Here is a 57,671-nt window from a genome sequence, read left to right as displayed (position 1 = left end):
CCGTGTTCAAGCGCGGCAACGACGCGCGCCGGCGCAACGCCGTGCTGCTGGTCTACACCGTCGACCTAGAACTGGCCGACGAGGCCGAAGTCCTCGAACGGTTCGCCGGCGACAAGGACGTCCGGCCCACGCCGGACATGACCTATCGTTTCCCGGTGATGGCCCCCGCCGGCTACAGCGGCAAACGCCCGGTGGTCATCGGCGCCGGCCCCTGCGGGCTCTTTGCCGGGCTGATCCTCGCGCAGATGGGCTTCAAGCCGATCATCCTCGACCGCGGCAAGGTCGTGCGCCAGCGCACCAAGGACACCTGGGGTCTGTGGCGCCGCAGCGAGTTCAACCCCGACAGCAACGTCCAGTTCGGCGAGGGTGGCGCCGGCACCTTCTCCGACGGCAAGCTCTATTGCCGTACCAAGGATCCGCGCTTCCTCGGCCGCAAGGTGCTCGAGGAATTCGTCAAGGCGGGCGCCCCCGACGACATCCTCTGGGAAGCGCACCCGCACATCGGCACCTTCCGCCTCGTGACGATGGTCGAATCGATGCGCGAAACGATCGAGGCGCTGGGCGGCGAATACCGCTGGCAGACGCGCGTCGACGACATCGAGCTGGAAGAGCTCACGGATGGCCAGAAGCGCCTGCGCGGCCTGCACCTCGCCGACGGCAGCTTCCTCGACACCGATCACGTCGTCATGGCGATCGGCCACTCGGCACGCCCGACCTTCGAGATGCTCCACGCGCGCGGCGTATTCATGGAGGCCAAGCCCTTCTCGATCGGCGTGCGCATCGAGCACCCGCAAAGCTGGGTCGATCGCGCGCGCTACGGCAATTGCGCGGGCCACCCCGACTTGGGCGCCGCCGACTACAGCCTGGTCCACCACGCCTCCAACGGGCGCTCGGTCTATTCGTTCTGCATGTGCCCCGGCGGGCGCGTCGTCGCCGCAACCTCCGAGGAAGGCCGCGTCGTCACCAACGGCATGAGCCAGTATTCGCGCGCCGAGTTCAACGCCAATTCGGGCCTCGTCGTCGGCATCGATCCGGCGCGCGACTATCCGGGCGGGCCGCTCGCCGGGATCGAGTTCCAGCGCAAGTGGGAAAGCCTGGCCTATCAGGTCGGCGGCTCGAGCTATGCCGCACCCGGCCAGAAGGTCGGCGACTTCCTTGCGGGCCGCGCCTCGACCGAACTCGGCGAGGTCACGCCGTCGTACAAGCCCGGCGTGACGCTGACCGATCTCGCGCAGTGCCTGCCCGACTATGCGGTCGAGGCGATCCGCGAGGCCCTGCCCGTGTTCGGTCGCCAGATCGCCAACTACGACCATCCCGACGTGGTGATGACGGGGGTCGAGACGCGCACCTCCTCACCGCTGCGGATTACGCGCGGCAAGGACTTCCAGAGCGTCAACGTGGCGCGCCTGTTCCCCGCCGGCGAAGGCGCAGGCTATGCCGGCGGCATCCTCTCGGCCGCGATCGACGGGATCAAGGTGGGCGAGGCGGTCGGCGCTTCGATCCTGAATGGCTGAATACGACGCCATAGTCCTCGGCGCCGGCGCGGCCGGGCTGATGTGCGCGGCGACCGCGGGGCAGATGGGCAGGCATGTGCTGCTGGTCGATCACGCCGAGGCGCCGGGCAAGAAGATCCTGATCTCGGGCGGCGGGCGCTGCAACTTCACCAATGTCCACGCCAAGGCGGAGAACTACCTCTCGGCCAATCTGCACTTCGCCAAGTCGGCGCTCGGCCGCTATCGCCCGCAGGACTTCATCGACCTGGTCGATCGCTACGGGATCGCCTGGCACGAGAAGACCCTAGGCCAGCTGTTCTGCGACGGTTCGGCCCGGCAGATCGTCGATCTGCTGCTGGAGGAATGCCAAGCGGGCGGCGTCACCTTGCTGCTCGGCCATCCGGCAAGCGCGATCGACCATGCCGACGGCCGGTTCCGCGTGACCATCGACGGGCAGGCCCACACGGCCCCCGCACTCGTCCTAGCCACCGGCGGACCGTCGATCCCGAAGATGGGCGCTACGGGTTTCGCCTATGACGTCGCGCGCCAATTCGGCCTCTCGGTGGTCCAGCCGCGCCCCGCGCTGGTTCCCTTCACTCTCGGCGATGACGAGGTACTTTTCCGCGAGCTCTCGGGAATCTCAAGCGAAGTTGAGGTTCGTTGGAACAAGGTAAAATTCCGCGAGGCGGCGCTGTTCACGCACCGCGGGCTCTCGGGCCCGGCGATGCTGCAGATCTCGTCCTACTGGCAGCACCGCACGCCGATCGGCGTCAACTTCCTGCCCGATCGCGGCGCCGACTGGCTGCTGACCGAGAAGCGCGAGCACCCGCGCATGCAGTTCGCAACGGTGCTGTCGCGCGGCCTGCCCGATCGCCTGGCCGCAGCGCTGGGCGAGCGACTGGCACTGGCGGGCGAACTCGGCAACCTGTCCGACAAGGCGCTGCGCGCAGCCGAAGCGCGGCTGCGCGACTGGCAATTCGCACCCAACGGCACCGAGGGCTATGCCAAAGCCGAAGTCACCGCCGGCGGCATCTCTACCGCCGATCTGTCGTCGCAGACCATGGAGGTCAAGCGCACGCCGGGGCTCTATGCGATCGGCGAGGCGGTCGACGTCACCGGCTGGCTCGGCGGCTACAATTTCCAGTGGGCCTGGGCGAGTGGCAGGGCTGCGGGGCAGGCGATCGGGGAGCAGTAGATCCTCCCCTGCAAGGGGAGGTGGCAGCGCGGAGCGCTGACGGAGGGGTGTAACCCTTTCGATGGCGGCCCCCCCCTCCACCACCAGCTTTGCTGGCGGTCCCCTCCCCTTTCAGGGGAAGATCTTTGGCCTCACTCTACCCCAAACCTCTGGAAAAGCCCCTCTGTGCCCTTGGTCCGAATCCGGCGGCCGATCTAATGCCCGCGCGTGAGCGCACCGATTGAAATCGGCGTCGACCCGAACGGCGCCCCGATCACCATCGACGTAGAGGAACTGCTGGCGACACGCCTGCTGGTGCAGGGTAACTCTGGCTCGGGCAAATCGCACCTGCTGCGCCGCATCCTCGAAGAGAGCGCGGGCATCGTCCAGCAGGTGGTGATCGACCCCGAGGGCGACTTCGTCACCCTGGCCGAGCCCTTCGGCCATATCGTCGTCGACGGCGCCGCCTACTCGGCCGAGGAGCTCGCGCGGCTCGCCCAGCGCATCCGCAAGCACCGCGCCTCGGTCGTGCTCGCGCTCGACGAGCTCGAGATCGAGGCGCAGATGCGCGCTGCGGCGATCTTCCTCTCGGCGCTGTTCGATGCCCCGCGCGAGGAATGGTATCCGGCGCTGGTCGTGGTCGACGAAGCGCAGATGTTCGCCCCCGTCGCCTCTGGCGAGGTCAGCGACGAAGCGCGCCGGCTCTCCCTCGCGGCGATGACCAACCTGATGTGCCGCGGCCGCAAGCGCGGGCTCGCGGGCATCGTCGCGACCCAGCGGCTGGCCAAGCTGGCCAAGAACGTCGCGGCCGAAGCCTCGAACTTCCTGATGGGGCGCACCTTCCTCGACATCGACATGGCGCGCGCGGCCGACCTGCTCGGCATGGAGCGCCGTCAGGCCGAGCAGATCCGCGACCTCGCGCGCGGCCAGTTCCTCGGGCTCGGCCCGGCGATCAGCCGGCGCCCGGTGGCCGTGCGCATCGGCTCGGTCCGCACCGGCTCGCGCGGCGGCTCGCACGCGCTGACCCCGCCGCCCTCGGCCTCGCCCGACGACATCCACGCGCTGCTCCATACGGACCTCCATACCGACGAGACGCCGATCCACCGCCCGGCCCCGCCCGAGCCCGAGTTCGACGCCGACGAACTGATGGAGCGTATCGCCGCGGTGCCGCTGGTGCCCGAAGAGGAAGAGGAGGTGATCCAGCCGCAGCTGTTCACGCCTTCGCGCTACGAGATCGACGTCGCGGTCAACGCGATCCTTGCCGAGATGGTGGCCGAGGAGAACTGCACCTTCCAGTCGCCCGCGACGCTGTTCCAGGACTTTTCGGTGCGCTGTCGCATGCAGCGGCTGACCGCGGGCCATGTCGACATGACCCAGTTCCGCCGCCGCTTCGCCATGGCCGTGGCGGGCATCTTCAATCCCGAGGCGGCCGAATGGGCCGAGATCCTGCGCGTTGCCAAGCCGCTTGCCGACGACCTGCTCGCGCCCTTCCTGCTGATGGCCCGCGCTGCGCGCGACGATGCGCCCTGCCCCGACGACGACGAACTCGCGCGGATTTACGGCACCAATTCGCCGGGCCGCGTGCGCCGGCTGATCGAGCACTACGAAAAGGCCGGGCTGATCGTGGTGCGCACCGACTTTTCCGGCCGCCGTTCGGTGAGCATTCCCGAACTGGGCCTGGCGACGGCACCGCTCGAGGTTTGATCCCACGCCCAAGTGGAGTCATAGCGGGGCGATGACGCCTGCCGACACGCGCCCCGCCAATCCGACGCTGACCGAAAGGCTCCGCCGCGAACTGCGCGTGCTGATAACGCCGGGCCGCCGCATGGCCGACGAGCTCGAATGCGTCGCCTCGGTGCTTCTGGCCATCGTCATCGCCCATCTGGTCGGCGCCGAAATGATCGCCTGGGCCGCCTTCAGCGCCTTCGTGCTGCTCAAGGGCCCGGTCGGCGAGACGCTGGTGCGCGCCGTGCTGCGCATGATCGGCACCTTCCTGGGCGCGACCCTGGCGATCTGGTTCGAGCGAATGACGAACCTGGCCCTCTGGCAGATCATGCTCGCGGTCGCGCTCGTCGGCGGGGTCGGGCTCTACGGCATGCTCACCGCCAAGCGCGCCTATGCCTTCCTGCTGTTCGGCCTGACCTTCCTGATGATCGTGCTCGATCGCATGGAGAACCGCCACCTCGACATCGAGGCGCTGGCGCTGACCCGCGTGCTCGAGGTTGGCGCGGGAACGCTCGCCTGCGTGATCGTCAGCGTGGTCTCAACCCTCACTGCGCGCCGTTGGTGGCCCGCCTCGCTGACGCCGTCAACGCCGCCGGTCGGCTGGCATCCCGACGCCGCGCGCCACGCCGTCCAGGCCGCAATAGCACTGAGCCTGCTGCCCGTGATCCACCTTTACTGGGACATTCCCGAACTCGCTCAAGCGGGGGTGACGATCATGGCGGTGATGATCGTTCCCGTCGCCGGCCTCGGCTCGAGCGGGCTCGCGCCGGTCAGCCGACGGCTGCGCCAGCGCGCGGTCGGTTGCCTCGCCGGCGGACTGCTGGCCGCGGCGATCCTCTATGTCGCGCACGGCTCGGTGCCGCTGCTCGTCGCGGGGACGTGCCTGGGCATCGTGCTGGGCCGCCACATAGAGAACGGCTCGACGCGCAACGCCTATCTCGGGCTGCAGTTCACCCTGGCCGTGCTCGTGGTGCTCGTTCCCGACGACTATGCCAATGTCGCGATCGAGCCGGGGCTCGAGCGCATGGTCAGCGTGTTCATCGGCATGGCGATCCTCGTGCCGATCCTCGTCGCCGGGCACCTGATCGCGCCGGAACGCGCGGCGGCCGACACCTCCGAGGACACGAGCGCCTCGGAATGACGGCCGCCTTGCTCGGGTCTTAGAAGTCGATCGAGGCCGACGCGCGGAAGGTGCGCGGGTTGCCCTGCAGCAGGTCGGCGCTGAACACCTGGAAGGCCGAGGCCCAGTAGCGCTTGTTGGCGACGTTATCGACGCCGAAGCGCAAGGTCAGCGGCTTGTCGGCGACCACCGCGACGTAGCGCGCGCCCAGGTCGACGCGGGTCCACGACGGCAGCGTCAGCGTATTGGCGAGGTTCGCCGCCTGCTCGCCCGTGTAGACCACGCGGCCGGTCAGGGTGAATCCCGGCACGAAGGGCAGGTCCCACTCGACGTTGGCGTTGAGCAGCAGGTCGGGCACGCCGACCGCGTCGGTGTTGGTCGCGCGTTGCTTGGCGTCGATGTACGAACCGCCGGCGATCAGGCGCAGGCCCTCGACGGGCTCGCCGTCGACCGAAACCTCGACGCCCTTGTGGCGCTGGGTGCCGATCGGGCCGTAGCGCAGGAAGCCGGGACGGTTCGGATCGAGCGCCAGGCCGGCGGTGATGCGGTCGATCTGGAACAGCGCGACGCTCGCGTTGAAGCGCGGCGAGTTGTATTTGATGCCCGCCTCGTACTGCTTCGACTTGTAGGGCGTGAGCGCCTCGCCGGCATTGCTGACGGGGATATTCGCGCCGCCCGTGCCGGTGCCCGTGTTGGGCGCGACATCGCCCGCGACCAGCGCCTCGATGCGGTTGGCGTAGAGCGACACGCCGGCAACCGGCTTGATCACCAGGCCAACCACCGGGGTCACGGCGCTTTCGTCGTAATTGCTCTGCTGAGCGCCGCCGAAATAGGAATAGCCCTTGGTCGCGATCGTCTGCAGGCGCAGGCCCGCGGTCAGCAGCACCTTGTCGTCGAGCACGCCGATCGTGTCCGAGGCGAAGGCGCTCCACAGGCGGCTGCGCGAGATCGGGAAGGGATCGGTCAGGTTGCCGCCGGCAAAGGACACGGTGGTCGGCCGCAACACGGTGACCGGGTTGTAGATGTTCGTCGCCTGCGCCGCGCCCGAGACGTAGAACTCGTAGGCGTTGCGGTTGACCTGCCAGATCGCCGATCCGCCGACGTTGAACTCGTGGGTGATGCCGCCCGCGGCCAGGTTGACGCGGATGCCGGCCTGCGCCGCCTCGTTGTTGTCGGTGCGCGGGATGTACGACGCGCCGATCGTCGCCGCGCCGGTCAGCGCATTGGTCACGGTGACGCCGCCGTAGATGCCCTTCTCCGAACCGTCGCGCGCGCCGAACGAGGCATAGAGCATCGCGTTGTCGGCCACGTCGTATTCGAGCTTCAGCTGACCGAACAGGTCGCGCAGATCGGTATAGGTCCAGGGCTGGGCATAGTTGGTCTCGGCGCGCGGCACGACCGGCACCGCGCCGCTGACCGCGACCTTCGGGCGCAGGCCCTCGACGCGGACCTTCTGATAAGCGAGGTCGAGCACCACGCGCAGCGGGCCACTGTCATAGGACAGCGCGCCGCCGACAACGTAGGAGCTGCGATATTCGCTATCGATCGCGACGTCACCCTGGCGGCCCGCGCCGTTGATCCGCAGGCCCCATTCGCCATTGGCGCCGAAGCGGCGCGACAGGTCGAAGCTGCCGCCCCAGTGCTTGTCCGAGGTGTAGTTGGCGGTGACGCGCGCCAGATCGTCCTGGCTTGCGCGCTTGGGCAGCAGGTTGACGCTGCCGCCCAGGCCAGAACCGCCCGGCGCGGCGCCGTTGAGGAAGGCGCTGGCGCCGTTGAGCACCTGCACCGATTCATAGAGCTCGGGCGAGATCAGCTGGCGCGGGGTGATGCCGTAGAGGCCGTCGAAGCCGATGTCGTCGCCGGCCAGGGTGAAGCCGCGGATGACGAACAGTTCGGCGGCATTGCCGAAAGCGAAGGTCGTGCGCACCGAGGGATCGTTCTCGAGCACCTGGCCCAAGGTCTGCGGCTGCTGGTTGAGGATCAGCGCGGCGTTGTAGCTCTTGATCGCGAAGGGGACGTCCTCGGCCGCCTTGTTGCCTAGCGCGCCGAGGCTGCCGCCGCGGCTGACTTCGGTGGCGTTGACCCGCTGCGCGGTGACGATGATGTCCTCGGACTGCTCACCGGCTTCCTGCGCCTGGACGGCAAGCGGAGCCAGCGCGGCGGTCGAGGCCAGCAGCGCGGTAACGAGACGGACGCGGTTGCGAAGCACGATGGACATAATCGCGAGTTTCCCATGACTTGACGCGCCCTAGCGATGGTGGGCGGCGATGTGCAATTGCAGCAAGTGATAATCACTTGCAACAATTCAGAATGGGCTTGTCCAGTTTTTCCGGAGCGATTGTGGCATTTCTGGCCGAACCTGCTCGGCTTCGCACGAGCCTGGGATACGACGTTCCCACCGCAGAAATTGGTGATTTCACATTCGGGATAGTGGGCACAATCAGGCCATTTTACCGCGGGATTTTAACGCGAGCGATTCTCATTAGATGATTTTTTGCGCCGTCAGCCGGGTAGACCGACCGGTAAAAAAGCGAGGAATTCCGCCGCTACGACCATAGTCTAAGTTCGCCGATCGGCTCGCCTGCTCAGCCCGGCGCCGGCGCCAACAGGTTAACCGTCCTTAAGGTTACCCGGCATTTATACCTACCGGCGCTGAGCGTCAGCCTTAACGACGTCGTGACTAATGCCGTGTTGACCAACATAGGTCTTGGGGATCAACGGGGCTTAACTATATGAAATTGAAGTACCTTCTTCTTACTGCTGCATTTGTGTTTCCTGCGTCGGCCTATGCCGATGAAGCTGTTGCCGCCAAAGATGCGCAATCGGAGACCGAATCGAGCCAGGCGCAGAAGCCGGCCGCACAGAATTTCAGCACGGGCGTCGCGAAGGGCCGCGACATGCTCGACAGCGCGATTTCTGCCAGCGCTTACGACAACGTCGAAATCCAGAAGATCGGGGCGCGCTCGCTTTCCGAAGTTCTTCGCAACATTCCGGGCATCCGCGCCGAAGCCGTGACCGGCGAAGGCAATGCCAGCTACACCATCCGCGGCCTGCCGCTCGCCGCGACCGGCTCGAAGTTCGTTCAGTTCCAGGAAGACGGCCTGCCGGTCCTCGAGTTCGGCGACCTCCAGGTCTTCTCGCCCGACTCGCTGCTGCGCGCCGACCTCAACCTCGCGCGCATCGAGACGATCCGCGGTGGTTCGGCCTCGACCTTCGGTTCGAACTCGCCGGGCGGCGTGATCAACCTCATGACCAAAACGGGCGAAGTCGAAGGCGGCTCGATCCGCCTCTCGACCGGCGTCGACTATGGCGAATACCGCGTCGACGCGGCCTACGGCGGTCGCCTGACCGACACCGTCCGCTTCCAGTTCGGTGGCTTCTATCGCAAGGGCGAAGGTCCGCGTGACGTCGGCTACGATGCCTACAAGGGCGGCCAGTTCAAGTTCAACGTCACCAAGGAATTCGACAACGGCTACATCAGGCTGCACCTGAAGTACCTCGACGACAAGGTGCCGTTCTACCAGACCGTTCCGATCCGGGCGACGGGCACCGATGCCGATCCGAGCTTCGTGAACTACGGCTCTATCGACGTCCGCAAGGATTCGCTGTTCTCGCAGAACATCGGCGGCTTCCAGACGCTCGACCAGACCAACCGCCCGACCCAGGGCAACCTGCACGACGGCATCCACTCGGTGGTGAAGTCGATCGGCCTCGAATCGCAGTTCGATGTCGGCGAGTGGACGGTCACCGAGCGCTTCCGCTTCGCGGACATCTCGGGCAGCCTGAACTACAACATTCCGATCGTGGTCGGCCCTGCAGCCGGTCTGCTCCCCTCGTTCGGCGGCCCGGGCGCGCGCCTCAGCTATGCCAGCGGTCCCAATCGCGGTCAGGCGATCACGAACCCGTCCACGCTCAACGGCAACGGTCTGGTGGCACTTTCGGTGCTCAACAGCTCGAAGGCCAACAGCTACGACAACATGACCAATGACCTGCGCATCAGCCGCGTCTGGAACCTTGGCGGCGGCAAGCTGACGACCACGGCGGGCTTCTACAAGGCGTCGCAGGACATCGACACGTTCAACTCGCTGCAGACCTTGGTGAGCGATGCTCGCGGCGGCGGTGAAACGTCGCTGCTGAATATCACCACTGCCACCGGCGTTGCGGTCACCCAGGACGGCGTCCTGAACTACAACATCCCGGGCAGCACCGTGCGCAACCGCCGCATCGACGCCAACTACGACGTCAACGCGCCGTACGGCTCGATCAACTATCACACCGGCCGTCTCGCCGTCGGCGGTAGCGTCCGCTACGACATCGGTCGCGTGAAGGGCACGCTCTACGGCGCCGATCTCGGCGGTGGCCGCGTCGGCATCACGGCGGTCGACGTCAACGGCGACGGCGTGATCTCGTTGCCCGAGCGCACGACCTCGGTCCTTCCGCTCGGAAGCCCGGCTCCGCTCAACTACAAGTACGACTACCTCAGCTATTCGGTCGGCGTGAACTATCGCGTCGCGGAATCGTTCGCGGTGTTCGGACGCTACAGCCGCGGCGGCCGCGCCGCTGCCGACCGCATCCCCTTCACGGCGGCTGTCAATTCGGTCACCGGCGCGCTGGCAAGCCCGGCGGACGGCTACGATACGGTCAAGCAGGCCGAGCTCGGCGCGAAGTTCCGCAAGGATAACATCACGCTGAACGCAACCGCCTTCTACGCCAAGACCAGCGAGCGCAACCAGCAGATCGCGGCTGCGCCCGACGGTTCGCTGGTGCAGGTCCGCATCGCCCGCGGCTACAAGGCCAAGGGTGTCGAGATCGAGGGTACCTACCGTACGGGCGGCTTCAGCCTGGCGGCCAACGCCACCTTCACCGACGCGGAGATCGAGAGCGATCCGGCCAACCCGCTGCTGGTCGGCAACAAGCCGCGTCACGCTTCGAGCGTGATCTTCTCGGCGACGCCGCAGTACGAAACCGAGCTGTTCACCGTTGGCTTCAACGCCGTCGGCACGACGAGCAACTATGCTCAGGACACCAACCAGCTCAAGCTGCCTGGCTACACGCTGATCAACGCCTTCGCTCGCGTCCGGCCGATGGACCGCGTGGAGTTGTCGATCAACGCCTCCAACCTGTTCAACAAAGCTGCATTCGTCGAGGTCTCTCAGGCCACGATCCCGGCAGGTGGCCTCGTTCTCGCCCGTACTCTGCTCGGGCGCACGATTTCTGCCGCGGTGCAGTTCGACTTCTAAGCTGAGTACCGACGGCCGGGACGCGAAACGCGTTCCGGCCGCTCCGGGCTCGATCGCAGGGTCCTCAATCGAGAGTAAGAAAAATGCTTAAGTCCGCGAAGATCCCACGGAAACTTGGCCTCTCCTTCGCCACGATCTGCGCCATGGCCGCAGTCGTGATGATCGTGTTTCTGGCCAACATCCTGATGATCTCTGGCTCGACCGATCGCAACAACGAAAGCCAGGGAATCCACGCTGAGGTGCTCACGCTGGAAACCGCGCTGCTGCGTCAGAACAGCCAGCTTCGCGGCTACCTCGTGACCGGCGACGACTCCTATCTCAAGTCCTACAACGAAGGACGCGACGACTACGACTCCGCCTCGGCCAAGCTTGAGAAGGTTCTGGTCGAGCCCGAGTTGAAGACGGCGCTGCTCGAATCGCGCACAGAGACGCTCAAGTGGCGCAAGGACTGGGGTGACCGCCTCATCGCGCGCGTCAAGGCCGGCCACAAGGACGAGGCCGCCGACGAGGTCCGCGGCGCCGGCAAGGCCGTGTTGGTCAGCGCCGCGGTGCTGCCGCTGCGCCTGATCCGCGACGCCCAGGTCGCCGCGATCGAATCCAACTCGACGCGCCAGCAGACCGCGATCACGGTGGCTCTGATCACGCTCACGATCGGCGGCATCGCCCTGATCGGTATCGCGATCTTCCTCGCCATGCAGCTGACCAAGCTCATCGCCCGTCCGATCAGCGGCCTGACCCAGGTCATGGCCGATCTGGCCGCCGGCCGTAACGACATTGCCGTGCCCGACACGGATCGCGTCGACGAACTCGGCGACATGGCCCGTGCCGTGCTCGTGTTCCGCGACGCCGCCATCGCCAAGGAAACCGGCGACCGCGATCGCGAACTCGCCATGGGCGAGATCGGTCGCCGCCTGCACGACCTGTCGCAGTCCGATCTGCGCGCGCGTCTGAACGATCTGCCACCGGCTTTCGCGGGTGTCGCCAAGGACTTCAACGCCGCGCTCGAACAGCTCTGCGGCGTCATGGGCTCGGTCCGCGGCACGATCGACTCGATCTCGAACTCCTCGTCCGAGATCCGTCAGGCCACCAACGACCTGTCGAAGCGTTCCGAGCAGCAGGCTGCCAAGCTGCAGACCTCGAGCGCGGCTATGGCCGACATCACCAAGAAGGTCAGCGAAAGCGCCGAAATCGCCACCAACGCCAGCAAGGCGATGGTCGAGGCGCGCAGCGAAGCCGAGCAGGGCGGCGACGTCGTCCGCAAGGCGATCGAGGCGATGTACGGCATCCAGAAGGCCAGCCAGGAAATCGTCGAGATCATCACCGTGATCGACGGCATCGCCTTCCAGACCAACCTCCTCGCGCTCAACGCAGGTGTCGAAGCGGCGCGTGCCGGTGACGCCGGCAAGGGCTTCGCCGTGGTCGCCAGCGAAGTGCGGGCACTCGCCCAGCGCGCCGCGGACGCCGCCAGCGACGTCAAGACGCGCATCACCTCGACCGCCGGACACGTCACGGCCGGTGTGGAACTGGTCAACGAGACCGGTGGCTCGCTCGATCGCATCATCGAGCGCGTGTCGAGCGTCTCGAACTCGATCGAAGCCATGGCCGCCGCGGCCGAGCAGCAATCGAGCGGCCTGCGCGAAGTCAACTCGGCCATCAGCTCGATGGACATGATGACCCAGCAGAACGCCGCCATGGTCGAACAGACCACGGCTGCGACCGAACTGCTCGCCAAGGAAGCAGAGGAACTGTTCCGCGCCTTCTCGACCTTCCAGATCGACGCGGCCGGCTCGCGCCGTCCGACGATGGTCTCGGCGCCCGCGCCCCGCGCGGCCCCGCCGCGGCAGATGTCGGCCCCGGTGCCGCAGGTCATGGGCAACCTGGCGCTCCAGAGCGACGACGACTGGTCGGAATTCTGACGCCACGCCAATAGATCTGGCCAAATGAAAAAGGGCCGGCAAGCACAACGCTTGCCGGCCCTTTTCATTTAACGACAATTACTGACAGCGGTTATCAACGGTATTGCCGATTTGTTTCCAGACAGAGGCAGTATTACATAGAGACACGAAACCTCCATATTAAATGGATCTCCCCTAGGCCCTCCCCGTGCGATCCCATCTCGGCATTCACGGGGCAGACAATCATGAAGTTCAAGTACATCCTTCTCGCGGCGGCCTGCGCCAGCCCGCTTCCGGCTTTCGCGCAGGACGCGACGTCGACCGGTACGGAAACCGCGGCTGAGGCGAAGCCCGCCAAGCAAGCCTTCACGACCGGCGTCGCCAAGGGCCGCGACATGCTCGACAGCGCGATCTCCGCCAGTTCGTTCGACGGCGTCGAGATCCAGAAGCTCGGCATGCCCTCGATCGCCGAGATCCTGCGCAACGTCCCCGGCATCCGCGCCGAGGCGGTCAGCGGCGAAGGCAATGCCTCTTACTCGATCCGCGGTCTGCCGCTCGCGGCGACGGGCTCGAAGTTCATGCAGTTCCAGGAAGACGGCATGCCCGTCGTCGAATTCGGCGACCTCAACTTCTTCGGCTCTGACGTGTTCATGCGCGCCGACCTGAGCCTCGGCCAGGTTCAGACGATCCGTGGCGGTTCGGCTTCGACCTTCTCGTCGAATTCGCCGGGCGGCGTTATCAACTTCATCTCGAAGACCGGCGAGGTCGAAGGCGGCGCGGTCCAGGTCTCGACCGGGCTCGACTACGACACCAAGCGCTTCGACTTCGACTATGGCGGCAAGCTGTCGGACAGCCTGCGCTTCCACGTCGGCGGCTTCTACCGTCAGGGCGAAGGCCCGCGCGAGATGGGCTACGATGCCCTCAAGGGCGGCCAGTTCAAGGTCAACCTGACCAAGACCTTCGCGGGTGGCTATATCCGACTCTACGGCAAGTACCTCGATGATCGCACGCCGACCTACCTGCAGATGCCGCTCGCGGTCGGCGGCACCAACGCCGATCCGACCTACAGCCCGATCGCAAACTTCGACATTCGCAAGGATGTCATCGGCTCGAACGCGATTTCGGCCCTCCCGACGCTCGACGGCGACAACAAGCTGATCCGCGACGACATGCGCGAAGGCTCGCACCCGATCGTCAAGACCGTCGGCCTCGACGCGCAGTTCGAGCTCGGCGATTGGACGATCAGCGAGAAGTTCCGCTATTCGGACATCCACGGCCGCGTCATGCAGAATTTCCCGCTGTCGGTCGCCCCGGCCACCGCGCTGCTCGCGGCTTATGGCGGTCCGCTCGCCAGGCTCTCCTATGCCTCGGGCCCGAACAAGGGCCAGGTCATCGCCAATCCCGCCACGCTGAACGGCAACGGCCTGATGGCCTATTCGCTGTTCATGGACGTCCACCTCAACAGCCTCGACAACCTGAGCAACGACGTGCGCGCAAGCAAGGTGTGGAAGATCGGTAACGGCGATCTGACGACCACCTTCGGCTACTACCACTCGTCGCAGAAGATCGATGCCGATTGGCTATTCAACTCGGCGGTGACCGACGTCGTCGGCGGCGGCCAGAGCGCGCTGCTCGACATCACCGACGCGCTCGGCCGCAAGCAGACGCAGGACGGTTACTACGCCTATAGCGCGCAGATCGTCACGACCGGCTACCGCCGCTCCTATGACCTCAACTACACGATCGACGCGCCTTACGCCTCGTTCAACTACAAGACCGGCAAGCTCGCGGTCGGCGGTTCGGTCCGTTACGACTTCGGCCGGGTCAAGGGCACGCTCTACGGTTCGGAACTGGGAGGCGGCCGCGTCGGCACGTCCAGCTTCGACATAAACGGCGACGGCGTGATCTCGATCCCCGAGACGCGCGTCGGCGTGCTGCCGCTCACGCAGCCCGGCCCGGTGAACTACAAGTACGACTACCTCTCCTACTCGCTGAGCGCCAATTACCGCTTCGCCCAGGATCTCTCGGTCTTCGCGCGCTACAGCCGCGGTGGCCGCGCCGCTGCCGAACGCCTGCAGTTCACCCCGGCGATGAACTACCTGACCGGCGAACCCGTCGATCCGGCAAGCAAGTACGATCCGGTCAAGCAGGCCGAGGCCGGCGTGAAGTTCCGCAAGGACAACCTCGAGCTCTATCTGACCGGCTTCTGGGCGAAGACCGGCGAGCGCAACTCGCAGATCAACAGCAATGCGCAAGGCCAGGTCCAGGTCCAGAACATCGTCCGCTCCTACAAGGCCGTGGGCGCCGAGTTCGAGGGCTCCTATGCCTGGGGTCCGTTCAAGCTGACAGCCGGCGCGACCTATACCGATGCCGAGATTTCGAACGATCTCACCGATCCCAGCGTGATCGGCAACGTGCCGCGGCACCAGGCGAACTTCATCTTCGCGCTGACCCCGCAGTACGACACCGAGCTGTTCAGCATCGGCGCGAACGTGATCGGCACCACCGGCAGCTTCGCGCAAGACACCAACCAGCTCAAGATGCCCGGCTACACGACGGTCAACGCCTTCCTCCAGGTGCGCCCGACCGAGCGCGTCCAGCTCTCGTTGAACGCGAACAACGTGTTCAACGTTCTCGGCCTCGCCGAAGTGACCCAGGCAGCGATCCCGGCGACGGGCGTGGTCACCGCTCGCGCGATCAACGGCCGGACGATCTCGGCCTCGGCGCGCTATTCGTTCTGAGCGAAAAGGCGGTCGGAGCTTCCGCGCTCCGGCCACCCGCGTGCCGCCCCCCGGCCACGCGAAAAGGCCCGGTGCGCCTCACGGCGCGCCGGGCTTTATTCTTTGACCAGAACAGGCTTGGCGCCGGCGAGCCTGCCTTCCTCTGCAACTTGGCGGTGACGACGAGCGGCTTCGAGCCTGCTACGTGCTTGAGCCCCAGATCAGAAATCTGCACCGGAGCGCGGATCCATTGCGTCCCAGCGAGGGTGTGGCGCGACCGGACGAGCGCCCAAGTCATTCCGGGATCTCGAAAACGCCTTAGGATCATTCTGTCCTGAGGAGTCGATGCCTATGCAGTGCACCAAGTTCGTCTTTGTCCCCGCCGTCCTCGCCCTTGCCTCCCCAGCTTCCGCCCAAGCCACATTCGAAGGCGCCGGCGACCAGGGCGAACTCGACTGCGGTGGCGGGATCGCAACGATTTCGGGGGCGAGCAATCGGATGACGGTCACGGGAGGCTGCAGCCAACTGGTGATTGAAGGCGCTGACAATGAGGTTCGCGTCGAGCTTGCATCGAAAGGCGTGATCCGCATCGTTGGCGCCAGCAACCGCGTGCAGTGGACCACGCCCGACGGCAGCAAGGCCCAACTGCGCGTAAGCGGAGCTGGCAACCGGATATCGATGGCACGCTGAAGCACGATCGCCACCGCGAGAACATCCCCTGCGGCAATCGCTGCGGCATCATAACCTGGTGGGAAATCCTCCCTGCGAAGGCGCAGCGGCGGATCGTTGGAACTAGCGGACCGGCGGGGGCGACGGAATAGCGCGATCGCAGGAAGGGCGGCGGCAGCCCTTCAATCGCAGGCGAAATAGTCGCCGGCGCGACAGGCTTGTACCGCGCGGCGCCAGGCGGCCACTTGCCGATCGTAGCGGGCGCGCTCCTCGGCATAGTCGGCACGGTCGCGTTCATGGGCACGCGATTGCGCACTGTAGTTCGACGCGGCATCGGCATGGTCTTCGGATCCGCGCCAGGCGCGCCAACCTTCGGCGTAGCGCGCATCGCGTTCGCGCACATGCGCGAGCTGCTGGAGATTCAGTTGGCGAATGATCTCGTGATCGCGCTGCCGGGCGGCGGAACCGCGCATCGCGGGGTCCTTGGGATCGTCCGCCAGGACGGCCGCAGGCACGACAGCCGCAAGCAGCGGTGCGCAGATCAACCAGCCAAATTTCATCGCATTCCCTCACCGACCCATGGCGCCGCTATCCCGAAACGTGACGTCTCGGGCAAATCGTTTGCGATGAAGTCCTCACGGCTCGTCGCAGATGGGGCAAGAAGATCGGGACTCAACCGCGCCAGTCGATCCACGAACCATAGGCGTGGCAGATCGCCAGCACGCGGCTGGTGCCGGCCTCTTCGCCGCCCGTCCAGTGGGTCAGGCGGAGTTGGACCTCGCTGCGGTCCGAATTCCATTCGAGGCTGATCCAGGCAAGCGGACGCTCGGGCGTGGCGCGCGCGCCGGCGGCCATGATCGTGGTCAGCGCGGCGCGGCGCTCGGCCTCGGGCAGATATTGCAGCACCATCGAATGCATGATCACGCGGCAGACGCCGTCGCGCTGCGGCTCGGCGAGTTGGCGGGCAAGCCAGGGCGCGGCGCTGTCGCGGTCGATCGGCGGCGGGCAAGCGCGGTTGATCGCGATCGCGTGACAAAGGCGCTCGGCACGCTGCGGATGATCGGCCCAGATGTAGGACAGCAGCCGCTCGCGGGTGAGACTTTCCTCTAGCCGCAGCGGACGCAGGTCGACGCCCCGGACCCGGTCGATCACGACCGGCGCCTGTGGCACCGTCGCCCCGCGCCATTCGGGAGCGACGCACACAGGCGAATCGAGCTTGCCCGCCCTCACTCCGCCCAGGTCATGGGCGTAGCGGTCGAGCATGAGATTGAGCCCGGCGCTCGCGCCGAATTCGAGCAGTTCGAAAGGCATCGCCGTATCGTGCGCGAGCGTCATCAACGCGGCCATGAACGAAGCCGAGCGGCCGACCTCGTTGGTCTGGGTCGGATGATCCATCCATTCGAGGATCGTCGCTTCGCCGGTTTCGAGCGCTTCGCCGATCGCACGGTCGAAATCGTCGTGCCGGCCGGCATAGAGTGCGTCGAGATCGGGATGGACCTGTCGCCGCGCCAGCGCGTGGAGGCCGGCGTTGAGCCGCATGGCCATGGCGGCCGCGGCGGGATCGCCGGGCCAGTTGCCGATCAGCGCCGCAAGCCGCGGCGCGCGATCGAGCTGGCGCCAGGCGGCGGCGAGCACGTCGCTGACAAAGGCCGAACCGAGCGCGCGCGCGATACCCGACTGCCGCAGCAGTTCGGCGCGGCCGTCTCGCGTGTCCGCCGGTGGCGCGGATATTCGCGCCGGCGGCACCGAATGCGCGACGTGATCAGCGTCGCCCAGTTCGGTCCTAAGGATTGCTGAGCTGTTCACCGTATTCCCGCACAATTGCCGGGCCCAATGGCCCGAACTTTCAGGAATCCGAGTAAGTGATTGTGGTTTATGCTTACGGAACGGTACCCTCGGAAATATACCTGGTTCGTGCCGTAAAAGGCTTGGCGATCAGAGATTTCGCGCTTCGCCGTGCACTGCGGGCGAAAAGGGGCTCCTCGCCCGGCGGGCCGGAAGTGTCCGAGGACGCCACCGACCCGCCCCCCACGCGTTCCGAGAGCGACCCGTAACACGCAGGGATCACGCCGGGGCGAGCCCGAACCGAAGGTTCAGGCCGCCGCGTCCCGGCGCGCGTTCGTTCAGCGCGGCGCTGCCGCGCGTATCGTTGGGAACCGGCGTGCTACTCCGGCAGGAACCGGGCGGCGGGCATGACCGGCTCGTGCACCACGTCACCTTTCTCGAGCTGGTAGACCAGCCGATCGAGCGCGTTGAACGGCATCCAGGGCAAGGTGCCATCGGTCGCGAACCGGACCCAGAGCGCGTGCACCCGGTCGGCCAGGTCCTGCGGCGGCGCGGCGCCGGCAAGACCTTCAGCGCCGGTGGTGGTGGGCAGGGTGTTGAACACGAAGGGCAGTTCCATGCCATGGCACGCACCGAGCTCGCCGTTGCAGGCGGGCGAGCGCCAGTCGAACTCGTAGGCCCAGGTTCGCCCGAGGTGCGCCGCGGCATATTGCCGCGCCGGCCAGCGGAAGACGAGATCGGTCATCGCGCGCGTGAAGGCATGACCGGGCGAAACGCCCTTTGTGCCCAGACCGTAAGCGCGAAGCGCCGCGCGCGGCTGCGGGTTCGACTTTCCCAGGATCCAACCCGCCAGCAGTCGTCCCAACTTGGCGCGCACGCCGGTGGGCACGAAGTAGAGGTTCATTTCCTCGGCATTGGTGCCGATGAGCATGTCGACCTCGGCGCCGGCCCCGGCGCGCAGTGCCGTCAGCGGATGCACGGGCAGCACGTCGTCGCCGATCACCGGAACGAAACGGCTTATGCCGAAGACCGGCTCGTGACCCGCGGCGTCGCGCAGGTCGAGTCGCGCAGTCGGCTTGGCCAGCTTGGCCATGGCGGTGAGGCCATCGGCCACGGAGGCGCTGCGGAAACCGGCCACCGTCTGCGGCACTTTGAGGATTTTCGCGAGCTTGGCGACGAGGCGTCGGGCGATCGGCATCTCTCGGACCATCGAGCCATGGCCGCTCTCGACGATGGCCCGGCGGAATAGCCCTTTTACTAGCGGCGAGGTTATCAGGTCGGCGATCGCCATCGCCCCCGCGGACTCGCCGAAAACCGTGACATTGGCCGGATCACCGCCGAAGCCGGCGATATTGTCCTGCACCCAGCGCAACGCGAAGAGGATGTCGCGCAGGCCGAGGTTGGTCGGCGCACCCGGCACGGGCAGGAATCCATCGATGCCGAGCCGATAGTTGATCGCGACGCAGACCACGCCCGAGCGCGCGAAGGCGCTGCCGTCGTGCACGGGCGCGTCCTTGCTGCCGATGACGAAGCCGCCGCCGTGGACGAAGACCATGACCGGCCGGCCCGCAGCATCGTCGGGCGCCCAGACATTGACCGTCAGGTAGTCGCGGCCATCGACGCCGCCCTTCCCGACCACCGGAACGACATCGAGCCCGGGAAATGGCGTTATGACGTGCGGCGCGCAATCGCCGGGCACCAGCGCGTCGCGCAGGCCGCGCCAGGCAGCTGGCGCCCGCGGCAGTTCGAAGCGTTCGGGCGGCGCGGCATAAGGTACGCCGAGGAAGGTGCGGATCCCCTCCCCTCGGCGGCCTCTCACTTGTCCATATTGGGTCGATGCGACAGCGTCGCGCCCGGCACCCTGCGGGTCGTCATCCATCGTGAGACGATAGGCCAAGTGGCCGACTGTTCACAGAAGCGTCAATTTGCCCTGCGGCAGGATGGCTATGCCGCCGCGGCGACCGTGCCCCTCAGGGCGCGACGGGCAGCGCCGTCTGATACTTCACGATCGAGAGCGCGAAATGTGACGACGCGCCGCTGACCGAGGGATGCTTGAGCAGCACGCGCATCAGGAAATGCTCGTAGTCGGAAACGTCGGACGCGACGATCCGCATCAGGTAATCCCATTCGCCCGACATCGAATAGCATTCCATGACGCGATCCTCGCGCTGAACGAAGGCGTGGAAGGCGTCGATGCATTCGGCCGAATAGTCGCGCATGCGCACTTCACAGAGCACGTTGACGCTCTGTCCGAGAAGCTGCGGATCAGCGAGCCGTACGGTTTCCTTGAGCACGCCGGCATCCTCCATCTGGCGGATACGACGCCAGCAGGACGGGCCGGTACTGCCGACCTTTTCTGCCAGATCGGCATTGCTCAGCGCGGCATCGCGCTGAAGCTGCATCAGGATTTTGCGGTCGAGCGGATCGAGCTTGACGATATTGTTCACGAAACCTCTGAATTTTTGCGAACCTTATCGCCTATTCACCGTTATACCAACACTTTGAACGGATTTCTCGCTCCGTTTGTGGGAAGTTCACGCGAATGGCCGAAGCCGAGCTTTCTCGCCCCGCGGGCACCGCGGAGGACTGGACCGTCCCGCAGGACTGGGCCGCCTATTCACCTGCCGAACATGCGATGTGGGATCGGCTCTTCGCGCGCCAGGCGGCGATGCTGCCGGATCGCGTGGTGCCCGAATTCATCGCCGGGCTCGACATGCTGCGCATGGACAAGCCGGGCATTCCCGATTTCGAGGCCCTGTCCGAACGGCTCATGAAGGCGACCGGCTGGCAGGTCGTCGCCGTCCCCGGGCTCGTGCCCGACCGCGTGTTCTTCGAACATCTGGCCAACCGCCGCTTCGTCGCCGGCCGCTTCATCCGCCGGCCCGACCAACTCGACTATCTCGAGGAGCCCGACGTCTTCCACGACGTGTTCGGCCACGTCCCGCTGCTCTCGCACCCGGTCTTCGCCGACTACATGCAGGCCTATGGCGAAGGCGGCCTGCGCGCTGATGGCCTGGGCGCGATCGACCGCCTGGCCCGGCTCTACTGGTATACGGTCGAGTTTGGACTGATCCGCCAGGATAGCGGCCTCAAGCTCTACGGCGCGGGCATCGTCTCGTCTTTCGGCGAGTCCAAGTTCGCACTCGACGATGCGTCCCCCAACCGCATCGGCTTTGGCCTCGAACGGCTGATGCGCACGCAGTACCGGATCGACGACTACCAGCAGTCCTACTTCGTCATAGACAGCTTCGACGATCTTCTGCGCCAGACGATCGAGACCGATTTCGCACCGCTCTATCGCCGCCTCGAAGGCCAGCCCGATCTCGAGCCGGAAACCGTGTTGCCTGAGGACCATGTCTACACCCTTGGCACTCAGGCCTATGCCCGCGCCAAGGCGCCCGGCTGCCCCCTTCCCAGCGAGGAATTGCCCCATGACGACCGCACCTGACAATCGCACCAACCCGCTCGGCCTCAACGGATTCGAATTCGTCGAGTTCACCTCGCCCGATCCCGCAGCGATGGCCGCGCAGTTCCTGGCGCTCGGCTTCGTACCGACACATCGGCACCCGACCAAGAACATCACGCGCTACAAGCAGGGCCGCATCAACCTGATGCTCAACCGCGACGAAGCCGGCCGCGTCGCCAAGTTCCGTGGCGAGCACGGCCCTTCTGCCAGCGCCATGGCCTTCCGCGTTGCCGATCCCGTAGCGGCCATGGCCTGGGCGCTCGAACATGGGGCCAAGGCCACGGCCGAGGACGATACGGTGATCCAGGGGATCGGCGGATCGTACCTCTACTTCATCCAGGATGGCTCGGACCTCTACGCCGACTGGGCCGAATTCGCCGGCTGGCGCGAGGCAGAGGCCGCCAACAGCGTCGGGCTCGACCTGCTCGACCACCTGACGCACAACGTCCGTCGTGGCCAGATGCGCGTGTGGAGCGAGTTCTACCGCACGCTGTTCGCTTTCGAAGAGCAGAAGTTCTTCGACATCAAGGGCAAGGCCACGGGGCTCGTCAGCCAGGCGATGATCGCGCCCGACCGCGCGATCCGCATACCCTTGAACGAGAGCCAGGACGATAAGAGCCAGATCGAGGAGTTCATCCGCGAGTACAATGGCGAAGGCATCCAGCACCTCGCGCTGACCACGGCCGACATCTACGACACGGTCGAGAAGCTGCGCGCGCGCGGCGTTCGACTGCAGGACACGATCGAGACCTACTACGAGCTCGTCGACACGCGTGTGCCCGGCCACGGGGAGGACCTCGAACGGCTTCGCAAGAACCGCATCCTGATCGACGGCGATGCGCAGAGCGACGAGGGCATCCTCCTGCAGATCTTTACCGAGAACATGTTCGGGCCGATCTTCTTCGAGATCATCCAGCGCAAGGGTAATGAAGGCTTCGGCAACGGCAATTTCCAGGCGCTGTTCGAGTCGATCGAGCTAGACCAGATCCGCCGCGGCGTGGTCAGCGTCGACGAATGAGGAGCGGGGCGTGAGCGAAGGCATGCTGACGGGCTTCGGCAACCACTTTTCCAGTGAGGCGGTGGCGGGCGCGCTGCCACAGGGGCGCAACAGCCCGCAGCACGTGCCGTTCGGGCTCTATGCGGAACAGCTCTCGGGCACGGCCTTCACCGCGCCGCGCGCCGAGAACCGCCGCTCTTGGCTCTATCGGCTGCGGCCGACGGCGGCGCATCCGCCCTATACGCCCTATGCGGGGGCTGCGCTGCTGCGCTCGGCGCCGTTCGACGACATGCCGCCCTCGCCCAATCGCCTGCGCTGGGATGCGCTGAGCCTGCCTGCGGAACCGACCGACTTCGTCGACGGGCTCGTGACATATGCCGATAACGATGCCTGCGCTGTGCATGTCTATGCCGCCAATGCTTCGATGCAGGACCGCGCGTTCTTCTCGGCCGACGGCGAACTCCTCATCGTGCCCCAGCAGGGCGCACTGGATATCCGTACCGAGCTCGGCGTGTTGACGGTGGCGCCGCTGCAGATCGCGGTAATCCCGCGCGGCATGCGCTTCTCGGTGGCGGTCGACGGCCCGGCGCGCGGCTATGTCTGCGAGAATACCGGCGCGGCCTTTCGTCTGCCCGAGCTCGGCCCGATCGGCTCGAACGGCCTCGCCAATCCGCGCGATTTCGAGAGCCCGGTCGCCGCCTTCGAGGACGTGGAGCGGCCGTTCGAACTGGTGCAGAAGTTCCTGGGCGCGCTCTGGAGCACCACGCTCGACCACAGCCCGTTCGACGTCGTCGCCTGGCACGGCAATCTCGCACCGGTGCGGTACGACCTCACGCGGTTCAACACGATCGGCACGGTTTCCTACGACCACCCCGATCCGTCCATCTTCACCGTCCTGACCAGCCCCAGCGACACGCCGGGCACGGCCGCCATCGACTTCGTCGTGTTCCCGCCGCGCTGGATGGTCGCCGAGGATACCTTCCGCCCGCCGTGGTTCCACCGCAACGTCATGAGCGAGTTCATGGGACTGATCGAGGGAGCCTACGATGCCAAGGCCGGCGGCTTCGTCCCCGGTGGCGCGAGCCTGCACAACGCGATGTCGAGCCACGGTCCCGACGCCGCCTCCTATGCCCAGGCCATCGCCGCCGAGCTCGAGCCGCACAAGATCGAGGCGACGATGGCCTTCATGTTCGAGAGCCGCCACGTCTTCCGCCCCACGCGTTGGGCCACGGAAACGCCGCTGCTGCAGAACGACTACGACGCCTGCTGGCAGAACTTCGCCAAGGCGCAGCTACCGAGGAATGACAGATGAGCTGGTGGACGATCGACGAAACGCACGATCCGGCGCGCAAGAGCTGGGTCGAGAGCGCCAACGGCCATTCCGACTTTCCCGTGCAGAACCTGCCTTACGGCGTCTTTGCGCCCGCGGGCGAGGCGCCGCGCATCGGCGTCGCGATTGGCGATCAGATCCTCGACCTAGCCGCCTGTGCCGAGCGCGGGCTGTTACCGCCCAATGTCGCCGACGTGTGCCTGGACGATACGCTCAACCGTCTGTTGGCCCTGCCGATCAAGCCGCGCGGTGAGCTGCGGCGGACGATCAGCGACCTGCTGACGCGCACGAGCTTCCGTGGCAGCCTGAGCGACGCAATTTACCCGGCGGCCGAATGCACGCTGCACCTGCCCGCGCGGATCGGTGATTACACCGACTTCTACGTCGGCATCCACCACGCCAACAACATCGGCCGTCAGTTCCGCCCTGACAACCCACTGCTGCCCAACTACAAATACGTGCCGATCGGCTATCACGGCCGCGCCTCGTCGGTGCGTCCCTCGGGCGAGCCGCTCGTGCGGCCCAAGGGCCAGCGCAAGCCGCCCGAGGCCGATACGCCGCTGTTCGGCCCGAGCGTCCGTCTCGACTACGAGCTCGAGCTCGGCGTCTGGATCGGCCCGGGCAACGAATTGGGCGATCCGATCGCGATCAGCGAAGCGGCCGAGCACATCGGCGGCTTCTGCCTGCTAAACGACTGGTCGGCGCGCGACTTCCAGGCCTGGGAATACCAGCCGCTCGGCCCCTTCCTCGCCAAGAACTTCCACTCGACCGTGTCGTCCTGGCTGGTCACGCCCGAAGCGCTCGCTCCCTTCCGCCTGGCCCAACCGCCGCGGCCCGAGGGCGATCCCGCACCGCTGGCCTATCTCGCTGATGTCGACGATCAAACTCATGGCGCGCTGGCGCTGACGCTCGAGGTCTGGCTCAGCACCGCAAAAATGCGCGACGAGGGGCTCGACCCGGTCAGGCTTTCCACCGGTCCGGCGAGTTCGATGTACTGGACGGTCCAGCAGATCGTCACGCATCACGCCTCGAACGGCTGCAACCTCCAGCCAGGCGACCTGCTCGGCACGGGCACGATCTCGGCGCCGGCGCGCGAAGGCTTCGGCAGCCTCATGGAACTGAGCGAAGGCGGCAAACGCACGATCGAACTGCCCGGCGGCGAGACGCGGACCTTCCTCGAAGACGGCGATGAAATCACGCTCAAGGCCAGCGCCGAGGCGCCGGGTCGCGCCACGATCGGCTTCGGCGAATGCCGCGCCCGGGTGCTACCCGCCCGAAGCTAGGCGCTGACGCGAACCTGCGCGACGAGCCAGCCGGCCATCGCGCAGGCACCGAACCAGACGAGGAAGGCCGAGGAATCGCCGAGGACGGCTAGGACCAGGCCTGGCACCAGCGCAACCGCGGCCAGGACCCGGCGCTTGCCGCTGCCATCGGCCTTGTCGCGCAGGCCAATCGTGCGACGCCGCTTGGGGTCGCCGTGCCAGAGCAAGGCAATGATCGCGAGCGAGATCGCGACAGCGGGATAGAGTAGCCAGGTCATTCGGCGGGCTGCAGCGCGAAGTCGTCAGCGCGGCGGTCTTCGCGGCGCTGACCCAGCAGGTTCCAGAGCGCCCAGCCGCCGCCGAACCACAGTGCGAGGTCGACCGCCGGGATCGCCAGTTCACCCGTCGCCAGCGCCGGTCCCCAGCCCGGTCCACCCGTGGCAAAGCGGACGAAGGGCAGCGCCACCAGCAGAACCGCCATGCCGATCTGCAAGGCGCGATCCAGCCGCGCATTGCTCAGCACGAAGGCGGCAGCGATCGTGACGAGGCAAGCGGCGACGAAGCTCGTCGGCGTCCAGAATACCGCCGAGCCGAGCGGCATGGTCACGAGGAAGGCGACCGCGCAGACGAGCAGCGCAAAGGGCAGCCCGAAGCCGACCACGGTGGTTGCGCGTTCGAGCCAGTCGAGCGACCGCGCACCCTCGCGCCGGCGGACGAGCCAGAGGCGCAGTCCCGTCAGCGTGACGTAGCACATCGCAAAACCCAGCCCGAACCACACGGCCTTCGACAGCACCCCGGCGAAATTGCCGAAGTGCAGCGGGCCCATGATCGCAGCCAAAGTACCGCCCGCCGAAGGGCGAGTGCCGATCGAGGGCTTGGCCCGGTCGAACTCGCCCGTGGCGCCCTTGTAGACCAGGGTGCTCGGCTCGATGTCGCCGGCCTTGGGCATGTGGAAGGTCGTGACCACGGCATCGGCGCGGCCGAAGTGCTCGATCGTCATGAAGGTCGGCGCTCCGCCCGCACGCTGCGCGGCGTCGGCGGTGATGCGGTCGAGATTGCCGATGACCTTGGGCGTGGGATCGGGCTTGGCGGCGCTGCCGAACACGGCCTCGCTCAGCGCCACCTGATCGCCGCCGAAAGCCGCCATCGCGACGATCGGCACGCCGACCGTGCCGAAGAACGAGAAGAACGAGCCGGTGAAAGCGAGGATGAAGGCGAAGGGCAGGCTCCAGGTGCCCGCAACCGAATGCCGATCGCGATCGACGAGCACGGGGTTCGCCTTGCGCCGCAAGGTGAAGATGTCCTTGAACAGGTGGCGGTGGATCAGCAGGCCCGAGATCGCCGCGACGAGCATGGCGAGGCCGAGCACGCCGGTCAGCAACAGGCCCCAGGGATTGGGCAGGTGCAGCCGCACGTGGGTGTCGACGAGGAACGAACTCAACGCGTCGTCGTTGCGCGGGCCGAACACCTCCTCGCCCGTACCGCGCAGTTCCTTCTGGACGTTGCCCGCCGCGTCGAGCTGATAATAGACACCGCGGTCGACCGGTTCGCCATTGGGCTTGAGCTCATGGCGGTGGAAGAACACGCCGAGGTTGTGATCGCCGATCTCGAAGGCGTTGACGTCATCGCGGAACTCGGCCGGCGTGCGCGGGATCAGCGTGCGGACCTGGGCGTCGATCGGCTTCTGGAACGCGGACCGCGTCTCGACGTGGCCGGCCGACCAGGCGCCGATCTCCTCGGCGAAGACCGCGGCCATGCCGGTCAGGACCACGGCGTAGAGCAGCAGCCCCAGCACGATGCCCGACCAGCCGTGGACGGCGACCATCAGCTTGGTCTCTTCCTTGGGGAGATGGATCATGACTTCGCCTCATGGGCTGCGGCGGGACTGGCGGCGGCAGGTTTGGACATAAACTTGTTCGCGACGAGTCCCGCGTGCACCACGCAGAGCCCGAGCGCGACCACGGCGACGCGGACCAGCTTGCCGTCGAGACAGGCATGGAAGAACAGCGCGGCCCAGATCAGCGGGAACAGAATGAGCGGCAGCACGAGATTGTCGATCTGCGCGGCACCCTGCGGCAGCCACAGCGCCATTCCCGCCATGATCACCAGCGCGATGATGAAAGCGCCGGGTCCGGCGAAGCCGACCCTGATCCATTTCCGAGCTCTTGCCGACATTTCGCCACGCTAGCCAATTATCGCCGCGCGGACAAGGATAACGCAACCGATTCGCAATAACGATAACCGGAAAGCCGTGCGCTAGCGCTGCTGCAGCGCCCGCGTCGCCAGCGGCGCCATCGCGGCATAGCCGGCAGCATTGGGATGGGTGCCATCCGAAGTGTATTCGGGCTTCAGGCCGCCCGTCGGCGTCGCCAGAACCGCGCCGTAGTCGATAAAAGTCACCCGCTCGCGCGCAGCGAGCTGGCGCAGGCGCAGATTGAGCGCGGCGATCGTCGAGGCCGGCCGCAGGTTCGGCGCCCAGTTGAACGCGACCGAGGGCGGCGTCGCGGCGAGGACGATACGGATGCCCGCGGCCTTGGCCAGCACGACCATCGCCGCGATGTTGCCCTCGATCGCGTCGAGCGTGGTCGGCCCGGTGTTGCCGGCGATGTCGTTGGTGCCGGCCATGATGTGGACCACGCGCGGGCGTAGCGCGATCACGTCCGAGGGAAAGCGCAGCAGCATCTGCTGCGTGGTCTGGCCGCTGATGCCGCGGTTGACCCGGCCCGGACGGTAAAACGCGGGATCGGCATAGCCCCAGTTCTCGGTGATCGAATCGCCCATGAACACGACCTCGCGCGCCGCCTGCGGCATCGCACGCAGCCGCAGGTTGTCGGCGCGGTACTGGCAGATCGCCGGCCAATCGCCCTTGCGCGCCTCGGCATAAGCCGTGCGGTAGGCGGCGAGCTCGGCGGCAGACGGTGGCGGCACCTGCGCGGTCTTTCCCGAAAGGGTCGCGGTGCGCCAGGCTGCGAATTGCGGCGGCACGATGACCACCGGGCAGGGATTGTCGGTCACGCCAAGTGCGGCGGCGGTCAGCAGGAGCGAGAGCGGCATGGAGCGCTTCCTAGATCAGCCCGCCGCGGATGGCGATGCCGTACAGGCGCGCCATCGTCGTCGCCTCGACCTCAGAGCGTGAAGATCTTGCCAGGGTTGAACAGGTCCTGCGGATCGAGCGCGCGCTTGATCATGCGCATGACGTCGATCGTGCTTTCGCCCAGTTCCTTGGCCAGCCATTCCTGCTTGCCGATGCCGATGCCATGCTCCCCGGTGCAGGTGCCGTCCATCGCCAGTGCGCGCTCGACCAGCCGCGCGTTCAGCATCTCGACTTCGGCAAGTTCCGCGGGAGCCTTCGGATCGATCGAGAAGATCACGTGGAAATTGCCGTCGCCGACATGGCCGACGATCGTGCCCGGCACGCTGGCGGTGGCCAGATCCGCCTTGGTCTGCGTGATGCATTCGGGCAGCCGACTGATTGGCACGCAGACGTCGGTCGCCCAGCCGATCGCGCCGGAGCGCAGGTTGACCGCGGCGTAATAGGCCTCGTGCCGCGCCTTCCAGAGCCTGGTGCGCTCTTCCTGGGTCGAGGCCCACTGGAAATTGCCGCCGCCGTTAGCCGCCGCAAGCTGCCCCACGGTCTCCACCTGCTCGGCGACGCCTGCGGGCGAGCCGTGGAATTCGAAGAACAGGGTCGTGACTTCGGGCAGATCGAGCTTCGACCACTTGTTGCAGGCGCGGATCTGCATGTCGTCGAGGATTTCGACGCGCGCCAGCGGCACGCCGAGTTGGATCGACTGGACCACGGTGTCGACCGCGCCCTGCAGCGTCTCGAAACCGCAAACGGCGGCGGAGATGGTCTCGGGGATCGGGTGCAGTCGCAAGGTCACTTCGGTGATGACGCCGAGCGTGCCTTCGGAGCCGACATAGAGTCGGGTCAGATCGTAGCCCGCAGCCGACTTGCGCGCGCGACGCGCGGTCTTGATCACCTCGCCCTGAGGCGTGACCACGGTCAGCGAAAGCACCGCGTCGCGCATCGTGCCGTAACGTACGGCGTTGGTGCCCGAGGCGCGGGTCGAGGCCATGCCGCCGATCGTGGCATTGGCCCCGGGATCGATCGGGAAGAAAAGGCCCGTGTCGCGCAGATACTGGTTGAGCTCCTCGCGCCGCACGCCGGCCTGGACCGTGCAGTCGAAGTCCTCGGCGTTCACGGCGACGATCTGCGTCATCTGCGAGAGATCGAGGCTGACCCCGCCGCGAACCGGCAGGGCATTGCCCTCGATCGAGGTGCCCGCACCGAAGGGCACGACCGGAACGCCTGCCGCGACGCACAGGCGCACGAGTTCGATCACCTCCTGCGTGGACTGCGCGAAGACCACGGCATCGGGCAGGACCGGCGCGAAATGCGCCTCGCTGGTGCCGTGCTGGCGGCAGACCGCTTCGCCCGTCTGGACCTGAGCACCGAAGCGCTCGCGCAGAGCATCGATGAATTCGGGCGGCACGGGCACGCGCTCGATGATGGCCTGCTGGTGCATCAGAACTTGATCGCGCCTTCGGCACCGATCATCCGCGGCTGGATGAAGGAGGCATAGTAGACCGCGCCCGGCGTGCTGCTCGGCGCCAGCGCCGCCTGGGCGGCGACGTTGATCGCGCGCTTGTCGGTCAGGTTCTTGGCGAAGACCGAGAACGACAGGTTGCCCGTCTCGATCCCGGCGCGCAGGTCAACCGTGGCATAGCCGGCCAGGCGCTTGGGGAAGCGCAGCGCGTAGTCGCTGATGCGTTCGGACACGAAGTTGAGCGTCGCACCGAAGCTGGCCTTGGCATCGCCCGAGAGCGGCACGGTGTAGTCTGCCGAAGCCGAGCCAGACCATTGCGGCACATAGGGCAGGCGATCGCCCTTGATGCCGCCCGCAGCCGGCGCCGCCGTGGTCAGCTTGGCGTCGATGTAGGAAACGTTCGCACCCAGCGACAGACCTTCGACGGGGCGATAGCGCAAGGTCGCCTCGCCGCCCTGGCTGCGCGCCTTGCCGCCGTTGACCAAGTAGTTGAAGCCGCCACCGCTCGTCTGGATCTGGACGTCGTTCCAGTCGGTATAGAACAGCGCGCCTTCGAACGAGAGGCTGCGATCGGCGGTCTGCGCCTTGAGGCCGACTTCGTACTGGGTCAGCCGATCGGGCTGGAAGGTCAGCGGGATATTGCCCGTCGGCGGCGCCGGGTTCGGGCCGCCCGGGCGATAGCCGGTGGCGACGCGGCCGTAGATCATGAAGTCGTCCGAGAACTTGAAGCGCGGTGAGACGAGCCAGGTGGTGACGTTGTCGCTGGCCTGGCCCGGCACGATCAGCCGCGTCGGGCCGACGACGATGCCTTGATAGTCTTGGAGGTAGGTCTGCTTGTCGTGGCTGTAGCGCAGGCCGGCGAGGATATCGAACTTCTCGCCCAGGTGGATACGCGCGTTGCCGAAGACCGAATACTCCTCATAGGCGGAATCGATCGACGCGATGGCGATCGGGCGCGGCAGGGTCAGCGGCGCGCCCGTGCTGGCCAGGAAGGCATCCATTCCGGGGATGCGGTTCTCGTCCTCTTCCTTGGTCCAGTAGAAACCCGCCTGCAGATCGAGCGCGCCGCCAAGCAGTTCGTTGGCGCTCGCGCGCGCCTCTTCCGACCAGCGCGCGGTGCGCTTGATCGTGTTGACGCGCACGCCGAGGTTGTTGCCGAGGCCCAGCAGCGGACCGAGCGCCGCGCCGAAACCGCGCGTGCCGTCGGTGATCTCCTTGAAGTAGATCCGCTGGTAGGTCGTCGACGAGACGAGGTCGATCTTGCCAAGTTCGGCCTTCAAGGTCGCGTTGTAGAGGCGCAGGCGCACGAAGCCCTCTTCGCGGACGACGCGGTTCGCCTGGAAATCGCCAGTGATCGGCTTGAGCGTTGCGGCATCGACGTCGGTCAGGTTGGTGCCGTTGCTCTTGGTGTCCTGGCCCAGCGCCGAGAGATCGAGCCGGACGTTTTCGGCCAGCTTGACCGCCAGCACGGCACGGCCGCCGCGAACGCTCGCGCGGTTGATGTCCTTGCGACCCGTGCGCGCATTGACGTTGTCGACATAGCCGCCGTCGCGACGGAAGAAGCCCGAGACGCGCAGGCCGAGCACGTCCTTCTCGATCGGCAGGTTGGCCATGCCGCGGATCGCGAAACCCATTTCGCCCTTGGCGACGGTGTTGACCCCGCCCGAGACGCGCGCGGTGTAATCGTTCAGATCGACGCCCGTGGTCGCGAACTTGAGCAGGCCGCCGACCGCGCCGGCGCCGTAGAGCGTGCCCTGCGGGCCCTTGAGCACTTCGATCTGCGCGAGGTCGGAAGGATCGAGATCGGGGGTGATCGAGCTGCCACCCGTATAGGCGTTGACCGAACCGACCGGCGCTTCATCGACGTAGTAGCCGGTGGTCGAGCCCGGTTGCGCGGCGCCCGTGGTGATGCCGCGCAGGGTGACCTGGGCGTTGCCCGTGCGGCCCGAGGTCAGCGACAGGCCGGGAACGCGCGTGGCATAGTCGGAAAAGCGGACCACGCCCTGCTGCGCGAGATCGTCGGTAGCGAGCACGGCCACCGAGGCCGGCACATCCTGGAGACGCTCGGCGCGCTTCTGCGCGGTCACGACGATCTCACCGTAACCGGTGTCTGCAGCCGCATCGGTCTCGGCCGACTGTGCAAAAGCCTCACTCCCGGAAAGTGCGGCAAGGGCCACCCCTGCCATGACCAGAACTCGACCCGAACGATTCGAAGATGTCATTATCTTTCCCCTCCGCACTCCGGGATGAACGCCCGTGAGCCGAAACCTATCTGATAGCCCAACATTCCTATCAGATAGGTTCGCCGTGTCGATCATCTTCGGCTGTGCCGATCGGCTGAGACGCTATGCCGCAGATCGCCCGCGCGCCGATTGCACGAATGCGTCACCCCGCCGGAAACTGCCTCCGCTTCGGCGCCAAACCCGGGCGGACCTCCACTTGCCGCGTCTGACGATGCCTGTAACAGTCTGCCCGGGGTGGCGAGCGAGGTCGAACATGACGTGTCACGTGCAGCGCTATGGTTTTCTCCCCCTCGTATCCGCTCTGGCTCTGGCGCTCACCCTATCGTCTTGCGGCGATGGCGGGGGCGGCAATCCTGCGACCGGGACTGGCCCCACCCCGCCCAGCTTCACCTCAGCCACCACGGCTTCGGTCGGCGAGAACGCTTCGGGCACGATCTATACCGCCGTCGCCAGCAGCACCAATGGCGCGCCACTCGCCTATTCGATCTCGGGCGGGTTCGATGCCGCGCTTTTCCTGATCACGCCCGCAGGCGCTCTCTCTTTCAAGGTCCCGCCGGATTTCGAGACCCCGCTCGATTCCAACCGCGACAACGCCTACGAAGTGGTCCTGTCCGTCAGCGACGGGCAGAACACCGCCAGCCGTGCGCTGACGATCACCGTCACCGATAGCGTGAGCGGCGGCTTCGCGGTGCGGCGCGTAGGCACGGGCTTCGCTGCGCCGGTTTACCTCGCACCGCTTTCCGACAACAGCGGACGCGTGCTCGTGGTAGAGCGTGCCGGGCGCATCCGGATCCTCAACCCCGCCACGGGCGCGATCGCCGCCACACCGTTCCTCGACATCACGGGTCAGGTTTCGACCGACGGCGAGCGCGGACTGCTGGGCCTCGCGCTCGCCCCCGACTATGGCACGAGCGGCCGCGCCTATGTCTATCTGACCGCGCCCGACGGCGTGATCCAGTTGCGTCGCTATACGGCCAGCGCCGCCAGCAAGGACGTGCTCGATCCGGCGAGTTCGGACCTGCTGCTGACGATCCCGCACCCGCGCAGCAATCACAACGGCGGCTGGCTGGGCTTCGACAAGGCCGGGCTGCTCTACGTCGCGATCGGCGACGGCGGCGGCTCGGGCGATCCGGACGGCAATGGCCAGAACAAGTCGACCCTGCTCGGCAAGATTCTGCGGCTGGACGTCAGCAAGGACGATTTCCCGAGCGATCCCAACCGCGACTACGGCATTCCGTCGGCCAATCCCTATGCAACGAGCGGCGGCGCGCCCGAGGTCTGGCTTTACGGCCTGCGCAATCCCTATCGCAGCAGCTTCGATCGCGCGACCGGCGACCTGTGGATCGGCGACGTCGGCCAGGGCGCGATCGAGGAGATCGACCGCGTCCAGACCACCCAGGCCGGGCTCAACCTCGGCTGGCCGCTGTTCGAGGGAACGCAGGGGGTGCCGGGCGCCAATCCGGCGGGCATCACCATGCCGGTCACGCAGTATTCGCACGGCAGCGGGCCGCTGCAGGGCGCTTCGCTGATCGGCGGCTACGTCTATCGCGGATCACTCGAGGCGTTGCAGGGACTCTACATCTTCGGCGATTTCATCAGCAACAACGTCTGGTCGGTACCCGCCGCCGGGCTGACCCAAGGCACGACGACCGCGAGCAGCAGCTTCACCAATCGCAACGCCGCCTTCACGCCCGATACCGGAACCCTGACCAGCATCACCAGCTTCGGCGAGGACCAGTCGGGCGAACTCTATATCGTCACGATCGGCGGGAACGTGTTCAAGATCGTCCCGAGCGGATGAGCGCAGCTATCTCCCTCATCAAATCTCATATTGCAAATGACTCTCAATAGCGTACAGGAGGCCAGGCCCGCTCCGGGTGTGTCACCTGCTTGGAGAGTCCCATGTACGATTTCGTCGATCGCCCGGTGGAATGCCTCGGCAACGGCGGTCGCTTCCTGCTTTGGGCGATGCGCGGCTGGATTCATTCCACAGGTCGCGGGAACTGCGCCCCGGCGGCGCTGACGCGCGGCTTCGCCGGGGTCGGAGCGCTGATCGCCCTGCCCGATTTCCACCTGGCGATGGCGTTGCTCAACCGCGAGGCGCGCCAGTGCCTCAACCTCGCACCGATGGCCTGCGCGCAGATCGCCGAGGACGAAGCGCTGCTCGCAAGCCTCTGGCGCCACGCCGCGCTCGGCCGCGATGCGACGCTGCGTGCCACCCTGGCACTGATAGTCGACGAAGATGCCGTGGCGCCGACCGCGCAGGCCCTGACCACGGCGGCCGAACGGCTGGCGACGGTCGGCCTCGCGCCGTTCGAGCCCAGTTGCGAAACCCACAAGGAGTCCAAATGATGAGTGACCGCAAGGCCGCCGTGGCCAATCTCGCCCCTTCGGCCGCGCTGACGGTCGAGGAAGTCCGTTCGGTCCGCCATTGGAACGAGCACCTGTTCAGCTTCTCGATCTCGCGGCCGCCCTCGTTCCGCTTCCGCTCGGGCGAATTCGTCATGATCGGTATGATGGGTGAAGGCCGACCGCTGCTCCGCGCCTATTCGATCGCCAGCCCCGCCTATGCCGAGGAGCTCGAATTCCTTTCGATCAAAGTGCCCGACGGCCCGCTGACCTCACGACTGCAGAAGATCCAGCCGGGCGACCAGGTGTTCCTCGGCCGCAAGCCCGTGGGCACGCTCGTCACCGACGCGCTGCTACCGGGCAAGCGGCTGTTCCTGCTCTCGACCGGCACCGGCCTCGCGCCGTTCCTCAGCCTCGCGCGCGATCCCGACGTCTACGAGCGGTTCAGCCAGATCCTGCTCGTCCACTGCACGCGCCAGGTCAGCGATCTGGCCTTCCGGCAGGAACTCGAGAGCCAACTCGCCGGCGATCCGCTGGTCGGTGAGCAGGCGCTGCTGCAGTTCCACTACCTGCCGACGGTGACGCGCGAGAGCTTCCGCACCACCGGCCGCATCGGCGCGCTGATCGAAGACGGAACCTTGTTCGGCCACCCGCTGGTCGGCCCCAAGCAGCTCGATCCCGAAACCGACCGCGTCATGATGTGCGGCTCGATGGCGATGATCCGCGAATTGCAGCACCAGCTCGAGTGCCTGGGCTTTACCGAAGGCTCGAACGCCAAGCCCGGCGACTTCGTGATCGAACGCGCTTTCGTGGATTAATTCGGCTCGCGCATCCGCATGAGATCGGCGATCGAGGTGTCGAAGTGCCGGTCCATCAGCGCGACCGCGCGGGCGGTGTCGCGATCGGCGATCGCACGCGCGACGTCGCGGTGCAATTCGAGCATTTCCAGGCGCTGGCCGTCGGTTTGGCGGGTTTGCCAAGCGCGCGGCACGGCAACGTCCATCAGCCGGTTGAACGAGCGCACGATCTGATGGAACAGCGGGTTGCCGCTGGCCTCGGCGATCGCGTGGTGGAATTCGACGTCGGCCTCGCTGAGCCGCGCGAGATCACCCGCCGCTTCGGTCATCGCTTCGGCCGCGGCCATGATCTGGCGCGCCTGCGCCTCGCTGCGGTTCTGTGCGGCCAGACCGACGGTACGCAGTTCGAGCGTGCGACGCACGTCCCAGACATCGACCACCGAGACCTGCGCGGTCGCCACCGCGTGATCGAGCGACGAAGCCATGACCGAGCCGTCGATCGCCGCGACGCGCGCGCGGCGGCCGTTGGCGACGTCGATCTGACGCAGCGCTGCGAGCGCGCCGAAGGCCTCGCGCATGACCGCGCGACTGACCTCGAGATCGGCGGCAAACTTGCCTTCACCCGGCAGGGCATCCCCCACCTTGAGATCGTTGTCACGGATATAGTCGCGCACTGCCGTCATCGCGCGCTCGACGAGCGTGATCTTGCCGGTCGCGGCCTGGTTGACCGTCTGCCCGTCGTTCATGCAGCGATCTCCCCCCTTTGCCGCAACTGGCTCGGCGAGAGCCCGTAGCGCCGGGTGAAGGCCCGCGTGAAGCTGGCATTGTTGAGATATCCGCAGCGATAGCCGACCGTCGCCACGGGCAGGTCGCTGGCCAGCAGCAGCCGGCGCGCGCCACTCAGGCGGTTCTCCGTGAGGATGTCTGCCACGGTCGAATTGTAGATGGTGCGAAAGCCCCGCGACAGCTTGTCGCGATTGATCCCGCAAGCGCGCGCGATCGCTTCGAGCGTGAGCTTTTCCTGCCACTTCTCATCGATCATCCGCCGCGCCGCGGCGATCCGCGCGGCGTCTAGCTCGTTCAGCAGCCCCCCACCTTCGACGGGCACGAGTTCGCCCTTGGCCAGTTCGGCAAAGGCCTGGCAGAGCAGATCGACACTGCGCGCGCCCTGGAGCGTGGAACGCGCCCCGGGCGCCGTGTCGCAATCGAGGATCGAGCGCACGAGATCGCGGAGGCGACTCGGCAGGTACCAATGGCCAGCATTGGCCGGCAGGCCGCCAAACAGCCGCCGACAGGCGTCGCGCTGGACGACCAGAACGACCTCGGCGGTCGTTCCCAGCGCGCCGTCAGAATGCGGATCGAACCGCAGTACCGCTACGGCTTCGCGCTCGAGTCCGGCGAAGCTCACGACCAGGCTATCGTTCGGCCAGCCTTCATGCGCCACCACGCCCTGACCGACGAAAGCGATCAGATCAGCCGAAACATCAATGCGCAACTTGGACTCGGTCACAGCACCCTCCGCGAGGAGGGGCTGTAAACCTGTCAGATAGCTCTGACAACACCTGTCAGATAGGTTAGACTAAAGTCTAATCAGAAACTCCAGCCGATCGTTCCCATGACGTTGCGCGGCGCGGCCATGAAGCAGTCGCCGCGTGCCAGGCACGAGGCGAAGACCTTCTTGTTGAGCAGGTTGGTGGCATTGACCGCGAAGCGCCAAGCGCCCCAGTTGATCTCGGCCAGGGCGTCGACCGTGGTGCGCCCCGGGGTGACGACCGAATAGAGCGTGCCCGCCGGGATCGTCGGGTTGAGACCATAGGGATCGAGCGCGCCGGTCGACTTGCTGTTGCTGTTGTAGACGACGCCCGCACCGAGGCGCAGTTGCGCCTCCTCGGGGAGACCGAAGGTCTTGGTCGTCCAGGCCGACGCCGTATGACGCGGCATGTAGTCGAGGCTGGTGTTCGTCTCGGACTTGAGCTCGCTGTAGCCGTAGTTGAGCAGCAACTCGAAATCGCCGGGCAGCGTGTGGCTCGCCTCGAACTCGATTCCCTTGGTCTTCAACCGGCCCGACTGGGTGGTGGCACCGCCGGCCAGATATAGCAGGCGATTGCGTTCCTTGATCTGGAAGGCCGTGACCGTGACCAGCGTGTTGCGTTCGGGCTGCCACTTCACGCCTGCCTCGAACTGGGTGCCTTCTTGCGGCTTGAACGGCGCGCCGAAGCTGCCGTCCGCATTGGTGATGCGGCCCGCGAGCGGCAGGAAGCTTTCGGTATAGGAGAAGAAGGGCGAGATGCCCGCGCCGATCTCGCCGATGATGCCGGCGCGGAAGGTCGTGGCATTGTCGGTCTGGCCCGACGAGCCAGTGACGTGGTCGCGCCGCGCGCCGAGCACGAGCGAGACGCGATCGTAGAAGCGGATCTGGTCCTGGACGTATACGCCAAGCTGCTTCTGCGACTCGTCGGTGAAGGGACCCGTGGGATCGTAGGTCTTCAGCGCGGCATAGTTGATGTTGTAGAGATCGATGAGCTCGTTTCCGCCCGCATAGCGCTTGGCGACCTTGTTCCAGCTGTAGTCGACGCCGACGAGCAGCTTGTGCTCGATGCTTTCACCCGTGTTGAAGGTGAACTGCAGGTTGTTGTCGGTCGAGAACACGTTCATCCGCGCGTCGCTGGCATCGGCGGTGAGACCGATCGTGCGGCGATCGGTCCCGTAGACCGCAAAAGGGTCGCTCGGGTTGGAGTAGCTGTCGGCGTAGTGCGTGAAGTATTCGACGTTGCTGTCGATGTAGCGCGCCTTGAGGCTGAGCCGCACCGCGTCCGAGAAGTTGTGCGTGACGCTTCCCGTGACCTGCGCCGAGTGACCGTTGTAGCGATCCCAGCCGGCCTTGCCGACGAAGGTGTACAGATCGAGCTGGCCCGGGGCGCCGGGATTGGGCTTGAAGGTGCCGACGATCGGCAGGAACTGCGAGGTCGAGCCGGTCTTGTCCTTCTGGTAGAGGCCCGTCAGCACGACGTCGGTGTCGGGCGTGGGCTTCCAGCGAATCGAAGGCGCGATCATAAGGCGATCGTCGGGCACGTTCTTCACGAAGGTGTCGGCATCGCGCGCGCGGCCGACGAGGCGCACGGCCAGCGTATCCGACAGCGCATAGTTGACGTCGCCGAGCAGTTCCTTGCGATCGAAGCTGCCGTAGACCGCGCTGAATTCGCCGCGCGTCTCGAACTCGGGGGTCTTCGACACGAGGTTGACGAGGCCGCCGATAGAGCCCTGGCCGAACAGCACCGATGCCGGGCCGCGGACGATCTCGACGCGCGAGAAGTTGTACGGGTCCGAGGTGATGCTGGCATAATAGGAGAAGATGTCGCGCATGCCGTCGCGGAATTGCAGCGCGTCGAGGCCACGGACGTTGAAGCCGTCGACGCGCGTGTCGCGGCCATAAGGGCTGGCGAGGACGCCGGCGGCGTACTTGACCGTGTCGCTGATGCTGATCGCACCCTGAGCCTGATAGGTCTCGGCGGAGATGACCTTGATCGGCTGCGGCAGTTCGATCAGCGCAGTATCGGTCTTGGTGCCGGCGAAGCCCGTGACGACGATCGCTTCCTGATCGTCGGCCGCATCGGCGGCATCGTCAGCCGCCCAGGCCGCTTGCGAAACGAAGAGCGAGGCGACACCCGCCAGCAAAATGGACCTCATGGTTTTTCCCTTTGTCGAACCCTGCCGACGCCTCTAGCTATCTGCTATGAATTCGCAATAGCAATGAGGGGTAATTCGCCAAAAAGCGGATTAAACCCGTGCTTTCAAACGCCATTTTTCGGGCCGAAGGATCACGCCGTGACCGAGCAGCAGACGGCGGACCGTGCTGCCGGCGCAGGCATGATCGGCGGCGATCGCCTCGAAAGGTTCGCCGGCTTCGTAACGCGATAGGATTTCCGCGAAGTGCGGTTCGAGCCGGCGAAGAACGTATCCGCTCACGCCGGCCCCGATCAGAAGGCCACGCTCAGCGAGGCGCGTCCACCGTAACTCATGTTGCCCTCAGTCCTTTCGGCCCGCGCCGCGATCTTCCAGGTGAAGTCCCAGCCGCCCGCGAGCAGCCGCGCTTCGCCGAGCCAGCTCGACTTGCGGCCATCGGGCGTGATCGCGAAGACGTCGCCGTCCTCGAAGCTGGCGCGGGTGGTGCCGAGCGAACCCGAGACCGCATTGCGGCGGCCGCCCTCGAGTTCGATCGTCAGCGGCCGCTCGTCCTTCGTGCGGCGGCCGAAGCGGTAGGAGGCCGTGAGGCTGGTCGTTGCGGTGAGCGCCGTGCTCTTGCGGTCCTCGACCGTCAGATCCATCGCCGTGCCACCGCCGGTCTCGGTGTAGCCGTTCTCGCTGAGACGGTAGTAGTCCAACGTGCCCTGCGGCCGCAGCGTGAGGTTTTCGCCAAGGTCGAATTCGTAGGACGCGCCGGCCGCGCCCGAATAGAGCCAGCCCTTCCAGTCGGCCGCATTGCTGTAGGTGAAGCTGGTGCCGTTGCTGTCGCCGGTGAAGCTGCGCTCGCTCGACAGCGAGACGCGCGCCGCCGAGCCGCGCGCGAAGGCATAGAACGGCCCTTTGGCCAGCCGCCAGAACAGCGCGACCTCGTGCTGCGAACTGCTCACTTTGCCCGTGCCGCCGTTGTTGTCGATCGTGCCCTTGAGCCAGGCATAGGATACGCCGACGCGCCCGAAGCCGACGTTGCGCTCGACGCCGCCGGTCAGGCCCCAGCCATTGGCCTTGTAGGCGGCCGTTCCCGTCGCGTCCTTGCTCGTACGCCAGTAGACGGGCTCGAACCAGCCGCCGACTTCGGAGATGTCGTGGATCGAATCCGCATCGAGCACGTGCGCCGCGGCCAGGCGCGAGCCGCGCGTGACTGCGTTGAACACGCCACCGGCGTGATCGGGCAGCAGTTGATCGAACTGTGTCTGCAGCGCATCGGCACTGTCGATGCCCAGCACGTCGGCGGTCATCTTGGCGTCGCTGGCCGCGGCCTCGACGATCGCCTCATAGCCCTGCGAGGCGGCGCGGCGCAGGCCGAGTTCGCCCGCAGCCTTGCGGCGGATCGTCAGCACCAGGTCGTTGCCCTTGGCGGCGACCGAGCCCGCGTAGATATAGGGCAGTGCCGTGCTGGTGTTGTCGAAAGTGCCCGTGCCGTTGAGCGTGCCGGCGGTAAGCACGGTATAGCTGCCCTCGGCGCCGACCAGCGAGGAAATCGTCGCCGAGATCTTCGCGCCGCTGGCAAAGGTCGCAGTCTGCGCGGTCACCAGCGAGCTCGTGCCCTTGGCGCCGTCGATATAGACGCCGAAGGTACCGCCCGAATTGACCGTCAGCGAGCCGACCGCATATTTGTCGGCCGCGCTCGCCCCGAAGGTGCCGCCGTTGACCGTCACTGCCGCTGCGCCGCCGTTGGCGATCGTGCCATAGAACTTGGCACTGTCGGCAAGGGTCAGGGTGCCGGCGGCGCCGGCGAAGTCGATCGAGCCGTAGAAGCTGGCCTTGCCCGACAGTGCGGCCGAGGCCGTTCCCGTGCCGAAGAAGACCTTGCCCGAATAGAGCGCGCGATCGGACAGGACCAGACGGTCGTCGCCGGCGTTGAAATAGGTGTTGCCGACGATCTGGCCGTCGCTGGCCGAGAGTGTGTCATTGCCCGAACCCGTGACGATGTCGCCGCGGATCTGGGTGTAGACCGTGGTGTCGACCGTGCCGTCCTTCTCCACCGTGGCGCGCGTCGCGGCATCGGCGGCGTTGATCGACTGGCTAATCGTCACGCCCGTCGTGTTGGCCGAAAGATCGATCGCGCGGCGGACGTCCTCGCTGGTGCCGCCGACCGAGATCGAGCCCGTGTTCTCGAGCGTGGTCAGCGTGCCCGACAGGTCGCGCACGCCATAGACCGCGCCGTCGCCGGGTGAAGTGATTGCCGCGGTGATCGCGCCGCTGTTGTTGAGCTTGCCGACCGTGGCGCCCTGGTTGATCAGCAGCGCCGTCGCGGTCGAATCGACGGTGTTGGCGACGATCGTGCCGTTAACCGAGATGCCACCGGGAAGATTCACCGTGCCACCCTTGCCGCCGATCACGACGCCATAGGCATCGGTCGAGGTGAAATAGGCATTGGCCGTGGCCGAACCGTCGATCACCAGCGAATAGCCGCCGGTGTTCCCCGTAACCGCGCCGATCGTGATCGGGCTGGCGCCGCCGATCAGCAGCGCCGGACCGTTGCCGTAAGAGATCAGCGCGCCCGTGCCTTCGGAGCTGTCGGCGATGCCGTCACCGTCGACGTCGGTGTTGGTGGTCGAGGTCGTGGGCGGAACGCCGACGATCACGCCGCCCGCCACATTGCCCGAGATCACCGCCGCCGGCGCGCCGACGCGCAGATCGCCGCGCGCCAGGGTGGTCGTGGTGCTGTTGTCGTTTGTGTAGGAAACGGCCTGCTGGACCGTGCCCTGGATCGTCACCGTGCCGCCGACGTCGCCATTGACCGCGAGCGCAGTCGCGCCCTCGCCGATCGCGGTGATCGTACCCGCGCTGATCAGGACGTTGCCGCTGACCGCACCGGTCTTGATGCCCACGCTGTTGTCGCCGATCACACGGATGGTGCCGCTGCTGGTCAGCGAGCCCTGGAGCGCCGAATCGAGCACGATGCCGCCCGAGTTCAGACCCTCGACCGTGATCGAACCCGAATTGATCACGTTGCCGGTCACGGTACCGCCGGGCAGGGTGCGGATGCCGTAGCGGTTGCTGGCCGAGGCGATCGGGCCGTCGGCAATGCCGTTGCTGTCGGCATCGGCGGGAACGAAGTCCTCGGTCACCGCGATCGTACCCGAATTGGTGATCGTCGTGCTCGTACCCGGAGCGGCGGTGATCGCCGCGGCGCCGCTCGCGCCCGCGACCTTGAGGTTGCCGGCGTTGCTGACCTTGTTGTTGCTGTCCACCGTTACGGCCGTGCCCGAAGCCACCGAGATGGTACCGTCGGTCGTTACCGTGACATCGCCCGCGCTCGCGGTCTTGAGCGGCGTGGTGGTCGAGGTTGTGACCGAGGTGTCGGCCAGGGCGGGAGAGGTCACGAGAGCGGCGGCTAGCGCAGCGAGGCAGGAGGTCGTCGAGAAGCTGCGCATCGGCAAAGGGCGTCCTGATCGAAGAGAGATGGGGCGGAGCTTCGCAACGCCGCGACCGCCGGCAGACAGGGGTCGGCGTTGATTGCGCCGGCGAGGCGACATTGCGAAACTCACGGGGCGCTTAACGGGCGCGGCGGCCCCACCCTTCGCGCGCCCGGCAAAAAAATTTGGCGAGGGCGTACAAAGGTGAACATAAATCTGTCGTTCAGCAGCCACGCCCTAGCGCAGGCCCCGACGACAGAGGACGCCACGCAACGTCCCGCGGCATCGGGGTCCTTGTGACATTTGAAGAGCGCCACGAATTCGAACCAGTGACCGAAACGGCCGGCGTCTATGCCGAGCCGGCACTGCCGCTCCCTCGCGCGAGCGAACCCTGCACGAGCGATGCCGACGCGGCCTTGATGGCACGGGTTGGCCGAGGCGACGTCCAGGCCTTCACCGTGATCGTCGAGCGCTACACCCCGCAGCTCTATCGCGTGTGCCGGCGCATGCTGAACGGCGGCGGCGAAGCCGAGGACATTGTCCAGGAGGCCTTCGCCAAGCTCTGGCAAACCGCGCCGCAATGGCGCGCGCAGGGCGGCGGCCTGCCCGCCTGGCTCCATCGCGTCGCGGTCAACCGCTGCCTCGACCGGCTGCGCCAGTTCCGCGTGATCACCACCGACACGATGCCTGACGTGGCCGACGAAGCCCCCGGCCCCGAACGCGCGCTCGCGATGCAGCGGCTTAGCGAGACGGTCGAGAACGCGCTCGCTTCGTTGCCCGGACGGCACCGCGCGGCGATTGTGCTTTGCTATTTCGAAGGTTTGAGCAACATACTGGCCGCACAAGTGCTGGAGCTCAACCTGAAGGCCATGGAATCGCTGTTGTTCAGAGCAAGGCGCAGCCTGCGCGAGCTGCTGGAAGCGCGCGGCGTGCGCAGCGACGATCTGGAACTCCTTCAGTGACAGGCGAGCCGGATCGCGAAAGCGACCTGATTCGAAAACTGGGCGAGCTGACGCCTCCCGAAGCACCCGCCGATCTCGCGGCGCGGATCGTGCGCAGCGTCACCCAATTGCCGCAGCAGCCGACTTTCACGCCGCAACCCGAATCACCGGCGCCTGTCGTGCCGAAGCGCGCGAGAGCCAGGCAATGGCTGCCGCGCGCGATCGGTGGCGCAGCGGCCGCCTGCGCGATCGGGGCATTGCTGGTCCATGTCATCGACCTGTCCGATCGCACCCCGGACGCTCCGCCCCACGCCGACAAGCCGGCGCAGGCGGTCAAGGTCGTGACGGGGTCGGTCGAAGTCCGCCTCGCGACGGCCAGCGACGCCCCGGCCAAGCCCGCCCCCGCCGCGCGCAAGTCGGCAAGGCCCGCTCCCAAAGTCGTGCGCAAGCCCGTGGAGCCCGAGATTGCGCCGTCCGAGGGTGTGCCGCTCGAAGTCGAAGCCACCCCCGAGTTCGCGATCGAGAACAGCCCGACGGTCGCGCCGCTCGACAAGCCGAGCGAGCGGGCGATGGTCGGTCCGGCTGACCCGCGGGGTGTCGTTGGCCCGATGCCGCGCAGCGGCCCCGCGCCCGGCTTTGGCATTTCCGGCTCGGGCGCCTCGATGCCGGGCTCCGCACCCCACTACTGACCACCCGCTTTTCCGCCGCGGCGGGCAGCGGAGGCCGAACCTTTTCGCCATCGGCGCGTTGTGCCTCGCATGGGCGAGATCTCGGCAGGGCACGGCACGCGGCCGTGGTGGGAAAGCGCGGTGATCTACCAGATCTATCCGCGCTCGTTCCAGGACAGCAACGGCGACGGCATCGGCGATCTTGCCGGCATCGCCGCGCGGCTCGACTATGTCGCAGGCTTGGGCGTCGACGCGATCTGGCTCTCACCCATCTTTCCTTCGCCGATGGCCGACTTCGGCTACGACGTCGCCGATTACTGCGGGGTCGAACCGATGTTCGGCGATCTCGCGGCCTTCGACGCACTGCTCGGCCAAGTGCACAAGCGCGGGCTCAAGCTGCTGCTCGACTTCGTGCCCAATCACAGCTCGACCGAACACCCGTGGTTCGTCGAGAGCCGCTCGTCCCGCGACAACCCCAAGCGCGACTGGTATGTCTGGCGCGATCCCGCCCCCGACGGTGGACCGCCGAACAACTGGACCAGCGACATGGGCGGCTCCTCGTGGGAATTCGATCCCGCGACGGGTCAGTATTATCTCCACGCCTTTCTAAAGGAACAGGCTGACCTCAACTGGCGCAATCCCGAGGTTCGCTCGGCAATGGACGACGTGCTGCGCTACTGGTTCGACCGCGGCGTCGACGGCTTCCGCATCGACGTGCTCTGGCACTGCATCAAGGCCGAGGGCCTGCCCGACAATCCGCCGAACCCCGCCTTCACGCCAGACATGGGCGAGAAGCGCAAGGTCCTGCAACAGCACTCCGCCCACCAGCCCGAAATCCACGAGATCGCCGGCGGCTTCCGCGCGATGGCCGACAGCTATGGCGAGCGCCTGCTCGTCGGTGAGATCTGCCTGCCGCTCGATCAGCTCATGACCTATTACGGTAATGACAAGGTGCCCGGCGTGCACCTGCCGTTCAATTTCCACTTGTTCGAAGCACCCTGGAACGCCGAAGCGATCGCGGGTTTCATCGCCGAATACGAGGCCGCGCTACCGCCGGGCGGCTGGCCCAACTGGGTGCTCGGCAGCCACGACGCGCCGCGCATCGCCGGACGGCTGGGAGAGGCGCAGGCCCGCGTCGCGGCGATGCTGCTGCTGACCCTGCGCGGCACGCCGACGCTCTACCAGGGCGACGAGCTCGGCATCGGCAAGGTCGCCATCCCTGCCGACCGCATTCGCGATCCGCAGGACGTGCGTCAGCCCGGGCTTGGTCTCGGCCGCGACGGCGCGCGCACGCCGATGGCATGGGACGATAGCGCCCAGGCCGGCTTCAGCACGGCCGAGCCGTGGCTGCCGCTCCATGCAGACTGGTCCACACGCAACGTCGCGGCGCAGGACGGATCGAACACCGCGATGCTGACGCTGTACCGCCGCCTGCTGGCTTTGCGCCGCAGCCATCCGGCGCTGAGCCTCGGTGATATCACCCTGCTGTCCGCCGAGCCCGACGTCATCCAGTATGAGCGGCACCAAGGCGACGAGCGCCTGCTTATCGCGCTCAACCTCGGCACCCAGCCGCGCAAGATCCGTGTTCCCGCCGATCGCCGGATCACCGACGCCCTGCTCACGACGATCCCGTCGCGCGGCTTCGACGGCGGCCTCACCGCCAACGAAGGCCTGATATTGAAAGTGGAACCACGCTGATGCGGATCGCAATGATCGCCCCGATCGCCTGGCGAACGCCGCCGCGCCACTATGGTCCCTGGGAACTGGTGACGAGCCTGCTGACCGAGGCGCTGGTCGCGCGCGGGATCGACGTGACGCTGTTCGCGACGCGCGACAGCCAGACGGCGGGCAGGCTCTCCGCGGTCGTCCCCGCGCCCTATTGCGAAGACCCTTCGGTGGACGCCAAGGTATGGGAGCACCGCCACCTCGCGCACGTGTTCGAACAGGCCGATCGCTTCGACCTGATCCACAATCAGGCCGACTTCCCCGCCCATGCCTTCTCGCGCTTCGTCGACACGCCGATGGTCACGACGATTCACGGCTTCTCGTCGGAGCGCATCCTGCCGATGTACAAGCCTTACGAGGACCGCGTGCACTATGTCGCGATCAGCGAAGCGGACCGGCATCCGGACCTGCGCTATGCCGCGACGATCCACCACGGCATCGTGCCCCATGAGTTCCCGCTCGATCCGGTGGGTAGCGAGGACCTGCTCTATTTCGGCCGGATCCATCCCGACAAAGGCACCAGCGAGGCGATCGAAGCCGCGCGAGCCGTGGGTCGGCGGCTCCACATCTACGGCGTGGTGCAGGACGAGGCCTATCACCAGCGCGAGGTGTTGCCGCATGTCGACGGCGAGCGCGTGATCTATCACGGCGCGGTCGGCGGCGCTGCGCGGATCGCCGCGCTGAGCCGGGCCCATGCCCTGCTCCACCTGATCAATTTCGACGAGCCCTTCGGCCTCTCGGTGATCGAGGCCATGGCCTGCGGCACGCCGGTGATCGCCGTGCGCCGCGGCTCGATGCCCGAAATCATCGAACACGGCCGCACCGGCTTCCTCGTCGGGAGCCTCGGCGAAGCGATTGCCGCGATCGAACGCATTCCCACGATCGATCGCCGCGCCCCTTCGCAAGCGGTGACCGATCGCTTCTCGGTCGATCGCATGGCCGACGAATACATCACGCTATATCGCAATATCCTTGGCGTAGCGGTCGCTGCGCCGGAAACCGAAGCGCTTCCCGCCTAGCGCGGCGTGCTGTCGAGGTAGAGATAGGTCGGGTCGAACTCGGCGTAGGCCTTCAGTCCCTCGATATCCTCGATCACCACGCGCCCGCGGGTGAACTGGACGAAGCCCAGCTCGCGCAGTTCGCGCAGCACCCGATTGGTGTGGACCACGGTGAGTCCCAGGCATTCGCCCAGCTCGCTCTGGTTCATCGGCAGAGCATAGGCCTCGTCGTCGAGCCGGCCGACGATCTGCAGCCGCGTATAGACTTCGCAGAACAGATGCGCGGCGCGCGCAGCGCCGGTGCGCTGGCCCAGCGACAGCTCCCATTCGCGATGCATCGCCGCGTCGAGATTGGTCGAGAACCACAAGAGCCGCGTGAGGTGCGGATGGACCTCGGTCAGCCGCGTCAACAGGTCGTGCCGGGCATAGGCGACCCGGCACGGCGACAGCGCCATCACATCGTGGTCGAGTTGCTTGAGCGTGAAGCCGTGCAGGTCGAGGAAGTCGCCGGCCACGTGCAACGCGGTGATCTGGCGGTCCCCGCTACGCAGATCCTTCTGACGGCACATCAGCCCCTCGATCAGCAGGATCGAGCGGTTGAGCGGCTCGCCGCGCCGCACGACCGTCTTGCGCGCGGGAATGTCCTCGACCTCGGTAATGAGGTCGCGCAACGCCTGCTCTTCATCAGGCGAAACGACGTCGCGCTTGCGCAGCTTGAGCAGCAGGCTCTCGATCATGCGTTCGAACCCACGGGCAACTTCAGTTCGAAAGCCTCGGTAAAGGCGATCGTGAACAAAACGTCCGCCCCTTCGGTAATATCGATATGCCCTTGCAGGTCGATCAGCCCATGGCGGGCCTCTTCTGCGAGGATCGAGCGGATGCTGTCGATCGCCACGCTGCGTGCATGGGACTGCCCAGGCAGGTCCAGCCCCTCGTCGTCGTGGGTCTCGCCATGGCCATTATGAACGTGAAAGAAGAATCGCGGCATTCCAGTCCCTTCGAGCCTGACGATGAGCGAACGTCAGGATGTGGCGGGGGTTCCAGGGCTAGACAGGGTTCAGGTGCCCCGCTTGAGTTCAGGCAGCAGTTTCTCCTTGAAAAAGCACGTAAAGCCTTCTTGATCGTCGCCGATGCCGGTCAGAACGATGTGATCGAAGCCAGCATCGAGATACTTCCTGATCGCGGCGAGGTGAACCTGCGGATCGGGGCCCGCGGGGATCGTCTCGGCTAGGTCTTCAGGTCGGACATGCTTGGTCGCGGCCTCGAAGCCTGCGACGGTCGGCAGTTCACTGTTGACCGACCAGTCGAAGGCAGAGAAGCGGAAGCGCTCGTGCGCGATCTTGCGCCCCTCTTCCTCGGTCGCGGCATAGGCCAGCGCCACCTCGGCATAGGCCGGGCCTTCCTTGCCGCCCTTGCGAAAGCCTTCGACGAGTTCGGCCTGGGGCGAGGTGGTCATGATGCCGTCGGCGATCTCGACCGCCAGTTCGACCGATTCTGGACCGCTGACCCCCAGTACCACCGGGATCGGTCTTTCCGGGACGTCGTAGAGTTGCGCATGATCGAGCGTGAAATAGGCGCCCACATAAGTGCTGACGCCGCCATGCCAGAGCTCGCGGAAGATATCGACGGCCTCGCCCAGCATCGCATGCCGTTCCGGGACCGAAGGCCAGGCCGCACCGGTGACATGCTCGTTCAGCCGCTCACCCGCGCCCACGGCCAGAGTGAAGCGGTTGTCGCTGAGCAGCGCCACCGTCGCCGCGGCCTGGGCGATGATCGCCGGATGATAGCGGATGATCGGACAGGTCAGGCCGGTGGTGATGCCGATCGTCTCGGTGGCATGCGCGATCGCGCCGAGCACGGACCAGACGAAGGGCGCGTGACCCTGCGCTTCGAGCCAGGGATGAAAGTGATCCGAGGCCGAGATGAAGTCGAACCCCGCCTTTTCCGCAAGGACGGCATTGGCCACGAGCGCCTTGGGCCCATGCTCCTCGGTCATCAGCTTGTATCCGAATTTCGTCATCGCGGGCCTCCGATAGCTATGCGGAGTGCAACGCGGCCAGCGCGCGATGGTTCGCTATTTCAGCGGCTTATTCGCCCCGCCTAGGCGCAATCCCGGCGCAAACGCGGTCCGGCGAGCGTCATCAGCACGGCCGAAACCAGGTAGAGCCCCAGCGAATAGAGCATCGAATAGCGCAACGCGTCCTGACCGTAGGTCGGGGTCAGCGCCTCGGACAGCGCGCCGAGCGCGAAGATGCCGCCGCCCAGGCCGATCAGGTTGTTGATCAGCAGGAACAGCGCGGAAGCCGTCGATCGCTGCGCTGGCGGCACGAGCATTTGGACCGCAGAGAGCACCGGACCGAGCCAGACATAGGCCATGGCCTGCGGCACAAGGAACAGCACGAAGGCCAGCCGGGCATCGGAACTGTAGATGCCCGCGGCGAACAGCGGCACGCCGATGACGAAGGCCACCGCGGGGAGATAGGCGAGGAAAGCGCGGTCGCCGCTGCCCAGGCGATCGCCGAGCCAGCCGCCGAGCAGCATGCCGGCGACACCGCCGAGCAGGAGCATTGCGCCGATGAAGTGCGAGACCTCGACCAGGCTCAGGCCGAAGCTGCGCTGAAGCAGGCTGGGGAGCCAGAAGGCGATGCCATAGCCGAGCATCGAGCTCGTCGCGGCGCCGAACGAGAGCAGCCAGAACGAGGGCTTGCGCGCGAGCGTGCCGGCGATGACGCGGAAACGCGGCGCCGGTTCGGCATCGGTCAGCGCGGGCTTGGGCACGTCGCGGACCGTGAGCTTGAACAAAGGCGCCACCAGAATACCCGCCAGACCGACCGCGACGAAGGCGGCGCGCCAGTCGACCATCGCCGCGATGTAGCCGCCGGCGAGCACGCCCGCCGCCGAGCCGAGCGGAATGCCCAGCGAATAGACCGACAGCGCGAAAGCGCGGCGGTGCGCGGGAAAGTAGTCGGCGATCAGCGCATAGGACGGCGCGACCCCACCCGCCTCGCCGATGCCCACGCCGAGCCGCGCGAGGAAGATGTGCCAGAACCCTTGGGCAAAGCCGCAAAGCGCGGTGAAGCCGCTCCACAGCGCCAGCGACACGGTGATCACCCAGGACCGGCTCGTGCGATCGGCGAGCCAGGCCAGCGGCACGCCGAGCGTCGAATAGAGCAGCGCGAAGGCGAGCCCGCCGAGCAGCCCCATCTGGCCGTCGGACAAGTGGAGATCGCGCTGGATCGAACCGGCGAGGATCGCGAGGATCTGGCGATCGACGAAGTTGAACACGTAGACGAGCAACAGCATCGCCAAAACGACGTTCGGGCGCGCCGGCAGGGTCGCGGAGGGCGTGGTTTGCGACACCTAGCCCAGGTGCTCTTCGAGGAAACGCGTGATCGCCGCGAGCGCCGCGGGCTCGTCGAGCATCGGCGCGTGCCCGCGCTTCGGTACCGACACCGCCGCGAAAGGCCCGGCATGGCGATCGTCCATCTCGGCGACGGTCTCGGCCGAGAGCAGGTCGGACAGCGCGCCGCGGATCACGAGCACGGGCAAGGCCGCGAGCATGTCCCACAAGGGCCAGAGATCGGGTGGCACGGTCGCGGGGTTATCGCCCTTCACGCTCGCGGCAATGGCGGGGTCATAGGCGAGGCGGAGCCGGCCTTCGGGCGTCTCTGCGCAGGTGCGCCGCGCGAAAACGAGCCAGTCGGCCTCGGCGAAATCCGGGAAGGCCGCGCCGTTGATCGCGGCGCAGCGCGCGGCGGCTTCAGCCCAGCCGGCAGCATCGCCGGTGGGCCCGACATAGCCTTGGATCCGCGCAAGCCCGGCCGCTTCGATCCGCGGCCCGACGTCATTGAGTACCATCGCCGGCACACGAGCCGGTTGGGTCGCCGCCATGATCATCGCCATGAGGCCGCCCATCGAGGTGCCGATCAGCCCGGCACTCGCAATGCCGAGATCGTCGAGCAGCGCGAACATGTCGGCCGCGTAGACATCGGGCCGATAGTTGTCGGGATCGGGATCGTAGGCCGATATCCCGCGGCCGCGCTGGTCAGGAACGACCAGCCGGTAGCGTCCCGCCAGATGCGCAGCGAGCGGCTCGAAGTCGGCGCTGTTGCGCGTCAGGCCGTGCATCAGCAACAGGGCCGGCCCCTCGCCCTCGTAGACTCGGGCATAGAGCTCGAGCCGGCCGCAGGCGCTGCGATAGCGGTGCGGGTGGAAAGGTGCCGGCGCGGTCATCTTCAGAAGTTCAGCGTGCCGGTGACGAAGACCTGGCGCGGATTGCCGTAGAAGGCCGTCAGCGTCCCCTCGGTGCCCAGCGCCGGCAGCGGCAGGCCATTGGCGCCGTTGGTGATAACGCCGGTCCGCGGATCGGCCACCACGAAGGTGTAGCCCGAGGTCTTGTACCGCTTGTTCGTCAGGTTCTTGCCGAACACGCCCAGGCTCCAGCGCTTTTCGGGCGCGGTATAGACGATGCTCGCGTCCCACAGCGTGAAGCCGGGCTGGTCGATATAGGGATTGGGGATCTCGAACTGATAGGTCTTGCTGCGATAGGAAACCGTCGTGCCGAGCGAGAGTTCACCCTCGCCGATCGGCGCCGAATAGCCGAGCGTGCCGCTGGCGGTCCATTTCGGTGTGTTCTGCACGCGGCGGAAGGCGGCGACGTCGGTCGGCGTCGGCACGCCGGCCACGGTTATGTTGGTGATATAACGCTTGAACTGAGCGTCGACGTAGCCGAGCGTCGCACCCAGGGTCAGTCGATCTCCGGCCGTCGCGAGATCCTGGCCGAGGCGAGCGCGGCCCTCGAATTCGATGCCCTGGAAGCGCGCCTTGCCGGCGTTGGAGGTGACGCCGCAGAAACTCGGCAGACCGCTGACCGTACAGGCAACCGATCCCGGAATCTGGACGTCGGTGTAGTCGGCATAGAAGCCGGCCAGGGCGATGTTGATCGCCCCGTCGGCCAGGCTGCCCTTGTAGCCGACCTCGTAGCTGTCGACCTTCTCCGGGCGGAAGCTGAGAAAGGCCGCGACCTCGTCGTTGGTCGGGCGGCCAGGGATCGCGGCGGGCGCATTGGCGCCGACCCCGCGCGGATCGAAGCCACCGCCCTTGAAACCCTGCGAGAAGCTTGCGTAGAGCGTGTGATCCTGTGTCGGCTTGAAGCTGATCGAGGCGCGCGGCGTGAATTTCTTGAACTCGCGTTCACCGCGGAAATTCGTGCTCGGCGCGCCGAAGGCCGTCCCCGCGCCGCCGAAGACCGGCGAGCCCCCACCGAGATAGTTCTGGCGCAGGATCTGCGCCGTGCGCTTGTCCCAGGTGTAGCGACCGCCGAGCGAGATGCTGAACTGCTCGGAGAAATCGTAGGTGAAATCGCCGAACAGGGCATAAGTCTCGGTATCGACGTCCGCCTCGGTGAAGGCGGTGAGTCCGGCCAAGGTGTTGAAGATGCGCACGTCGAACAGCGTGTCGGCGGTCGCGGTCAGATAGTAGAAGCCGAGCAAGCCCTTCAGTTTGTCGCTGTCGTAAAGCAGTTGAACTTCCTGGCTGAACTGCTCGTTGCGATAGAAACCGGGCACGTCGACGTCGACGGCGGGCAGCGCATCGAAGTCGATCGGCGTGGCCGAATCGTCCTTGCGCCAGGCACTGATCGATCGCAGCGTCAGATTGTCGCTGAGTTCGGCGGTGGCGTTCATCGCCAGACCGTAAGCCTCGATGTCCTGTTTGGGATCGTTGAGGCCGCCGCGCGTGTCGAACACGTTGGCCAGCACCGGGGCATTGGTGCGCAGCGACGGGATCAGGCGGTGACCGCCACGCGGGTTGCTCTTGTCCTTGGTATAGTCGCCCGAGATGCGGATGAGCACGGGCTCGCCATAGCCGCCGATCTCGAGCGTGCCGCGCGCGGCCCAGACGTCCTTGTTGTAGTTCTCGAGGCCGTTGGTCAGATTGCGGCCGAAGCCGCCGCGCGAGAGCCGCGCGCCCGATGCACCGACGCGGATCAGGTCGCTGATCGGGGCGCTGGCGGTGACGATCACGTCGGCCTGGTCATAGGTGCCGTAAGTGCCTTTGATCCGGAGCGAAGCATCCTGCGGGAGCGCGCGCGTCACGTATTTGACCGCGCCGCCGATCGTGTTGCGGCCATAGAGCGTGCCCTGCGGCCCGCGCAGCACCTCGATGCGATCGACATCGTAGATGTCCAGCACCGCCGCCTGCGGGCGGTTGAGATAGACGTCGTCGAGATAGAGACCGACGCCCTGCTCGAAGCCCGAGACCGGATCCTGCTGGCCGACACCGCGGATGAAGGCGCTGAGCGTGGAGTTCGAGCCGCGCGAAACCTCGATCGTGGTGTTGGGCGTGGTCTGGCCGATGTCGGTGATGTCGATCGCGCCGCTCTTCGCCAGCGCCTCGCTGCTGAAGGCCGTGACTGCGATCGGCACGTCGACCAGGCGCTCCTCGCGCCGGCGGGCCGTCACGACGATCGCGTCGCCGCTGTCCTGAACCTCGGTCGCAGCCTCGGCCTGCGCCTGGGCCGCGACGGGCACGAGACCACCCGCGATCACGGTCAACACCACAACGGAACCCGCGCTGCTTTTCAGCCAGCTCGACATGCGCATCGATTATCCTCCCCGGATTTGTTTCCAGTTTCGGAAAGCATATTGAGAGTTGAACCAACTTTCAATATTGAGTTTGCCTCATGCGCGGTTAGCGTCTAGCTGTCACCTTATGAGCACACCAGAAACCCCCGCAGACGGAGCTTCCGGCAAGACGCCGCGCACCGAACGGGGGCGCCGCACGCTGCGCAAACTGCTCGACGCGGCGGCGATCGAATTCGGCGAGAAGGGGTTTCACGAAGCTTCGGTCACGGGCATCACCGGCCGGGCGGGCACTGCGCTCGGCACATTCTACACCTATTTCGACAGCAAGGATGAACTCTTCCGCGCGCTGGTGAACGATCTCAGCGACCGCGTTCGGACCACCGTCGGTCAGGCGCTTGGCCCGCCGCTGGCGCCGTTCGATACGGAGGAGGTCGCGCTGACCGCCTTCCTGCGCTTCGCCCGCGAGCACAAGGAGGTCTATCGCATCATCGACGAAGCCGAATTCGTCGATCCGGGCAGCTATCGCAACCACTACGAATCGACTGCGGCACGCATTCTCGATCGCCTCAAGCGCGGCGAGGATAGCGGCGCCTTCCGCGGTGGCCTCGAAGAGGCGCATGCCTGGGCGATCATGGGAATGAACGTGTTCCTCGGCCTTCGATACAGCATCTGGTCGGAGGACGATTCCGCCGAAGAGGTCGCGGCGATCGCCCGGACCTTCCTCGAACGCGGCATCGGAAAAGGCGTGGCCTGAACCCGCAGAAATGCGCCGATAACGGTCAAAACGCGCGCCTCAGAGAGGCACGCGTTAGAACTTTCTCGATATTTTGGCGTTACTTATACTGCGCGGGCTCGACTCCAAGGCTGCAGTCGAGTCCGCCACCCCCACGGTTTGCGCGCACATTCGTTTGACGCCGCGGGGGCCGAAGGACAGGCGCTGCGCGCAGCGCCTGTCCTGCCGCTCAGTTCTTGTGAACCAGCGTCACCGCGCCGCGGCCTTCCATCCAGTCGGCCAGGTTGCGGTGGAGGTTGATCACCTTCTGCTCCTGGTGCGGGTTGGGCAGTGGGCCGCGGAAGCCGCTCGACTTCATGCCCTTCTGGACGAATTCCATGTTCGAAAAGTCCTGCGCCAGGACCGAACCCCAGTTCTCGCCCGTCGCCTCGGCATAGGTCCACTCGGTCTCGGGCGCTTCGCCTTCGGGAAAGCGCTCGAGCGCGTAGCTCTCGAACACGCACTGGTTGGGATCGTCGCCATAGGGGCGAACGCGATAGCAGAGCGCGAAGGTTTCACCGTGGAGGATGTTCTGGTTGGGCCAGAGCCCCCAGGCGAGCCCCCCCTCGGCCTTGATCTCGGGCGGGACCTCGGGCCAGATCACGCCGCGCGCCGCGTCATCGGCCTTGGCCGACTTGATCCAGTGCGCGATGCATTCTTGCGCCGTCGCGGTCTCGGGCAGTTCGTCCTTGAGGCGGCTCGCGGCCTTGACCAGCGTCTCGGTCGAGGCCGAGAAGTTCACCGTCTCGTAGTTTTCCTTGATCAGTTCGTAAGTCGAGACGCGCGGATCGTCGCCCTTGCCGGCGCGGGTCGTGCCGGCGCTTTCGGCCATCTTGAACTTGCTCTCGCGCGTGTCGTAGCTCGACACCGAATGCAGCCCGTACTGCTTCGACAGCGCGTAGTAATCGCCATAGGCGAGCAACTGGGTATGCGTGCCGGCGACGTGGTAGGGCTCGAGGAAGGCCTCGATCGCGGTCTTCCAGTTGCACGGATAGATCGCCCACTGGCGCCACTTGTAATGCATGCCGGCCAGATCGAAGTGGTCGAGGATCTCTCCGGCGCGGCCCATCCATTCCTTCAACGAAATGCTGTCGGGATCCATGTTGATGTAGATGAAGCCGCCCCAGGTATCGACCTTGATCTCGGACAGGCAGGTCATCTCCTTGGTCAGGCCGCCCTCGCCCCAGTCCTGCGGATCGAGGATGTAGGTGTTCTGGCCGTCGAGATCGAAGGTCCAGCCGTGGAAGCCGCAGACGAAGCTCTTGCGGTTGTTGCCGCGCACGTCGTGGACGTGGTCCTTGTGGACGCTGTGCGGATTGGGGATCATGTCGGGCACCGAGACGAGCTGGCGGCCGCGGTGCGGGCAGACGTTGTGGAAAGCCTTGAGGCTGCCGTCGTCCTTGCGCAGGACGATCACCGATTCCTCGGCGACGTTGTAGGTCATCCAGTCACCGGGATTGGGCAGGTCGGTCTCGCGCTCCACCATCTGCCAGATCTTGGGCCATAGCAGCGTCTTCTCCGCCTCGAGATAGTCCTTCGAGAGGAACGCCTCGGTCGGATAGGTGACCATTACCTCGCGATCCATGATCTCTGGCTTGATGTTTTCGGGCTCGATCTTCGACAGCTCGTTCACGATTTTCTCCACTTCCAACCCCGGCCGCAGGGCTTTGGCGCCTCGCGTTCCGCATCACAAACGTGCCTGCCGTCCTATCGCAGATCGCCCGTCGAGGAAACCGACGAGCGGCCGGGCGGTAGCACGGCAGCCCCGGTGAAACGCCTCTAGCTCAATAAGAATGAACAGTCATTCTTTTTTTAACGAGCCCGGTGACGTCGAGGACGCCGCCGGCGACGGCGGCGTCCCCAGCCCGATCAGTCGGCCAAAACCCTGCTGCGCACACTGAGCCCTTCGAGATCGCCTTGGTCGCGCCAGGCCTGGAGCATCGCCTGGAAATCGTGCCAGCCCGGGCCCCACTGGCGGAACAGCGCCCACTTGGGCTTGGCCTCGCCCTCGTTGTTGAAATAGCTCGGCGTGCATTCGAGCGCGAAGGCCGAATTATCGGGCTCCATCGATTCGAACCGCGCGACATAGGCATCCTGCGCCTCCCGGGTGGTCTCGACCACGTCGGCGCCGCGCGCCAGGGCGGTGGCGACGATATGGGCGATGTGTTCGCCCTGGCGGCCGATCATCTCGGTCACGCTCGAATTCAGACCGCCCTGGATGTAGCCCATGAAGAACTGGTTCGGGAAACCGCTGGTCATCGTGCCGTGCAGGGTCAGCGGGCCGTCGCGCCAGTGATCGTAGAGCGACTGGCCGTTCTGCCCCGCGATCACCGGGATGCCCCAGCGACGCTCGAGATCGCTGGTCACCTCGAAGCCCGAGGCGAAGATCATGCAGTCGACTTCGATCTCCTCCCCGTTGTGGAGGAAGCCCTTCTCGGTCATCGCCTCGAGTCCCTGGGTGGCCGAGACGTCGATCAGCTTGACGTTGGGCTGGTTGAACGCGGGATAGTATTCGTCGTTCGACAGCGGCCGCTTGCAGAGGAAGCGGAACCAGGGCTTTAGTGCCTCGGCCGTATCCTTGTCGGTCACGATCGATTCCACGCGCTGGCGCATGCGCTCCATCACGCGGTAGTCCATCACCTCGCGGCGGGCCATGAACTCCTCGAGGCTGAGTTCGGGATAGCCCTCGGCATCGAGCTCGGCCTGCATGTTGCGCGCGATCTCGGTCCAGATGTCGCAGATCAGGTCGGGCTCGCCAGGCGCGAAGAACTCCATCGCCGCGCGGTGGAAATTGTCCTGGCGCGCGCGCTGCCAGCCGGGTTCGAGCGAGGCGGCCCATTCCTGGTCGGTCAGCGGATTCGAACGCTCGTCGATGTTCGAGGGCGTGCGCTGGATGACGTAGAGCTGCTTGGCGTACTTCGCGAGGTAGGGCACCGCCTGGACCGCGGTCGCGCCCGTGCCGAGGATGGCGACGCGCTTGTCCTTGAGCTTGTCGAGCACGGGCGCTGCGTGGCTGCCGCCAGTGTAGTCGTAGTCCCATCGCGCGGTGTGGAACATCTTGCCCTTGAAGCTGTCGATGCCCTTGATCCCGGGCAGCTTGGGCATGTTGAGCACGCCGCAGGCCATGACCACGAAGCGCGGAAGGAACTCGTCGCCGCGGTTGGTGCCCACGCGCCAGCGGCCGATCGCATCGTCCCACTTGAGCGAGGTGATCAGCGTGTGGAACACGCCCTTGTCGGCGAAGCCGAAAGTCTCGGCAATGCGCTTGCAGTGGGCATAGATCTCTGCGCCGTCGGAGAACTTCTTCGAGGGCATCCAGCCGGTCTCTTCGAGCAGCGGCAGATAGCAATAGGCGTCGTTGTCGCACTGGATGCCCGGATAGCGGTTCCAGTACCAGACGCCGCCGAAGTCACCGGCATGGTCGATGTTGCGAAAGTTCGTCACGCCCTGCTGGGTCAGGTGATAGGCCGCAAGCAGCCCCGAGAAGCCGCCGCCGAGGATCAGCACGTCGAGTTCGTCGAACATCGGCTCGCGCGGTTCGATGTCGCGGTGCGGGTCGGTGGCGTAGAGATCCTGCATCTCGCCCGAGACCTTGACGTATTGCTCCTGCCCGCGGGTCTGCATGCGCTTGTCGCGCTCGGCCGCATACTTTTCACGGAGCGCAGGGATGTCGAGCGTGGCGGCGTCAGGGACGTTGGTTTTCAGACAGGTCATGTTCGCTCCCATTGATTGGCTCGCGAACGGCATATCTTATAATCAACAGTGATGTCTATTATAAATATTGTATCCATATCGACCCTTGTCGCCGCGCGGCCGCCACATTCGGCATCGCGTCAAGCCGAGTACGGACCGGAACCGATCCATCGCGCGGCGACGGGCCGCGACTTCGGGCAGAAATTGTCGCGGCCTCGGCGCATGCGGCGGCCGCTGCTGTCCCGCAGGCATCACGCAAGACAGGGGAACCAGCATGACGATCAACTTTGCGCCCGAGGCCGTCCAGGCAGCCGCTAGCCCGGAAGAAGCGGCGCTTGTCTTCAAGGAGGCCGTGGCTCGTGGCATGGCCAA

General features: G+C 66.2%; 45 protein-coding genes (2 of these 45 only partly in view). 21 read left to right on the top strand and 24 right to left on the bottom strand.

Translation table 11 applies throughout. The annotated features are described in order from the left end of the window. The 4 genes from WG901_RS15835 to WG901_RS15820 all read left to right on the top strand — a co-directional run. A protein-coding gene (locus tag WG901_RS15835) for an NAD(P)/FAD-dependent oxidoreductase (protein ID WP_339588063.1) crosses the window boundary here: on the top strand, positions 1-1,514 show its 3' portion. 109 nt of this gene lie to the left of the window's left edge; only the last 1,514 of its 1,623 coding nucleotides appear in the window; the start codon falls outside the window, past its left edge; it ends in the stop codon at positions 1,512-1,514. Continuing rightward, positions 1,507-2,688 carry a BaiN/RdsA family NAD(P)/FAD-dependent oxidoreductase gene (locus WG901_RS15830; protein WP_339588062.1) on the top strand — a complete coding sequence of 394 codons (1,182 nt, stop codon included), beginning with the start codon at positions 1,507-1,509 and terminating at the stop codon, positions 2,686-2,688. Before WG901_RS15835 ends, WG901_RS15830 begins: the two co-directional genes overlap by 8 nt. Positions 2,689-2,895: 207 nt before the next feature. After that, positions 2,896-4,371 (top strand): ATP-binding protein, encoded by a 1,476-nt coding sequence (locus WG901_RS15825; RefSeq protein WP_339588061.1) that lies wholly within the window; start codon positions 2,896-2,898, stop codon positions 4,369-4,371. Between the two features lie 31 nt (positions 4,372-4,402). Next, positions 4,403-5,533 carry an FUSC family protein gene (locus tag WG901_RS15820; RefSeq protein ID WP_339588060.1) on the top strand — a complete coding sequence of 377 codons (1,131 nt, stop codon included), beginning with the start codon at positions 4,403-4,405 and terminating at the stop codon, positions 5,531-5,533. A gap of 19 nt (positions 5,534-5,552) precedes the next feature. Here the strand turns inward: WG901_RS15820 and WG901_RS15815 are convergent, their stop codons facing one another. Then, on the bottom strand, positions 5,553-7,730 hold the full coding sequence (locus WG901_RS15815) for a TonB-dependent receptor (RefSeq protein ID WP_339588059.1): 2,178 nt from the start codon (positions 7,728-7,730) through the stop codon (positions 5,553-5,555). Positions 7,731-8,280: 550 nt separating this feature from the next. Between WG901_RS15815 and WG901_RS15810 the strand changes: the two genes are divergently transcribed. From WG901_RS15810 to WG901_RS15795, 4 genes are all read left to right on the top strand, one after another. Then, complete coding sequence (locus WG901_RS15810) at positions 8,281-10,752, top strand: TonB-dependent receptor domain-containing protein (RefSeq protein WP_339588058.1); 2,472 nt, start codon at positions 8,281-8,283, stop codon at positions 10,750-10,752. 143 nt (positions 10,753-10,895) lie between these two features. Then, positions 10,896-12,668 carry a methyl-accepting chemotaxis protein gene (locus WG901_RS15805; RefSeq protein WP_339588057.1) on the top strand — a complete coding sequence of 591 codons (1,773 nt, stop codon included), beginning with the start codon at positions 10,896-10,898 and terminating at the stop codon, positions 12,666-12,668. 224 nt (positions 12,669-12,892) lie between these two features. Then, positions 12,893-15,388 (top strand): TonB-dependent receptor domain-containing protein, encoded by a 2,496-nt coding sequence (locus WG901_RS15800; RefSeq protein WP_339588056.1) that lies wholly within the window; start codon positions 12,893-12,895, stop codon positions 15,386-15,388. 330 nt (positions 15,389-15,718) lie between these two features. Continuing rightward, entirely contained in the window at positions 15,719-16,057 is a 339-nt protein-coding gene (locus WG901_RS15795) for a DUF3060 domain-containing protein (RefSeq protein ID WP_339588055.1), read from the top strand. Positions 16,058-16,218: 161 nt separating this feature from the next. On the opposite strand, the gene WG901_RS15790 is transcribed toward WG901_RS15795, so the two are convergent. The 4 genes from WG901_RS15790 to WG901_RS15775 all read right to left on the bottom strand — a co-directional run bounded on the left by WG901_RS15790 (position 16,219) and on the right by WG901_RS15775 (position 20,268). Then, entirely contained in the window at positions 16,219-16,596 is a 378-nt protein-coding gene (locus WG901_RS15790) for a hypothetical protein (RefSeq protein WP_339588054.1), read from the bottom strand. 112 nt (positions 16,597-16,708) lie between these two features. Further along, positions 16,709-17,842: a DUF2332 domain-containing protein gene (locus WG901_RS15785; RefSeq protein WP_339588053.1), complete on the bottom strand. Its 1,134-nt coding sequence runs from the start codon at positions 17,840-17,842 to the stop codon at positions 16,709-16,711. Positions 17,843-18,200: 358 nt separating this feature from the next. Further along, entirely contained in the window at positions 18,201-19,700 is a 1,500-nt protein-coding gene (locus tag WG901_RS15780) for a carboxylesterase/lipase family protein (RefSeq protein ID WP_339588052.1), read from the bottom strand. Positions 19,701-19,791: 91 nt separating this feature from the next. Continuing rightward, positions 19,792-20,268: an Lrp/AsnC family transcriptional regulator gene (locus tag WG901_RS15775; RefSeq protein ID WP_339588051.1), complete on the bottom strand. Its 477-nt coding sequence runs from the start codon at positions 20,266-20,268 to the stop codon at positions 19,792-19,794. Between the two features lie 95 nt (positions 20,269-20,363). Between WG901_RS15775 and phhA the strand changes: the two genes are divergently transcribed. The 4 genes from phhA to fahA are packed head-to-tail and all read left to right on the top strand — an operon-like array spanning position 20,364 to position 24,897. Then, the gene (gene phhA / locus WG901_RS15770) at positions 20,364-21,269 is read left to right on the top strand and encodes a phenylalanine 4-monooxygenase (protein WP_339588050.1); all 906 of its coding nucleotides are present in this window, start codon (positions 20,364-20,366) and stop codon (positions 21,267-21,269) included. Next, on the top strand, positions 21,253-22,305 hold the full coding sequence (gene hppD, locus WG901_RS15765; protein WP_339588049.1) for a 4-hydroxyphenylpyruvate dioxygenase: 1,053 nt from the start codon (positions 21,253-21,255) through the stop codon (positions 22,303-22,305). The genes phhA and hppD overlap by 17 nt, the downstream gene beginning before the upstream one ends. A 22-nt stretch (positions 22,306-22,327) precedes the next feature. Further along, positions 22,328-23,596, top strand: coding sequence for a homogentisate 1,2-dioxygenase (gene hmgA / locus WG901_RS15760; protein WP_339588426.1), 1,269 nt, complete (start codon positions 22,328-22,330; stop codon positions 23,594-23,596). Then, the gene (fahA, locus tag WG901_RS15755; protein ID WP_339588048.1) at positions 23,593-24,897 is read left to right on the top strand and encodes a fumarylacetoacetase; all 1,305 of its coding nucleotides are present in this window, start codon (positions 23,593-23,595) and stop codon (positions 24,895-24,897) included. The genes hmgA and fahA overlap by 4 nt, the downstream gene beginning before the upstream one ends. Here the strand turns inward: fahA and WG901_RS15750 are convergent. The 6 genes from WG901_RS15750 to WG901_RS15725 form a co-directional block, all read right to left on the bottom strand. After that, positions 24,894-25,154, bottom strand: coding sequence for a hypothetical protein (locus tag WG901_RS15750; RefSeq protein ID WP_339588047.1), 261 nt, complete (start codon positions 25,152-25,154; stop codon positions 24,894-24,896). The genes fahA and WG901_RS15750 overlap by 4 nt on opposite strands. Continuing rightward, complete coding sequence (locus WG901_RS15745; RefSeq protein WP_339588046.1) at positions 25,151-26,734, bottom strand: PepSY-associated TM helix domain-containing protein; 1,584 nt, start codon at positions 26,732-26,734, stop codon at positions 25,151-25,153. The genes WG901_RS15750 and WG901_RS15745 overlap by 4 nt, the downstream gene beginning before the upstream one ends. Continuing rightward, positions 26,731-27,051 carry a hypothetical protein gene (locus WG901_RS15740; RefSeq protein WP_339588045.1) on the bottom strand — a complete coding sequence of 107 codons (321 nt, stop codon included), beginning with the start codon at positions 27,049-27,051 and terminating at the stop codon, positions 26,731-26,733. Before WG901_RS15740 ends, WG901_RS15745 begins: the two co-directional genes overlap by 4 nt. A gap of 81 nt (positions 27,052-27,132) precedes the next feature. Continuing rightward, positions 27,133-27,930, bottom strand: coding sequence for a GDSL-type esterase/lipase family protein (locus WG901_RS15735; protein WP_339588044.1), 798 nt, complete (start codon positions 27,928-27,930; stop codon positions 27,133-27,135). A gap of 71 nt (positions 27,931-28,001) precedes the next feature. Next, complete coding sequence (locus WG901_RS15730) at positions 28,002-29,405, bottom strand: FAD-binding oxidoreductase (RefSeq protein ID WP_339588043.1); 1,404 nt, start codon at positions 29,403-29,405, stop codon at positions 28,002-28,004. Next, positions 29,405-31,612: a TonB-dependent receptor gene (locus WG901_RS15725; RefSeq protein WP_339588042.1), complete on the bottom strand. Its 2,208-nt coding sequence runs from the start codon at positions 31,610-31,612 to the stop codon at positions 29,405-29,407. Before WG901_RS15725 ends, WG901_RS15730 begins: the two co-directional genes overlap by 1 nt. Before the next feature lie 310 nt (positions 31,613-31,922). Here WG901_RS15725 and WG901_RS15720 point away from each other — a divergent pair, with 310 nt between their 5' ends. From WG901_RS15720 to WG901_RS15710, 3 genes are all read left to right on the top strand, one after another. Then, on the top strand, positions 31,923-33,470 hold the full coding sequence (locus WG901_RS15720; RefSeq protein WP_339588041.1) for a PQQ-dependent sugar dehydrogenase: 1,548 nt from the start codon (positions 31,923-31,925) through the stop codon (positions 33,468-33,470). A gap of 101 nt (positions 33,471-33,571) precedes the next feature. After that, the gene (locus WG901_RS15715) at positions 33,572-34,021 is read left to right on the top strand and encodes a hypothetical protein (protein ID WP_339588040.1); all 450 of its coding nucleotides are present in this window, start codon (positions 33,572-33,574) and stop codon (positions 34,019-34,021) included. After that, complete coding sequence (locus tag WG901_RS15710) at positions 34,021-34,836, top strand: ferredoxin--NADP reductase (RefSeq protein ID WP_339588039.1); 816 nt, start codon at positions 34,021-34,023, stop codon at positions 34,834-34,836. Before WG901_RS15715 ends, WG901_RS15710 begins: the two co-directional genes overlap by 1 nt. Here WG901_RS15710 and WG901_RS15705 read toward each other — a convergent pair. From WG901_RS15705 to WG901_RS15685, 5 genes are all read right to left on the bottom strand, one after another. Continuing rightward, complete coding sequence (locus WG901_RS15705; protein WP_339588038.1) at positions 34,833-35,561, bottom strand: FadR/GntR family transcriptional regulator; 729 nt, start codon at positions 35,559-35,561, stop codon at positions 34,833-34,835. The genes WG901_RS15710 and WG901_RS15705 overlap by 4 nt on opposite strands. Further along, positions 35,558-36,325, bottom strand: a complete 768-nt coding sequence (locus WG901_RS15700) for a helix-turn-helix transcriptional regulator (RefSeq protein ID WP_339588037.1) — start codon at positions 36,323-36,325, stop codon at positions 35,558-35,560. Before WG901_RS15700 ends, WG901_RS15705 begins: the two co-directional genes overlap by 4 nt. Positions 36,326-36,405: 80 nt before the next feature. Next, positions 36,406-38,502, bottom strand: a complete 2,097-nt coding sequence (locus WG901_RS15695) for a TonB-dependent siderophore receptor (protein ID WP_339588036.1) — start codon at positions 38,500-38,502, stop codon at positions 36,406-36,408. Between the two features lie 90 nt (positions 38,503-38,592). Further along, positions 38,593-38,781 carry a hypothetical protein gene (locus tag WG901_RS15690; protein ID WP_339588035.1) on the bottom strand — a complete coding sequence of 63 codons (189 nt, stop codon included), beginning with the start codon at positions 38,779-38,781 and terminating at the stop codon, positions 38,593-38,595. Between the two features lie 11 nt (positions 38,782-38,792). Beyond that, positions 38,793-41,936, bottom strand: a complete 3,144-nt coding sequence (locus tag WG901_RS15685) for an autotransporter outer membrane beta-barrel domain-containing protein (RefSeq protein ID WP_339588034.1) — start codon at positions 41,934-41,936, stop codon at positions 38,793-38,795. Between the two features lie 311 nt (positions 41,937-42,247). Between WG901_RS15685 and WG901_RS15680 the strand changes: the two genes are divergently transcribed. The 4 genes from WG901_RS15680 (at position 42,248) to WG901_RS15665 (ending at position 46,271) form a co-directional block, all read left to right on the top strand. Beyond that, positions 42,248-42,880, top strand: a complete 633-nt coding sequence (locus tag WG901_RS15680; RefSeq protein WP_339588033.1) for an RNA polymerase sigma factor — start codon at positions 42,248-42,250, stop codon at positions 42,878-42,880. Next, entirely contained in the window at positions 42,877-43,548 is a 672-nt protein-coding gene (locus tag WG901_RS15675) for a hypothetical protein (RefSeq protein WP_339588032.1), read from the top strand. The genes WG901_RS15680 and WG901_RS15675 overlap by 4 nt, the downstream gene beginning before the upstream one ends. A gap of 69 nt (positions 43,549-43,617) precedes the next feature. Then, on the top strand, positions 43,618-45,225 hold the full coding sequence (locus tag WG901_RS15670; RefSeq protein WP_339588031.1) for an alpha-amylase family glycosyl hydrolase: 1,608 nt from the start codon (positions 43,618-43,620) through the stop codon (positions 45,223-45,225). Beyond that, the gene (locus tag WG901_RS15665; protein WP_339588030.1) at positions 45,225-46,271 is read left to right on the top strand and encodes a glycosyltransferase family 4 protein; all 1,047 of its coding nucleotides are present in this window, start codon (positions 45,225-45,227) and stop codon (positions 46,269-46,271) included. Before WG901_RS15670 ends, WG901_RS15665 begins: the two co-directional genes overlap by 1 nt. Here the strand turns inward: WG901_RS15665 and WG901_RS15660 are convergent. The 6 genes from WG901_RS15660 to WG901_RS15635 form a co-directional block, all read right to left on the bottom strand. Continuing rightward, the gene (locus WG901_RS15660) at positions 46,268-46,987 is read right to left on the bottom strand and encodes a Crp/Fnr family transcriptional regulator (protein WP_339588029.1); all 720 of its coding nucleotides are present in this window, start codon (positions 46,985-46,987) and stop codon (positions 46,268-46,270) included. The two genes, WG901_RS15665 and WG901_RS15660, sit on opposite strands and share 4 nt — an antisense overlap. After that, positions 46,984-47,238 (bottom strand): DUF6894 family protein, encoded by a 255-nt coding sequence (locus tag WG901_RS15655; protein ID WP_339588028.1) that lies wholly within the window; start codon positions 47,236-47,238, stop codon positions 46,984-46,986. Before WG901_RS15655 ends, WG901_RS15660 begins: the two co-directional genes overlap by 4 nt. Before the next feature lie 69 nt (positions 47,239-47,307). Further along, positions 47,308-48,270: a TIGR03557 family F420-dependent LLM class oxidoreductase gene (locus WG901_RS15650; protein WP_339588027.1), complete on the bottom strand. Its 963-nt coding sequence runs from the start codon at positions 48,268-48,270 to the stop codon at positions 47,308-47,310. Between the two features lie 80 nt (positions 48,271-48,350). After that, entirely contained in the window at positions 48,351-49,553 is a 1,203-nt protein-coding gene (locus WG901_RS15645) for a spinster family MFS transporter (protein ID WP_339588425.1), read from the bottom strand. Positions 49,554-49,610: 57 nt separating this feature from the next. Beyond that, entirely contained in the window at positions 49,611-50,483 is an 873-nt protein-coding gene (locus tag WG901_RS15640; protein ID WP_339588026.1) for an alpha/beta fold hydrolase, read from the bottom strand. 2 nt (positions 50,484-50,485) lie between these two features. Further along, positions 50,486-52,846, bottom strand: a complete 2,361-nt coding sequence (locus WG901_RS15635) for a TonB-dependent receptor (protein ID WP_417603247.1) — start codon at positions 52,844-52,846, stop codon at positions 50,486-50,488. Between the two features lie 115 nt (positions 52,847-52,961). Between WG901_RS15635 and WG901_RS15630 the strand changes: the two genes are divergently transcribed. Then, positions 52,962-53,588 carry a TetR/AcrR family transcriptional regulator gene (locus tag WG901_RS15630; RefSeq protein WP_339588024.1) on the top strand — a complete coding sequence of 209 codons (627 nt, stop codon included), beginning with the start codon at positions 52,962-52,964 and terminating at the stop codon, positions 53,586-53,588. 208 nt (positions 53,589-53,796) lie between these two features. Here the strand turns inward: WG901_RS15630 and WG901_RS15625 are convergent, their stop codons facing one another. After that, positions 53,797-55,239, bottom strand: coding sequence for an aromatic ring-hydroxylating oxygenase subunit alpha (locus WG901_RS15625; RefSeq protein WP_417603244.1), 1,443 nt, complete (start codon positions 55,237-55,239; stop codon positions 53,797-53,799). A 236-nt stretch (positions 55,240-55,475) separates the two neighbouring features. Next, the gene (locus tag WG901_RS15620) at positions 55,476-57,320 is read right to left on the bottom strand and encodes a flavin-containing monooxygenase (RefSeq protein ID WP_339588023.1); all 1,845 of its coding nucleotides are present in this window, start codon (positions 57,318-57,320) and stop codon (positions 55,476-55,478) included. A 253-nt stretch (positions 57,321-57,573) separates the two neighbouring features. Between WG901_RS15620 and WG901_RS15615 the strand changes: the two genes are divergently transcribed. Further along, positions 57,574-57,671, top strand: the beginning of a protein-coding gene (locus WG901_RS15615) for a hypothetical protein (protein WP_339588022.1). The gene runs 253 nt beyond the window's last position; the window shows 98 of its 351 coding nt (coding positions 1-98); it begins with the start codon at positions 57,574-57,576; its stop codon lies off the right edge, out of view.

Origin of the sequence: Novosphingobium anseongense (assembly GCF_037482895.1) — a bacterium.
In the GTDB taxonomy this organism is placed as follows: Bacteria; Pseudomonadota; Alphaproteobacteria; order Sphingomonadales; family Sphingomonadaceae; genus Novosphingobium; species Novosphingobium anseongense.
This window is presented reverse-complemented; position numbering and strand designations above follow the sequence as displayed.

What these genes read in the sequence shown, in the direction of transcription:
- WG901_RS15830 (WP_339588062.1), top strand. Translation starts at nt 1,507, where the DNA reads ATGGCTGAATACGACGCCATAGTCCTCGGCGCCGGCGCGGCCGGGCTG.
- WG901_RS15820 (WP_339588060.1), top strand. Translation starts at nt 4,403, where the DNA reads ATGACGCCTGCCGACACGCGCCCCGCCAATCCGACGCTGACCGAAAGG.
- WG901_RS15815 (WP_339588059.1), bottom strand. Translation starts at nt 7,730, where the DNA reads ATGTCCATCGTGCTTCGCAACCGCGTCCGTCTCGTTACCGCGCTGCTG.
- WG901_RS15805 (WP_339588057.1), top strand. Translation starts at nt 10,896, where the DNA reads ATGGCCGCAGTCGTGATGATCGTGTTTCTGGCCAACATCCTGATGATC.
- WG901_RS15800 (WP_339588056.1), top strand. Translation starts at nt 12,893, where the DNA reads ATGAAGTTCAAGTACATCCTTCTCGCGGCGGCCTGCGCCAGCCCGCTT.
- WG901_RS15795 (WP_339588055.1), top strand. Translation starts at nt 15,719, where the DNA reads ATGCAGTGCACCAAGTTCGTCTTTGTCCCCGCCGTCCTCGCCCTTGCC.
- WG901_RS15790 (WP_339588054.1), bottom strand. Translation starts at nt 16,596, where the DNA reads ATGAAATTTGGCTGGTTGATCTGCGCACCGCTGCTTGCGGCTGTCGTG.
- WG901_RS15780 (WP_339588052.1), bottom strand. Translation starts at nt 19,700, where the DNA reads ATGGATGACGACCCGCAGGGTGCCGGGCGCGACGCTGTCGCATCGACC.
- phhA (WP_339588050.1), top strand. Translation starts at nt 20,364, where the DNA reads ATGGCCGAAGCCGAGCTTTCTCGCCCCGCGGGCACCGCGGAGGACTGG.
- hppD (WP_339588049.1), top strand. Translation starts at nt 21,253, where the DNA reads ATGACGACCGCACCTGACAATCGCACCAACCCGCTCGGCCTCAACGGA.
- hmgA (WP_339588426.1), top strand. Translation starts at nt 22,328, where the DNA reads ATGCTGACGGGCTTCGGCAACCACTTTTCCAGTGAGGCGGTGGCGGGC.
- fahA (WP_339588048.1), top strand. Translation starts at nt 23,593, where the DNA reads ATGAGCTGGTGGACGATCGACGAAACGCACGATCCGGCGCGCAAGAGC.
- WG901_RS15750 (WP_339588047.1), bottom strand. Translation starts at nt 25,154, where the DNA reads ATGACCTGGCTACTCTATCCCGCTGTCGCGATCTCGCTCGCGATCATT.
- WG901_RS15745 (WP_339588046.1), bottom strand. Translation starts at nt 26,734, where the DNA reads ATGATCCATCTCCCCAAGGAAGAGACCAAGCTGATGGTCGCCGTCCAC.
- WG901_RS15740 (WP_339588045.1), bottom strand. Translation starts at nt 27,051, where the DNA reads ATGTCGGCAAGAGCTCGGAAATGGATCAGGGTCGGCTTCGCCGGACCC.
- WG901_RS15735 (WP_339588044.1), bottom strand. Translation starts at nt 27,930, where the DNA reads ATGCCGCTCTCGCTCCTGCTGACCGCCGCCGCACTTGGCGTGACCGAC.
- WG901_RS15730 (WP_339588043.1), bottom strand. Translation starts at nt 29,405, where the DNA reads ATGCACCAGCAGGCCATCATCGAGCGCGTGCCCGTGCCGCCCGAATTC.
- WG901_RS15725 (WP_339588042.1), bottom strand. Translation starts at nt 31,612, where the DNA reads ATGGCAGGGGTGGCCCTTGCCGCACTTTCCGGGAGTGAGGCTTTTGCA.
- WG901_RS15720 (WP_339588041.1), top strand. Translation starts at nt 31,923, where the DNA reads ATGACGTGTCACGTGCAGCGCTATGGTTTTCTCCCCCTCGTATCCGCT.
- WG901_RS15715 (WP_339588040.1), top strand. Translation starts at nt 33,572, where the DNA reads ATGTACGATTTCGTCGATCGCCCGGTGGAATGCCTCGGCAACGGCGGT.
- WG901_RS15710 (WP_339588039.1), top strand. Translation starts at nt 34,021, where the DNA reads ATGAGTGACCGCAAGGCCGCCGTGGCCAATCTCGCCCCTTCGGCCGCG.
- WG901_RS15705 (WP_339588038.1), bottom strand. Translation starts at nt 35,561, where the DNA reads ATGAACGACGGGCAGACGGTCAACCAGGCCGCGACCGGCAAGATCACG.
- WG901_RS15695 (WP_339588036.1), bottom strand. Translation starts at nt 38,502, where the DNA reads ATGAGGTCCATTTTGCTGGCGGGTGTCGCCTCGCTCTTCGTTTCGCAA.
- WG901_RS15685 (WP_339588034.1), bottom strand. Translation starts at nt 41,936, where the DNA reads ATGCGCAGCTTCTCGACGACCTCCTGCCTCGCTGCGCTAGCCGCCGCT.
- WG901_RS15670 (WP_339588031.1), top strand. Translation starts at nt 43,618, where the DNA reads ATGGGCGAGATCTCGGCAGGGCACGGCACGCGGCCGTGGTGGGAAAGC.
- WG901_RS15665 (WP_339588030.1), top strand. Translation starts at nt 45,225, where the DNA reads ATGCGGATCGCAATGATCGCCCCGATCGCCTGGCGAACGCCGCCGCGC.
- WG901_RS15660 (WP_339588029.1), bottom strand. Translation starts at nt 46,987, where the DNA reads ATGATCGAGAGCCTGCTGCTCAAGCTGCGCAAGCGCGACGTCGTTTCG.
- WG901_RS15655 (WP_339588028.1), bottom strand. Translation starts at nt 47,238, where the DNA reads ATGCCGCGATTCTTCTTTCACGTTCATAATGGCCATGGCGAGACCCAC.
- WG901_RS15650 (WP_339588027.1), bottom strand. Translation starts at nt 48,270, where the DNA reads ATGACGAAATTCGGATACAAGCTGATGACCGAGGAGCATGGGCCCAAG.
- WG901_RS15645 (WP_339588425.1), bottom strand. Translation starts at nt 49,553, where the DNA reads ATGCTGTTGCTCGTCTACGTGTTCAACTTCGTCGATCGCCAGATCCTC.
- WG901_RS15640 (WP_339588026.1), bottom strand. Translation starts at nt 50,483, where the DNA reads ATGACCGCGCCGGCACCTTTCCACCCGCACCGCTATCGCAGCGCCTGC.
- WG901_RS15635 (WP_417603247.1), bottom strand. Translation starts at nt 52,846, where the DNA reads ATGTCGAGCTGGCTGAAAAGCAGCGCGGGTTCCGTTGTGGTGTTGACC.
- WG901_RS15630 (WP_339588024.1), top strand. Translation starts at nt 52,962, where the DNA reads ATGAGCACACCAGAAACCCCCGCAGACGGAGCTTCCGGCAAGACGCCG.
- WG901_RS15620 (WP_339588023.1), bottom strand. Translation starts at nt 57,320, where the DNA reads ATGACCTGTCTGAAAACCAACGTCCCTGACGCCGCCACGCTCGACATC.